Annotated in this window: 47 protein-coding genes, 5 tRNA genes and 1 other RNA gene; 25 read left to right on the plus strand and 28 right to left on the minus strand. The window is 62.6% G+C overall.

The features are described 5' to 3' along the window. The first annotated feature begins 91 nt into the window (after positions 1-91). From AB5Y70_RS09040 to AB5Y70_RS09080, 9 genes are all read left to right on the plus strand, one after another. Positions 92-1296, plus strand: a protein-coding gene (locus AB5Y70_RS09040) for an IS3 family transposase (protein WP_102948393.1) whose coding sequence is annotated in 2 segments (ribosomal slippage) — positions 92-410 and positions 410-1296 — 1206 coding nt in all. Because the reading frame shifts where the segments join, the coding sequence is not laid out codon by codon here. A gap of 78 nt (positions 1297-1374) precedes the next feature. Then, complete coding sequence (locus AB5Y70_RS09045) at positions 1375-1587, plus strand: Hha/YmoA family nucleoid-associated regulatory protein (RefSeq protein ID WP_010673871.1); 213 nt, start codon at positions 1375-1377, stop codon at positions 1585-1587. Between the two features lie 13 nt (positions 1588-1600). Continuing rightward, complete coding sequence (locus AB5Y70_RS09050; protein WP_010673872.1) at positions 1601-2173, plus strand: recombinase family protein; 573 nt, start codon at positions 1601-1603, stop codon at positions 2171-2173. 995 nt (positions 2174-3168) lie between these two features. Then, positions 3169-4074 (plus strand): ParB N-terminal domain-containing protein, encoded by a 906-nt coding sequence (locus AB5Y70_RS09055; RefSeq protein ID WP_010673874.1) that lies wholly within the window; start codon positions 3169-3171, stop codon positions 4072-4074. Between the two features lie 307 nt (positions 4075-4381). Continuing rightward, positions 4382-5050: a KilA-N domain-containing protein gene (locus AB5Y70_RS09060; protein WP_010673875.1), complete on the plus strand. Its 669-nt coding sequence runs from the start codon at positions 4382-4384 to the stop codon at positions 5048-5050. A gap of 143 nt (positions 5051-5193) precedes the next feature. Next, positions 5194-5466 carry a hypothetical protein gene (locus tag AB5Y70_RS09065; protein WP_010673876.1) on the plus strand — a complete coding sequence of 91 codons (273 nt, stop codon included), beginning with the start codon at positions 5194-5196 and terminating at the stop codon, positions 5464-5466. 86 nt (positions 5467-5552) lie between these two features. Next, on the plus strand, positions 5553-6137 hold the full coding sequence (locus tag AB5Y70_RS09070) for a phage single-stranded DNA-binding protein (protein ID WP_010673877.1): 585 nt from the start codon (positions 5553-5555) through the stop codon (positions 6135-6137). 327 nt (positions 6138-6464) lie between these two features. Continuing rightward, positions 6465-6558, plus strand: an RNA gene (gene ffs, locus AB5Y70_RS09075) — signal recognition particle sRNA small type. A gap of 638 nt (positions 6559-7196) precedes the next feature. Further along, positions 7197-8225, plus strand: a complete 1029-nt coding sequence (locus AB5Y70_RS09080) for an MBL fold metallo-hydrolase (RefSeq protein ID WP_041211379.1) — start codon at positions 7197-7199, stop codon at positions 8223-8225. Between the two features lie 182 nt (positions 8226-8407). Here AB5Y70_RS09080 and yjfF read toward each other — a convergent pair whose 3' ends face one another. The 5 genes from yjfF to AB5Y70_RS09105 form a co-directional block, all read right to left on the minus strand. Further along, positions 8408-9415 carry a galactofuranose ABC transporter, permease protein YjfF gene (gene yjfF, locus AB5Y70_RS09085; RefSeq protein WP_010674604.1) on the minus strand — a complete coding sequence of 336 codons (1008 nt, stop codon included), beginning with the start codon at positions 9413-9415 and terminating at the stop codon, positions 8408-8410. Beyond that, on the minus strand, positions 9408-10427 hold the full coding sequence (ytfT, locus tag AB5Y70_RS09090; protein ID WP_010674605.1) for a galactofuranose ABC transporter, ATP-binding protein YtfT: 1020 nt from the start codon (positions 10425-10427) through the stop codon (positions 9408-9410). The genes yjfF and ytfT overlap by 8 nt, the downstream gene beginning before the upstream one ends. A gap of 1 nt (position 10428) precedes the next feature. Further along, on the minus strand, positions 10429-11937 hold the full coding sequence (gene ytfR, locus AB5Y70_RS09095) for a galactofuranose ABC transporter, ATP-binding protein YtfR (protein WP_010674606.1): 1509 nt from the start codon (positions 11935-11937) through the stop codon (positions 10429-10431). An 85-nt stretch (positions 11938-12022) separates the two neighbouring features. Further along, complete coding sequence (gene ytfQ / locus AB5Y70_RS09100) at positions 12023-12982, minus strand: galactofuranose ABC transporter, galactofuranose-binding protein YtfQ (RefSeq protein WP_010674607.1); 960 nt, start codon at positions 12980-12982, stop codon at positions 12023-12025. Between the two features lie 283 nt (positions 12983-13265). Beyond that, on the minus strand, positions 13266-14231 hold the full coding sequence (locus AB5Y70_RS09105) for a LysR family transcriptional regulator (RefSeq protein ID WP_197975637.1): 966 nt from the start codon (positions 14229-14231) through the stop codon (positions 13266-13268). Positions 14232-14348: 117 nt separating this feature from the next. On the opposite strand from AB5Y70_RS09105, the gene AB5Y70_RS09110 reads away from it, so the two are divergent. Next, positions 14349-15200 carry a type 1 glutamine amidotransferase domain-containing protein gene (locus AB5Y70_RS09110; protein WP_049636398.1) on the plus strand — a complete coding sequence of 284 codons (852 nt, stop codon included), beginning with the start codon at positions 14349-14351 and terminating at the stop codon, positions 15198-15200. Positions 15201-15262: 62 nt separating this feature from the next. Here AB5Y70_RS09110 and AB5Y70_RS09115 read toward each other — a convergent pair whose 3' ends face one another. Continuing rightward, positions 15263-16141 (minus strand): LysR family transcriptional regulator, encoded by an 879-nt coding sequence (locus tag AB5Y70_RS09115; RefSeq protein ID WP_010674609.1) that lies wholly within the window; start codon positions 16139-16141, stop codon positions 15263-15265. A gap of 161 nt (positions 16142-16302) precedes the next feature. On the opposite strand from AB5Y70_RS09115, the gene fdhD reads away from it, so the two are divergent. Further along, the gene (gene fdhD, locus AB5Y70_RS09120; RefSeq protein ID WP_043156122.1) at positions 16303-17088 is read left to right on the plus strand and encodes a formate dehydrogenase accessory sulfurtransferase FdhD; all 786 of its coding nucleotides are present in this window, start codon (positions 16303-16305) and stop codon (positions 17086-17088) included. Continuing rightward, a complete protein-coding gene (locus tag AB5Y70_RS09125) occupies positions 17072-19369 on the plus strand; it encodes an FdhF/YdeP family oxidoreductase (protein ID WP_043156120.1) in 2298 nt (765 codons plus the stop codon). Before fdhD ends, AB5Y70_RS09125 begins: the two co-directional genes overlap by 17 nt. Positions 19370-19452: 83 nt before the next feature. Here the strand turns inward: AB5Y70_RS09125 and AB5Y70_RS09130 are convergent, their stop codons facing one another. Then, positions 19453-21027: a sensor domain-containing diguanylate cyclase gene (locus tag AB5Y70_RS09130; RefSeq protein WP_043156117.1), complete on the minus strand. Its 1575-nt coding sequence runs from the start codon at positions 21025-21027 to the stop codon at positions 19453-19455. Positions 21028-21128: 101 nt separating this feature from the next. After that, the gene (locus AB5Y70_RS09135; RefSeq protein ID WP_043156115.1) at positions 21129-22046 is read right to left on the minus strand and encodes a LysR family transcriptional regulator; all 918 of its coding nucleotides are present in this window, start codon (positions 22044-22046) and stop codon (positions 21129-21131) included. A gap of 163 nt (positions 22047-22209) precedes the next feature. Between AB5Y70_RS09135 and AB5Y70_RS09140 the strand changes: the two genes are divergently transcribed. After that, positions 22210-23643, plus strand: a complete 1434-nt coding sequence (locus AB5Y70_RS09140) for a glycoside hydrolase family 1 protein (protein WP_010674614.1) — start codon at positions 22210-22212, stop codon at positions 23641-23643. Between the two features lie 95 nt (positions 23644-23738). Here the strand turns inward: AB5Y70_RS09140 and AB5Y70_RS09145 are convergent, their stop codons facing one another. Continuing rightward, positions 23739-24497 (minus strand): SDR family NAD(P)-dependent oxidoreductase, encoded by a 759-nt coding sequence (locus tag AB5Y70_RS09145; RefSeq protein WP_010674615.1) that lies wholly within the window; start codon positions 24495-24497, stop codon positions 23739-23741. Between the two features lie 130 nt (positions 24498-24627). Between AB5Y70_RS09145 and AB5Y70_RS09150 the strand changes: the two genes are divergently transcribed. After that, positions 24628-25563 carry a LysR family transcriptional regulator gene (locus AB5Y70_RS09150; RefSeq protein ID WP_010674616.1) on the plus strand — a complete coding sequence of 312 codons (936 nt, stop codon included), beginning with the start codon at positions 24628-24630 and terminating at the stop codon, positions 25561-25563. Here AB5Y70_RS09150 and AB5Y70_RS09155 read toward each other — a convergent pair. Then, the gene (locus AB5Y70_RS09155; RefSeq protein ID WP_010674617.1) at positions 25543-26553 is read right to left on the minus strand and encodes an AraC family transcriptional regulator; all 1011 of its coding nucleotides are present in this window, start codon (positions 26551-26553) and stop codon (positions 25543-25545) included. The genes AB5Y70_RS09150 and AB5Y70_RS09155 overlap by 21 nt on opposite strands. 231 nt (positions 26554-26784) lie before the next feature. Here AB5Y70_RS09155 and AB5Y70_RS09160 point away from each other — a divergent pair, with 231 nt between their 5' ends. The 3 genes from AB5Y70_RS09160 (at position 26785) to AB5Y70_RS09170 (ending at position 30861) form a co-directional block, all read left to right on the plus strand. After that, positions 26785-28821: a glycoside hydrolase family 3 protein gene (locus tag AB5Y70_RS09160; RefSeq protein ID WP_010674618.1), complete on the plus strand. Its 2037-nt coding sequence runs from the start codon at positions 26785-26787 to the stop codon at positions 28819-28821. 169 nt (positions 28822-28990) lie between these two features. Then, complete coding sequence (nfo, locus tag AB5Y70_RS09165; RefSeq protein ID WP_010674619.1) at positions 28991-29848, plus strand: deoxyribonuclease IV; 858 nt, start codon at positions 28991-28993, stop codon at positions 29846-29848. A 35-nt stretch (positions 29849-29883) separates the two neighbouring features. Further along, the gene (locus tag AB5Y70_RS09170; protein WP_010674620.1) at positions 29884-30861 is read left to right on the plus strand and encodes a Gfo/Idh/MocA family protein; all 978 of its coding nucleotides are present in this window, start codon (positions 29884-29886) and stop codon (positions 30859-30861) included. Between the two features lie 85 nt (positions 30862-30946). Here the strand turns inward: AB5Y70_RS09170 and AB5Y70_RS09175 are convergent, their stop codons facing one another. Then, positions 30947-31831 carry a LysR substrate-binding domain-containing protein gene (locus AB5Y70_RS09175; protein ID WP_010674621.1) on the minus strand — a complete coding sequence of 295 codons (885 nt, stop codon included), beginning with the start codon at positions 31829-31831 and terminating at the stop codon, positions 30947-30949. 103 nt (positions 31832-31934) lie between these two features. Between AB5Y70_RS09175 and AB5Y70_RS09180 the strand changes: the two genes are divergently transcribed. The 4 genes from AB5Y70_RS09180 to AB5Y70_RS09195 all read left to right on the plus strand — a co-directional run bounded on the left by AB5Y70_RS09180 (position 31935) and on the right by AB5Y70_RS09195 (position 36230). Continuing rightward, positions 31935-32915, plus strand: coding sequence for a TDT family transporter (locus AB5Y70_RS09180; protein WP_029314475.1), 981 nt, complete (start codon positions 31935-31937; stop codon positions 32913-32915). Positions 32916-33135: 220 nt separating this feature from the next. Further along, complete coding sequence (locus AB5Y70_RS09185; RefSeq protein WP_010674623.1) at positions 33136-34125, plus strand: lipid A biosynthesis (KDO)2-(lauroyl)-lipid IVA acyltransferase; 990 nt, start codon at positions 33136-33138, stop codon at positions 34123-34125. A gap of 154 nt (positions 34126-34279) precedes the next feature. Continuing rightward, positions 34280-35275 carry a lipid A biosynthesis acyltransferase gene (locus AB5Y70_RS09190; RefSeq protein WP_029314477.1) on the plus strand — a complete coding sequence of 332 codons (996 nt, stop codon included), beginning with the start codon at positions 34280-34282 and terminating at the stop codon, positions 35273-35275. Positions 35276-35369: 94 nt separating this feature from the next. After that, the gene (locus AB5Y70_RS09195) at positions 35370-36230 is read left to right on the plus strand and encodes a PA4780 family RIO1-like protein kinase (RefSeq protein ID WP_029314478.1); all 861 of its coding nucleotides are present in this window, start codon (positions 35370-35372) and stop codon (positions 36228-36230) included. 59 nt (positions 36231-36289) lie between these two features. Here the strand turns inward: AB5Y70_RS09195 and AB5Y70_RS09200 are convergent, their stop codons facing one another. Continuing rightward, positions 36290-37168, minus strand: coding sequence for a pirin family protein (locus tag AB5Y70_RS09200; RefSeq protein WP_010674626.1), 879 nt, complete (start codon positions 37166-37168; stop codon positions 36290-36292). 237 nt (positions 37169-37405) lie between these two features. On the opposite strand from AB5Y70_RS09200, the gene AB5Y70_RS09205 reads away from it, so the two are divergent. Further along, positions 37406-39808, plus strand: coding sequence for a DNA polymerase II (locus tag AB5Y70_RS09205; RefSeq protein WP_010674627.1), 2403 nt, complete (start codon positions 37406-37408; stop codon positions 39806-39808). Between the two features lie 140 nt (positions 39809-39948). On the opposite strand, the gene AB5Y70_RS09210 is transcribed toward AB5Y70_RS09205, so the two are convergent. The 7 genes from AB5Y70_RS09210 to AB5Y70_RS09240 all read right to left on the minus strand — a co-directional run bounded on the left by AB5Y70_RS09210 (position 39949) and on the right by AB5Y70_RS09240 (position 42443). Next, positions 39949-40025 (minus strand) — tRNA-Val (locus AB5Y70_RS09210). A 39-nt stretch (positions 40026-40064) separates the two neighbouring features. Next, a tRNA-Val gene (locus AB5Y70_RS09215) sits at positions 40065-40141 on the minus strand. 121 nt (positions 40142-40262) lie between these two features. Then, positions 40263-40339 (minus strand) — tRNA-Val (locus AB5Y70_RS09220). 17 nt (positions 40340-40356) lie between these two features. Next, positions 40357-40433, minus strand: a tRNA-Val gene (locus AB5Y70_RS09225). 11 nt (positions 40434-40444) lie between these two features. Further along, positions 40445-40521: transfer RNA gene (locus AB5Y70_RS09230), tRNA-Val, on the minus strand. Positions 40522-40704: 183 nt separating this feature from the next. Then, positions 40705-42084 (minus strand): MATE family efflux transporter, encoded by a 1380-nt coding sequence (locus tag AB5Y70_RS09235; RefSeq protein ID WP_134695794.1) that lies wholly within the window; start codon positions 42082-42084, stop codon positions 40705-40707. 152 nt (positions 42085-42236) lie between these two features. Then, positions 42237-42443, minus strand: a complete 207-nt coding sequence (locus AB5Y70_RS09240; RefSeq protein ID WP_005301307.1) for a YaeP family protein — start codon at positions 42441-42443, stop codon at positions 42237-42239. Between the two features lie 135 nt (positions 42444-42578). On the opposite strand from AB5Y70_RS09240, the gene AB5Y70_RS09245 reads away from it, so the two are divergent. Together AB5Y70_RS09245 and AB5Y70_RS09250 are read left to right on the plus strand one after the other, a co-directional pair. Beyond that, entirely contained in the window at positions 42579-43190 is a 612-nt protein-coding gene (locus AB5Y70_RS09245) for a riboflavin synthase (protein ID WP_043760761.1), read from the plus strand. A gap of 102 nt (positions 43191-43292) precedes the next feature. Further along, positions 43293-43583 carry a YciI family protein gene (locus tag AB5Y70_RS09250; protein ID WP_029314482.1) on the plus strand — a complete coding sequence of 97 codons (291 nt, stop codon included), beginning with the start codon at positions 43293-43295 and terminating at the stop codon, positions 43581-43583. Between the two features lie 77 nt (positions 43584-43660). Here AB5Y70_RS09250 and AB5Y70_RS09255 read toward each other — a convergent pair whose 3' ends face one another. The 4 genes from AB5Y70_RS09255 to AB5Y70_RS09270 form a co-directional block, all read right to left on the minus strand. Further along, positions 43661-43864, minus strand: a complete 204-nt coding sequence (locus tag AB5Y70_RS09255) for a CPXCG motif-containing cysteine-rich protein (RefSeq protein ID WP_005336871.1) — start codon at positions 43862-43864, stop codon at positions 43661-43663. Positions 43865-43994: 130 nt separating this feature from the next. Further along, positions 43995-44654, minus strand: a complete 660-nt coding sequence (gene hxpB / locus AB5Y70_RS09260) for a hexitol phosphatase HxpB (protein WP_042014370.1) — start codon at positions 44652-44654, stop codon at positions 43995-43997. Positions 44655-44782: 128 nt separating this feature from the next. Beyond that, positions 44783-45961 (minus strand): formate-dependent phosphoribosylglycinamide formyltransferase, encoded by a 1179-nt coding sequence (purT, locus tag AB5Y70_RS09265; protein WP_102949307.1) that lies wholly within the window; start codon positions 45959-45961, stop codon positions 44783-44785. 73 nt (positions 45962-46034) lie between these two features. Continuing rightward, entirely contained in the window at positions 46035-46925 is an 891-nt protein-coding gene (locus AB5Y70_RS09270) for a DMT family transporter (protein ID WP_102949308.1), read from the minus strand. Positions 46926-47151: 226 nt separating this feature from the next. Between AB5Y70_RS09270 and AB5Y70_RS09275 the strand changes: the two genes are divergently transcribed. Further along, the gene (locus tag AB5Y70_RS09275) at positions 47152-47739 is read left to right on the plus strand and encodes an FMN-dependent NADH-azoreductase (RefSeq protein ID WP_039039094.1); all 588 of its coding nucleotides are present in this window, start codon (positions 47152-47154) and stop codon (positions 47737-47739) included. A 95-nt stretch (positions 47740-47834) separates the two neighbouring features. Here the strand turns inward: AB5Y70_RS09275 and AB5Y70_RS09280 are convergent, their stop codons facing one another. The 5 genes from AB5Y70_RS09280 to AB5Y70_RS09300 form a co-directional block, all read right to left on the minus strand. Then, positions 47835-48014, minus strand: a complete 180-nt coding sequence (locus AB5Y70_RS09280; RefSeq protein WP_041215220.1) for a hypothetical protein — start codon at positions 48012-48014, stop codon at positions 47835-47837. Positions 48015-48175: 161 nt separating this feature from the next. Further along, positions 48176-48364 carry a DUF4250 domain-containing protein gene (locus AB5Y70_RS09285; RefSeq protein WP_043155974.1) on the minus strand — a complete coding sequence of 63 codons (189 nt, stop codon included), beginning with the start codon at positions 48362-48364 and terminating at the stop codon, positions 48176-48178. Next, positions 48361-48831: a MarR family winged helix-turn-helix transcriptional regulator gene (locus tag AB5Y70_RS09290; RefSeq protein WP_010674639.1), complete on the minus strand. Its 471-nt coding sequence runs from the start codon at positions 48829-48831 to the stop codon at positions 48361-48363. The genes AB5Y70_RS09285 and AB5Y70_RS09290 overlap by 4 nt, the downstream gene beginning before the upstream one ends. A gap of 150 nt (positions 48832-48981) precedes the next feature. Beyond that, positions 48982-50151 carry a UPF0149 family protein gene (locus AB5Y70_RS09295; RefSeq protein WP_053288218.1) on the minus strand — a complete coding sequence of 390 codons (1170 nt, stop codon included), beginning with the start codon at positions 50149-50151 and terminating at the stop codon, positions 48982-48984. Positions 50152-50237: 86 nt separating this feature from the next. Continuing rightward, positions 50238-50362, minus strand: a 125-nt coding sequence (locus tag AB5Y70_RS09300; RefSeq protein WP_368175959.1) for a transposase, incomplete at its 5' end; no start/stop codon positions are given.

Consider the following 50362-nt stretch of genomic DNA (forward strand, 5'->3'; position numbering starts at 1 on the left):
TAGATTGGCCCCTTGAAGATCCAGACACTTCGCCCCTCTTAACTTAAGAGGTAGTCTTGGAGCTATGTTCAGTACTAGTCACAACGAGAAGATGGTCGAAGTGTTAACAGGGGCCGAGCGCCGTCGACGCCGGACTCCACAAGAAAAGATCGCCATCGTGCAGCAGACCTTTGAGCCCGGGATGACCGTCTCTCATGTTGCTCGCTTGCACGACGTCAACGCAAACCAGCTTTTCAAATGGCGTAAGCAATTCCAAGAAGGGTCTCTCACGGCGATCACCGCCGGTGAGGATGTTGTTCCTGCTTCCGAGTTGGCTGCTGCCATCAAGCAGATCCGAGAGCTTCAGCGTCTGCTCGGGAAGAAGACCATGGAGAACGAGATCCTCAAAGAAGCCGTGGAGTATGGTCGAGCAAAAAAATGGATTGCGCATGCGCCCTTGTTGCCGGGGGACGACGATTAAGTGCTGTGAGCCAGGCTCTTAATGTATCGCGTGCGCAGCTATCCGTTCGTGTTCATCGAAAACCGGGTTGGCAAGATGGTCGTCATCATCGCCAGCGTGATGATGCAGCCTTACTTGGCCGTATCATGGAGGCGATGGCAGAGCTTCCCTCCTATGGCTATCGCCGGGTCTGGGCGCTGTTACGGCGTCAGTCTGAGGCAACAGAACAACCTGTGGTAAACGCTAAGCGGGTATATCGCGTCATGCGCGAACATGGCTTGCTGCTGGAAAGAAAACCAGCTGCACCATTGGCCCAGCAGGCACATAAGGGGCGTGTTGCCGTCAAGGAGAGCAATCGACGGTGGTGCTCAGATGGCTTCGAGTTTCGCTGCGATAACGGTGAAAAACTACGTGTCACGTTCGCCATGGATTGCTGCGATAGGGAAGCGTTGGACTGGGCGGCCAGTACTGGGGGTTACGATAGTGACACTGTGCAAGATGTCATGCTGAGGTCTGTCGAACATCGCTTTGGGGATTCGTTGCCGGCATCACCGGTGGAGTGGCTGACTGATAATGGCTCGGCGTATCGAGCCCATGAGACCCGCGCGTTTGCACGAGAAATCGGGTTGGAGCCCAGAACGACAGCAGTGAGAAGCCCACAGAGTAACGGTATAGCGGAGAGCTTCGTGAAGACGATGAAGCGAGACTATATCGAGATGATGCCAAAACCGGATAGCCGAACAGCGGTAGGCAATTTGGCTATCGCGTTTGAGCATTATAACGAGCACCACCCGCACAGCGCCTTGGGATACCGTTCACCACGGGAATTTCTGCGCAGTCGGGTATCACAACCCTAAGCGGGAAAAAGTGTCTGGACCTATGGGGTCAAATCCATCACGTTGAAGCAATAGGAAGAAGATGAAGGAGATTTCCGCATGAATGACTTGGTTATCAGGCTTCGCCGATTCAAGGACAGGAAGTCACTGGATAGAGTTGCCCCAAGGATGCTTGATAAGGCTGCTGCTACGGGCCTCCAAGAGGAGCTGAAGGTCATCGCAGCGATTGACCACCGGCAAGCAGAGATAGCTGCTGGAAGGCATTTTGATGCGGGGAAAGTCCCTATGACAGCTTGGGCATTGGTTGATTGAGTAGGAGAGAGTGATGGGACAGGTTATCGGTTATGCACGTGTGTCGTCTGTCGGTCAATCGTTGGATGTTCAACTGGATAAGCTGACAAAGGCCGGTTGTGAGCGTGTGTACCAAGAGAAGGTATCAGGGACCAGCACAGATGGCCGTGAGCAACTAGCCGAACTCCTGCGGTATGTCCGAGAGGGGGACGATGTGGTGATCACCAAGCTGGACCGTCTGGGCCGTTCTCTCGCTGACCTGCTGGACATTACGGAACAACTGGAAGCCAAGGGCGTGACCCTGCGTGTACTGGACCAGAACTTAGAGACGATGACAGCCCAAGGGAAGCTGATGTTCACCATGCTGGGTGCCTTTGCTGAGTTCGAGACGGCTCTACGCAAGGAGCGTCAGATGGAAGGTATCGCCAAAGCTAAGGCTGCGGGGAAGTACACAGGCAGGCCAAAGAGTATCGACGAGGATGCAATCAAGGCGACCCTGTTGGAAGGCGGTAAGTCCCTGCGGGAAATCGCTACGCTTCATGGAGTCAGCCGAGCGACGGTCCATCGCCTATCAACAAGGATGCGAGAGGATGGGGAGCTGAGTTGATCGAGTGTGTCTATCGGTTGAGCCTGGGACCATCGAAAGGAGCAATCACTGGGGCTGTCCCAACGTACATTAGAGAAAGCTGATTTACCCTGACCAATAGAAAGAGCTGATCGAGTGACCAACTTTGATCGAGTTTTTCAATCGACCCCCAAGGCTGTTCACCGCGACACCTTGGGGGGTTGTCGTTTGGGAGGACTCGACGATGACCCTGCGCCTGTCCCTCTGGACCTTTCTCATTGCCTCCCTTCTCCCTTCCATCCGTGTCCCTGCTGTCTTCAGGCTTTCTCTGTGGACCCGCGAGATCGTGCAGGGGTGATCGTGTGGGGTAACATGGGGGAATGCGTATGGTGATCAGAGAGAGCGTCTGAGGGGCTATCTGGAAGGGTCCAGAGGGGGAGCCTGGGGCCGAATCTGCGCTTGTTCGTCTGAATGCCCCTGTTTGTTGTCCGTGGGGCTGTCCCGAGGTCTGTACTCCCGACGATTATCCCGAAGACACCAATAAAACACCTTCTAGAGACCTCCAGAGCAGGGGCAATTGGAGCTCGTTACTTTTCCCTGACCATAGGGGGGGATACGAAAAGACCAATACTGAAAGACACCTTTAAGACACCCCAAATAACACCTCTCTTACCTTACTTACGTCAGGTATCTTCAGGATGGCCCATTGGCTGTCCTGTTGTCGCCTCTTACAGCCCTTCCCCTGATCATTCCTAGGACAACCAAGTGAGCCCATTTAGGCATCCTCCAGACAGATGACCAATGGGGATGAACATCGACGCACTAGCGTCTGTCAGACCTATCAACAGTAATGGGAATACTGGGATTAGCTTTTCCCTTGAGACCCATGGCTTTTTCACCCACATCAGTACCGCTATAATCCCGATCCAATCTGAACCATCCCCAAGACCATTGCCCAGACCTTGTGTTAGTGGGTTTGGGTTTCCTTTGCCAGACGAGGCACAAAGTGGCTCGATTGATAATAGGAGAACGACAAAATGATAACTTCTGCGTTGAACATCGCGTCCATCAATCGGACATCCGACACACAGTTCCGTACAGAAATGAGCAAGGAACAAGTGGAAGGGCTGACCGATCTAATCGAACGTGGCGTTCAGTGGAAGACCCCAATCCAGGTGGCCCGAGTCGATGGTGTCTTGTTCCTCACCGACGGCTTCCACCGTGTCGAAGCGTATGAGGCAGCAGGGTACGCTGAGATCCCTGCCGGCCAGTACGAGATCGTCGAATGCGAGACTATGAATGAAGTGATCATGTTGTCCATGCGGGCCAATGCTGCACACGGTAACAAGAACACCACAGCAGATCGTGTACGAATGGTGGACAAGTTAATCCAGATGGATGAAAAGCGGTTCATGAAGAACCCGTTTCTGGTGAACATTGACGAAGTTATGGCTGCACTCCAGCTCACTAAAAAGCAGGCTCGCCTTGCAGTTGACCCCAAAAATTCAGAGCTGAAATCGAAGCGCTGGGTTGCAATCGTGAAGAGATACAAGCAGGGGATGAGTGGGAATGCTATTGCTAAGGAACTGCAAATTGGGCAATCCACAGTATCAGATGTTATTCGTGAGATTATCGAAGATGAGCGCAATGATGAGCCAAAGATCCGTCCTGGCTCCATCTTCACCACTCCGATGACGGGCGTCGAGTACTACGCCAATTTGGCAGATCTTCGCGAAACAAATCCAGCAATGTACGAAGAAGAACTGAAGGTTGCACATGCCGAGTATAGGGCTCTAAAAGCTAACATCGATGCTCTTCAAGCCCAACTTGAAGTAGCCCAAGCCAAACATAAAGAGATTGAATCTAAGATGTCGCCTGACGAGATTATCGCTGCAAGAGCTCTGTGGGAATTGAGGCGAGCAGAGCGTTCAGCCAAGTCATAGTGCCTTTCCAAAAACTACAGCTACTAATAACAAATGAGGGCCTTGCGAGTCTCGGTATTGGTTGGAGATGTCTATCCACTACCCGATGAAAACTTGGAGGTCTGTGGCCTTACCGAAAATGCCCAAGGGGCAAATCCGGTAACTCAGCCTCCTTCCTTTCTGTTACTCCCATCCGGTGAAAAATCCCTGACCTTAGCAATACATCTGGCCATCTCTCGGTCAATGCTCGGGCATGTTTCGTGTATCTGAAGACTGTTCTGACGTGTTGGAGAGAGGGCCAGGGAGATTCACGCTGAGGAGTAATAAAATGCAAATTACATTTAACGCCAATACCTATGTTATTCGCCATAATGCCGAAGGATTGCTATCTCTTACCGACATCGAGAAAGCCTGGCGTGATTCTGGTGGTTCGGGTGGCCAGCTCAGGAACTGGTTAACGAGCGATGATTACAAAAGGATGTCCTCTGAAATTCAGAAGACTACAACCCGTGGCCGGAATGCGGAGACCTGGGGTTGTAAACGAGCAGTCATCCTCTATGCCTCTTATTGCTCAGTAGCCTTTCAACTTGCAGTTGTGGATGCTTTCACTGAATTGACCGAAGGGGATACCTTCAAAGCAGCAGCAATAGCCGGGTCTGTTGCGGTATCCCCCGAGCTGATCGAGAAACATGACAACACGCGGCAAGCGATGAATGACATGCTCCAAGAAAAGGGTATCTCTATGGGAGGCCATGCCTATGGGAACTTCTATCGGTTGGCCTGTAAGGCTGCCACTGGTTATGTGCCTACTGTACTCACAGGGAAGAATGGGACAGTCAAAGATTACCTGGTGGCCGCGGAACATCCCGAGTGTATGGCCGCCTTGATCGCCGCGATGGAGACGATCACCATGGGCCTGAAGGTCGGTCTGAATTATCACAAGGTCGCCGCCATGCTCAACGTAGAAACCACCAAGAACGTGGATTACTTCGATTAATCAGTCCCCCGAAGATAAAGCCATCAATGGTGGACTTCAGGTCTTCCTCAATGAGGATTTGCCTGAAGACAGGCTCTTGAATCTGCGTGAACCAGCGGTATCATTAGAGCCCGTACGTTTATGACTTACGTAAGGAGACCGCTATGCGAATCCCTTTGCCTGACTTTGACAAAGATCCCTACATGTACGCCCTTGTGCGTCTTGGTGGCATGTTAGAGGATGTCCGGGTTGGCTTCACTACCCTTGAGGAAGCTGTCCATTCGTATCTTGAAGAGAACGAGGATTTCCCGCTTGAATTACTCGCTGTTCTCTTCGGGGCAGACATTAAAGTGATCGAGGCCATGGCCGCGCGCTATGAGCCCGATGCTGCCTTGGATGAAATCCTTGGCCCCAGGGAAGGCATCCCCAGCCACTAACTCTGCCTTAAGCTAGTCTCTAAGCCCGCTGCGCCTCCTAAGGTCCGGCGGGTTTTCTTTTTTCTACTAAATCCAAGAGGAACCCTGTGACCCCAACTTTTACCAAGAAGTATGGCTACAACACCTTCAACACTTCGAGTGTGATCGCCCAGTCCCCGTACCTGCTGGACCCCGACACTAAGTTCAACGCCGAAGGCGACCTGAAGTGCAACTTCACCGTCGAAGACAATGACTACTGGCGCGGTGTCATTGAGAGGTGCGAGTCCGACCTGAAGGAATACGCCGCTCAAGTCCACAAGGACACCGGCAAGAAGCCGCGCCTGTCAGCCGACCTGCCGTGGGTAGAGAACTATGACGGCACCATTACCTTCAAGACCAAGCGCAAAGCCCAGATTACCCGCAAGAAGGACAAGAAGGTAATCGAGATCACCGTTCCCCAGTTCGACGCCAAGTGCCAGCCAATCATGCCGATGGTTGAGATCAGCGGTGGATCCGCCATTAATCTGAATTTGGAGATCTATACCTGGGTTGTCATCAACAGAGCGGGAGTGTCTCTGCGTCCCCTAGCGGTGCAGGTATTGGACCTGTATGAGAAAAGAGGTCCTAGGCGTGATGCCGATGAGTATGGCTTTGGCGTGGTGGAAGGGCCTGTACTCTTGAAGCCGTTCTGATTAGGTATCAAAGAAACGACATAGCCTCAGAGGCAGGTGCCAAGGTTACCAGTGGCGGATCCCGAATAGTCATAAGAGCTATGCATGCAAAGAGATCAGCACTTGGTAACAAGGCTCTCCACGTTTTTGCTGCGTTCCTTTCCGTTGATTTACTACGTGGTTTGTCCCAGAGCTTGAGACCACAGGGGAGGGCAGTTATCATGGGCTCCTCAATTGCCCCTATAGCTACTCCACTTCATGTGGATTACTTTGGTCGGGTTAGTTGTTACATTTTGACTTTAGAAATCTTGTTGATGGCGCTCAGTTCCATCCCCAAGTGCCTGATTTATTTGGGCTCGCATTGATAACCCGTCGACCTGGTCAGGACCGGAAGGTAGCAGCCAAGGCGGGGGACTCGAGTGCCGGGATGTGGCTGGTAGGGCCACCACCTGTTTCTGCCATTCAACAAGTTACAGCTAATACCCCCTTCAGACCTCTTGGTAATCCACTTCATGTGGATGAATCAGGAGTCTTCAAAGTGCATTTTCAGCTCTCTTCACATGCTATTTGCTCTACCGCAAGGTGAGCCTGTGCCCTATGGGCGTTCATCAGGCTTCAGACCGCGCCTGGCTCAAACTTCCTCTTGATCTTCAGCACTGTCCCCTTGAGATCATGCTTTCCCTCAGTCACCTCCCGTGGCCTCTATGGCCCAGCCATCTTCTGACTTTCAGCACTGCAAGCTCTTGCAGTACGCCATCTGACGCCTCCTTTTGTTGGCGCCGGCAGAGCAGGTGAGGCCATGCGCTTGATGCGACACCATGCCGGGGCCACGCGGCAACGCGAACCCCTCTGGTGGCGGGAGCCCGGGCAGGCTATCTTGCCGTTACTGGAGACGCCGGGAACCGGTTTCATACCGTGCGACTCTCCCGTTCTGTTTTATGGATGGTGAGGCCCCGTGCAGGGGCTGCTCTCGACTCACCAGAGACCAGGCTGACAGGCGTGGCATGAATGCAGACCCCGTCAGCCTCTTTTCGCGCCCCTGAGGGGCGCCGTTTTCTGTGGTTGCTCAAAGGAGCCCTGATGATTGGCATGATCGCATCTCTACTCAAACCGGGCCTGCCCGAACACCCGGACTCCTCGCAATATCATGGGGGCCGGTTCAACAATGCCGTGACACCCCAGGCGCGAAGTCTGTGGGAAGGGGCCAGGCTCTGGTGGGACTTTCTGTTCGCCAAGCCTGAGGGCACGGTGCCGGATCGCGCCATTCCGGTACAGGTCATGACCCGGGAGGGGCTCATCGCGGCGCCGGACAACAGCGTGTGGCGCTTCGGCCACTCCACTCTGCTGCTGAAGTTGCAGGGCACGTTCTGGCTGACGGATCCCGTGTTCAGCGAGCGGGCCTCGCCGGTGCAGTGGTTCGGCCCCAAGCGCTGGCATCAACCGCCCATCACCCTGGAGGCGCTGCCCCCCATCGAGGGGGTGATCCTCTCCCATGATCACTACGACCATCTCGATCACGGGGCCATACTGGCGCTGCAGGAGAAGGTCGACCACTTCATCACGCCCCTCGGGGTGGGGGCGCGCCTCATGGCCTGGGGGATTGCGAAGGAGAAGATCCGCGAACTGGACTGGTGGCAGCAGACCCGGGTGGGCGGTGTCACCCTGGTAGCGACCCCGGCCCAGCATTTCTCCGGCCGTGGCCTCGGGGACGGCAACCAGACCCTCTGGGCCTCCTGGGTCATTCGCGGCGAGGGGGTCAACCTCTTCTTCAGCGGTGACAGCGGCTACTTCGACGGTTTCAAGGAGATTGGCAGGCGCTACGGTCCGTTCGACGTGACCTTCCTCGAGACCGGGGCCTACGACAAGCGCTGGGAGCTGGTGCACATGCTCCCGGCGCAGACGGCGCAGGCGTTTCACGATCTCGGGGGGAAATGGCTCTATCCGGTGCACAACGGCACCTTCGATCTGGCCATGCACCGCTGGAACGACCCGCTTGAACAGATTGCCCGACTGGCTGCCGAGCAACAGATCCCCCTGACCACGCCTGTCATGGGGGAGCCTCTGGAGGTGCTGAGCCCCCATGAGGGTAGCCCCTGGTGGCGCGATTGACCTGAGTGCCTTCCAAAGACGGTGTCACCCCTCAAAGGGGCGTGCGGGAGGTTGGGGCCGGGCCCTGTGAGCGCCCCCGCTGCCTCCCCATCCTCTGCGCCGGACCCGCGACGGCCAGGCGGGGAGGGCGCACGGGAGCGCCTTGCCGCGTTATCTTCTGCCACCAGAGTCTTGCTGATACCTCACTCGGGCTGGGCGGCAACCTGGCGCTTGAAGGGACCTGGCTTGTTGGCCTTGCGGTGTTCCGAAACCAGGATCAGCAGGCGCTGCAGGGCGATGAAGCTGAACAGCAGCAGGCCGATGATGATCTTGGTCCACCAGGAGCTGAGGGTGCCGTCGAAGTTGATGTAGGTCTGGATCAACCCCTGGATCAGCACCCCGAACAGGGAGCCGAAGACGGTGCCCACCCCGCCGCTCAGCAGGGTGCCGCCGATGACAACGGCGGCGATGGCATCGAGCTCGACCCCGACGGCGGCGAGCGGGTAGCCCGCCGAGGTATAGAGCGCGAACACGATGCCTGCCAGGGTCGCCAGGGTGGTGGAGAGCAGGTAGATGCGAATGGTGGTGTGGCGCACCGAGATCCCCATCAGGGCTGCCGAGGTGGCGTTGCCGCCGATGGCGTAAACGTTGTTGCCAAAGCGGGTGCGGTTGGCGAGCAGGATGCCGAAGACCACCACCGCCAGCATGATGAGGGCCAGCAGGCTCAGGCGACCGCCCCCCGGTATCTTCCACGACAGGCTCGACAGGTAGGTGAAGGTGGGGTGATCGATGGGCAGGGACTGCTCGGAGATGAGAAAACTGGCCCCCCGCAGGAAGAACATGCCCGCCAGGGTGATGATGAAGGCGGGGATCTTCAGGGTGTCGATCAGCCAGCCCATGAGGGCGCCAAAGCCTGCCCCGAGCACCAGCACCAGAGGGATGGCCAGCACGGGGCTGACGCCCAGCTTCCCGATGAGGGTTGCCAGCAGCACGCCGGTGAAGGCGATGACGGCCCCCACCGACAGATCGATGCCCCCCGAGAGGATGACGAAGGTCATGCCCACCGCCACTATTCCCAGAAACGCGTTGTCCGTCAGGATGTTGCAGATGATGCGGGTGGACATGAAGGCTGGGAAGGAGGCCAGGCAGAGCAGATAGCCCAGCACGAAGACCATGATGGTCACCATCAGGGGGAGGTTGCGTTTAAACATGGCGAGTCCCTCGCTGGAAGAGGTGGTTGAGGGCCGGTGACTGCATGACCAGCACCGCCAGCACCACCAGGGCCTTGACGATCTGGTTCCACTGGGGCTGGTAGCCGGAGAGCAGGATCCCGGTGTTCACCCCCTGGATGATCAGTATGCCGATCAGGGAGAGGGCGAGGTTGAAGCGCCCCCCCATCAGGGAGGTGCCCCCTATCACCACCGCCAGAATGGCGTCCATCTCGAGCCAGAGTCCGGCGTTGTTGGCATCGGCACCCCGGATGTCGGCGGCGACTATCATGCCGGCGACGGCGGCCATCATGCCGCTCAGCAGGTAGGTGGCGATCACCACCATGGGGGTGTTGAGCCCGGCGTTCTTGGCGGCCTTGATGTTGATCCCCACCGCTTCGATGAAGAGGCCGAGGGCGGTGCGCTTGGTCAGCAGCCAGAGCAGCAGCGCCATGCCCAGGGTGATGATGACCGGGGTGGGCAGATAGAAGAGGGAGCCGCTGCCGATCCAGGCGAGTGCGTCGTTGTTGAAGGTGATGATCTGCCCCTCGGTGATGAGCTGGGCGATGCCCCGGCCCGCCACCATGAGGATCAGGGTGGCGACGATGGGCTGGATCTTGAACACCGCCACCAGCAGGCCGTTCCACAGGCCGCACAGAAGGCCCACCCCGATGACAGCGGCGAAGATGACCGGCAGGCTGTGACCGCCGGTGGCCAGGCTGGCCATGGTGGCCCCGCTGATGGCCATGACGGCTCCCACCGACAGGTCGATGCCGCCGGTGGCGATCACCAGCGTCATGCCGAGGGAGAGCAGGGCCACCGGGGCACAGCGGTTGAGGATGTCGATGAGGCTGCCAAACAGCCGCCCATCCTGGATGTGGATGGCGAAGAAGTTGTCGGCGACCAGGGCATTGATGAGCAGCACGCACACCAGGGCGGCGCACTGGGCCGAGCCCGTGGGCCACTCCCTGCGGGCGCGCGACCCCTTGGCGAGGGGGAGAATGGATGACGTCATATCAGGCCTCACATGCAATGGCGTTCATGATGGCAGGGACGCTCAGGGCGTCCGTCGCAAGCTCTGCCACCTGTTTTCTGTCACGAAGGACGATCACCCGATCGGCATAGCCCACCAGCTCCTCGAGCTCGGAGGAGATGACCAGCAGGGCCAGCCCGTTGGCGCAGAGGGATTCGATGAGGCGGATGATCTCGGCGTGGGCCCCCACGTCGATGCCCCGGGTAGGCTCGTCCAGGATCAGGAACTGGGGTTTGGTGAGCAGCCAGCGGGCGAGCAGCACCTTTTGCTGGTTGCCCCCGGAGAGAAACTGGATGGGCTGCTCTGGTCCCGGGGTCTTGATGGCCAACTGCTCGATGAGGCGGGCGGTGATCTCGTCCTGCTCCTTGCGAGACAGGGGATGCAACCAGCCCCGCTGGGCTTGCAGGGCCAGCACCATGTTCTCCCGCACCGAGGCCGAGGCGATGATGCCGGCGCTCTTGCGATCCTCCGGGCAGAAACCAAAGCCGTTGGCGGCCGCCTGGCGTGCAGAGCGGATGGTCACCGGCTTGTCCCGCACCCGGCACTCGCCGCTATCGCTCGGGACTATGCCGAACATCAGCTCGGCGGTCTCGGTACGACCGGACCCGAGCAGGCCGGCGAGGCCCACTATCTCCCCGGGCATGACGTCGAGACTGAAAGGGGTGATGACTCCCCGCTTGCCATAGTCCCTGAACGACACCATGGGCTGGTTGCTGCGCAGTGTTTTGCCCGCCCGCTTGAGGGCATTGTCGTCCAGCTCGCGTCCCAGCATCATCTTGACCAGCTCCAGTTGTGGCAGTGCCTGGGTGTCGCGGGTGCCGACCAGCTCGCCGTTGCGCAGCACTGTGATGCGATCGCTGATGGCGTAGACCTGATCGAGAAAATGGGTGATGAAGATGAGGCTCACCCCCTGATCCCGCAGGCGCGTCATCAGGGAGAAGAGCATCTGGACTTCGCTGGCATCCAGGCTCGCGGTGGGCTCGTCCAGGATCAGGATCCTGGCGGAGAGTGACACCGCCCGGGCGATGGCCACGATCTGCTGCATGGCGACCGAGTAGTGGTCGAGGGGCAGGGTGACATCCATCTCGAAGCCGTGGCTGGCCATGATGGCGCTGGCCTGCCGGGTCATGGCGCCCCGGTCGATGAAGCCGAAACGGCGTGGCTCGTGGCCGATGAAGAGGTTGTCCGCCACCGACATGTTCGGCAGCAGGTTGACCTCCTGATAGACGGTGCCTATCCCCAGACGCTGGGCATGGGCGGTGTCCGTCGGGGAGATGGGGACGCCATCGAGTTCGATACGGCCAGCGTCTCGCTGATAGACACCGGTGAGGGTCTTGATCAACGTGGACTTGCCGGCCCCGTTCTCGCCGAGCAGCGCCATGATCTCTCCCCGGCGCAGGGAGAAGTCCACCTGATGCAGGGCTCGTACTCCGGGAAACGCCTTGCATATTCCGCGGGCATTCAATACGACATCGTGAGTGTTCTCTGACATGAACATTGGCTCTCCGATATAGCGCGCCATACAAGTTCAATCACTTATATGGCGCGCTATGTGACAGTCTGGCGGGGGAGCGGGATTAATAACCCATGTCTTTTTTCAGCTCGAGCTGCGCCTCGGCACTCCCGGGCTCAAACAGTTTGGACTCCGTCTTGATATGTTTGGGGGGCAGGGTGCCATCTTTCTTATAGGCCAGCAGGGCATCGAAGGCCGGTCCCGCCATATTCGGCGTGAGCTCCACCGAGGCATTGGCTTCGCCTGCGATCATCGCCTTGAAAATATCCGGCACGCCATCGATGGAGATGATCTTGATATCCTTGCCCGGTTTCAGCCCGGCCTCTTTAATGGCCTGGATGGCGCCGATGGCCATGTCATCGTTATGGGCGTAGACGGCGCAAATATTCTTGCCGCTATTTTCCGCCTTGATGAAGCTCTCCATCACCTCCTTGCCCTTGCTGCGGGTGAAGTCGCCGGACTGCGTGCGGATGATCTTGATGGTGGGCACGGCCGAGACGGTGTCGAGGAAGCCCTTCTTGCGATCCAGCGCCACGCTGGCACCCACCGTGCCCTGCAATTCCACCACGTTGCACGGTTTGCCATCCTGCTGCTTGATGAGCCACTGGGCTGCCACTTCCCCTTCGTGGACGCTGTCGGCGGCGACCCCGGTCATGAAGAGACCGTCATCTTTTACCGTGATATTGCGATCCAGCAGGAAGACCGGGATCTCGGCCTCTTTCGCCTCCTGCAATACTGGCTCCCAACCAGTCTGTACCACGGGGGCAATAAAGATGGCATCCACCCCCTGGGCAATAAAGGAGCGAATGGCCTTGATCTGGTTCTCCTGTTTCTGCTGGGCATCGGCAATTTTCAGGATGATGCCGCGTTTTTGGGCTTCGCTCTTGGCGACCGATGTTTCTGCAGCTCGCCACCCGGATTCAGAACCAATTTGCGAGAAGCCCACGGTCATCTCTGCAGAATATGCAGTGGCCGAGAGAATAAGGGTGCTGATAATGCTCGCCAGTTTCACTTTTTTATACATATGACACTCCTTTGTGATGCATGGTGAAATAAACCGGAACACGTCAGGTTTTTATTGTACGGGTCAAGGTTATAGGCTCTTGAATTAAACGGCGGGAGGTGGCTCACAGAAAATTTTTAGCAGCACGATGCTTCATACAAACAGCAGAAGAGTTCATATATCGAGCCCTGCCTGTATTGATTTTTATGCATATTTATTTAATTAGGCAACCATTGTGTCCAGAGTGCCACCTGCTTTTTGCCCCCGGTATCGGGGGCGCAGGCACGCAGATGAGGGGCCCTCGTCAACGAAGAGGGGGATATTCCCCTGGCACAGGCGACCCCTCTGGGTGCACCGCTGCCAGCAGATAATCCACGAAGGCCCGGACCCGGGCCGAGAGGTGACGGTGCTGTGGATAGAGGGCGTAGAAGGGGCGGGATCGCCCCGCAAAGGGGGTCATCACCTCGATCAGCTTGCCTTGCAACAGCGCCTCGGCTGCCACGAAATGGTAGATCTGGAACAGACCGCCCCCAGCCACCGCCCAGCCCAGGCCCGCCAGCACATCGTCAAGCACCCGCTGTCTGCTCTGGACATGAAGGTCGACAGGGTCCCCCTGCTCGTTCACGAACTGCCAGGGGAAGGGGCGACCCGTGCTCGGGGTGATGAACTGGATCAGATCATGTTGCGACAGCATCTCCAGGGAGGTTGGCGCGGGGCGGCGGGCGGCATAATCGGGGGTGCAGAAGACCCCGAGGCTGGCATCCTCCAGCTTGCGGGCGATGATCCGCCCATCGCGCGGCTCCCCCAGCCGGATGGCCAGATCGTAACCATCCTCCACGAAGTCGATGTTCCTGTTGGAGACATTGAGCTCCAGCTCGACCTCGGGATAGGCCGCCATGAAGCCTGGCAGCAGGGGCACCAGACGGTGGTGGGCATAGACGGTGCCCACGCTGATGCGCAGCACTCCTCTGGGGTGGCGCTGGCGGCCGGTGATGGCCCGCTCGGCCTCGGCGATCTGCTCGAGCGCCTGCTGGCACTGTTCCCGATAGAGCTCCCCGTCATGGGTGAGGCGCACGCTGCGGGTGGTGCGATGGAAGAGTTTGACGCCGAGCCTGGCCTCGAGACGCTGGATGGAGCGGCTCACCGAGGCGGGCGTTACCCCCAGTACCTGAGCCGTGGCGGTAAAGCTACCAAGTTCGGCTGCCTTGCAAAAGAGCTCTATGGTGCCGAGCTGGACGGGGTCGAAGGCACGGGACATATGTTCATCCATGTAAATAATCAAGTTCAATGGTGTGAGTTTATTCGTCCGTGTGTAATCAGTAAATTGCTCATCGAGGGCGGCCCGGTGGCCGCCCGATCGATCACTGCCATCAAAAGGAAGATCACGATGAAGAACACCCTCAAGGCCGTGCTGGCCTCACTGCTGCTGGCGACCTCCGCTGCGGCCAGCGCCTCCCCGAAAGGCGAGATCCTGGTGCTGCTCTCGAGCGAGACCGAACTGCCGCTGCAAGGGGGCAAGAGCCTGACCACCGGCTTCTACCAGAATGAACTGGGGGTGCCTGCCGCCGCCCTGCTGGAGGCCGGTTATACCCTGACCCCGGTGACCCCGAGAGGGAACCGGCCCGTTGTCGACAAACACTCCGTCGATCCCCAGTACTTTGGTGGCAACCCGCAGGAGATGGTGCGCATCGGCGCCGTCGTGGAGGGGCTGCTTGGCGCCGGCAAGGTGCTCTCCCTGAGGGAGGTGCTGCAATCCGGTCCCGAGCGCTATGCCGGCCTCTTCATTCCCGGCGGCCACGCACCCCTCATCGATCTTGCCAAGGATCCCGAGGTGGGGACCCTGCTTCGCCACTTCCATGACAACCACAAACCCACGGCCGCCATCTGCCATGGCCCCATCGCGCTGCTGGCGGCGCAGGCGGATCCGGCCGGGTTCGAGCAGTCGGTCATTGCAGGCAAGGCAGACGGCGCCAGAGAGTGGATCTACGACGGTTACAGGATGACCATCTTCTCCGACAAGGAAGAGGCGGTGTTTGAAGGCTCCCTTGGGGGTGACAAGCTGCGCTACTACCCGGCGAAGGCCATGGCCCAGGCCGGCGGCAGCATGCAGTTCGTGGCACCCTGGCAGCCTGGCGTTGTGATCGATCGCGAGCTCATCACAGGCCAGAATCCCTTCTCCGACCACGCCCTGGCGAGCGCCTTCATCGCGGCGCTGGACAAACAGCAAGGGGCAGACTGACGCCAGGAGAGGCGCAAGTTCCCCCCTTGATCAGTGCAGGCAGCCCCCATGGGCTGCCTTTTTCATGCCCCTGCCTTGGCGAGAAACGCCTTCATGGCGGGGGTGACACTGTGTTTTCGGGTGATGAAGGCGATGGTGCCTGCGCTTGCATCGCTCAGGTGGTGGCAGGGCAGTTTGAAGAGCTGCTGGGCGGTGGCGGCGATGCCGGCGCTGACCACGGCGCAGCCCAGGCCGTGGCTCACCCCGTTGACCAGGTGGAACAGGGAGTCTGTCTCCAGCACCACCCGCAGGCTGATCTGCTGGCGGGCGGCGGCCTCGTCCAGGTAGCGGCGAAACTGCATGGTGGTGCTTGGCAGGATCAGGGGGAGATCTTGCAGGTCCGCCAGGGTCAGCGGCCCGGTCGGGGCGCAGTGGGCAGGCAGGGGGCCCAGCAGGGCCATGGGGTTGGGGTGGCGAAGCTGGACGTCGAGGGCCCTGCGCTGATGCTCGGTGAGCAACTCGTCAAAGCCGAGCCCGATGTCGATGCGATGCAGATCCAGCTGCTCCATCAGGGTGGCATGGGTCATCACGCAGAGGTGCAGGCCCACCTTGGGGTAGGCGTCGTTGAACCCCTTAAGCAGCGGCATGATGTCGATGCTCGACTGGGGCACGACGCCGATGCGTAGCGCCCCCGACAGCCCGCCCCGAAAGAGGCTGAGCTCTTGGCGCATGGCATCCTGCTCCTGCAGCATCCGCTCGGCGTGGTGCAGCACCACTTCCCCCGCCTGGGTCAGGGCCACGAACTGGCTGTTGCGCACCACCAGTTCGGTGCCAAGTGACTTCTCCAGGGCGGTGATGCTGGCTGACAGGGTCGGCTGGGTGATGAAGCAAGCCTTGGCCGCCTTGGCGAAGTGACGGTGCTGGGCCAGCTCGTAGAAATAGTGCAACTGCTTGATATTCATCGTGGTAATGGCAGCAGGCAAAGGCAATGAGCGACAAATTTAATCAATCGACATCCCGATAGCAATAGAAGTTATCTATTGGTGAATAGATTTGTTTCATTGGTTTTGGCGCGGCGGCTTATCTAAACTTGAGGCCCGAATACAGCTTATAAGCGTCTCGCATGATCCCTTTCAATTCACGGTTGCCCAGTCTGGATGAGCTGGTGGAGGAGGTGGCCGTGTCCGTCAACATCAACGGCATCAACCATGCCGTCATGATGGCCACCCCGGACGATCTCGACGATTTCGCCATCGGTTTTCTGTTTGGCGAGGGGATCATCGGGGGCAACCATGATGTACACGATATCCAGAGCACCCCGTCCCAGCACGGCATCGTGCTCGATGTCACCATCGCCAACCGCTGTCTGGCAATGCTTGGCCAGCGCAAGCGCCGCCTGGCCGGTGCCAGCGGCTGTGGCATCTGCGGCGTGGAGGCCATCGAACATGCGTTGCCCGTGCTCACCCCGCTGACCCCGGGCGCCCCCTTCGACACCGCCTCTTTGCAGGATCTGCGGGAGCGCATCGTCCCCTGGCAGAGCAAGGCCCGCCAGAGCGGCGCCCTTCATGCCGCCCTGGCGCTGGATGATCGCGGCGAGATCCTGGCCTGCCGGGAGGACATAGGGCGGCACAACGCCCTGGACAAGCTCATCGGCATGCAGCTGCGCCAGCCGGTGCAGGCTGCCACCCTGGTCATCACCAGTCGCTGCGGCAGCGAACTCATTCACAAGGCGGTGCAATTTGGCGCCGCTCACCTCATCAGTCTTGCTTCCCCCAGTCAGCTCGCGGTGCGACTGGCCCTGAAGTACAACCTGACCCTGATCCATGTGCCCCGATCCGATGCCCCGGTCTGCTATGCCAGCCCCCGCGCCCTGGATCACGTTGGAGACTCCCATGTCCAGTCATATTGAAAAACCGGCCAAGGCCGGCGGCTTTTCCTCCTTGCAGTCCACCTTCAAGCAGGTGCTGCGCAGCCAGAAGACCCGCCAGAACATCAAGAACCTGCTGCGGGTCAACCAGACCGACGGCTTTGACTGTCCCGGCTGCGCCTGGGGTGACAACAAGCAGGGGGCCTTCCAGTTTTGCGAGAACGGCGCCAAGGCGGTGGCCTGGGAATCCACCGGCAAGACGGTGGGGGCCGATTTCTTCGCCGAGCATTCGGTGCGCCGTCTCGCCACCCAGAGCGACTACTGGCTCGAATACCAGGGGCGACTGACCGAGCCCTTGCGCTACAACCCGGCCACCGATCACTACGAGCCGGTGAGCTGGGATCAGGCGTTTGCCCTCATCGCCGACAAACTCAAGAGTCTGGCCAGCCCCGACGAGGTGGAGTTCTACACCTCGGGACGCGCCAGCAACGAAGCCTCCTACCTCTATCAGCTGTTTGGCCGCCTCTATGGCACCAACAACTTCCCCGACTGCTCCAACATGTGCCACGAGGCGAGCGGGGTGGGGCTCATCCAGTCCGTCGGGGTGGGCAAGGGCACCGTGGTGCTCGATGATTTCGACGCCGCCAAAGCCATCTTCGTCTTTGGCCAGAACCCGGGCACCAACCACCCGCGCATGATGAACGCCCTGCGCAAGGCGGCGCGCCAGGGGTGCCAGATCGTCACCTTCAACAACCTCAAAGAGGTGGCCCTCGAGCGCTTCGCGAGCCCCCAGAGCCCGGCGGAGCTACTGACCCCGGCGGCCACCACCATCAGCCACCAGTACCTCACGCCAAAACTTGGCGGTGACATGGCGGCCATTCGCGGCATGGCGAAATACATTCTGGAAGAGGAGGGGGGGCGCATCGATCTCGCCTTTATCGAGCAGCACACCGCGCACTTTGACGACTACCTGGCCCAGGTGAAGGCCACGGAGTGGACGCAGATCGAGGCGCAATCCGGCCTCGGTCGGGAGGCGATCACACGGGCGGCGCAGATCTTCGCAAGCAGCGAGAGCGTGATCAGCTGCTGGGCCATGGGGATCACCCAGCACAAACATTCGGTCGACACCATTCGCGAAATCGTCAACCTGCACCTGATGTGCGGCCAGATTGGCAAGCCGGGGGCCGGACTCTGTCCGGTGCGCGGTCACAGCAACGTGCAGGGCAACCGCACCATGGGGATCAACGAGAAACCCAATGCCGCCTTCCTCGATCGCCTGGAGCGCTGTTTCCCGGTGGGCTTCAAGCGCACGCCGGGGCACAACGTCTACGAGGCCCTCAAAGCCCTTCATGGCGGCAAGAGCAAGGTGCTGATCTGCCTTGGGGGCAACCTGGCAGCCGCCGCGCCGGATACCGAGTTCACCTATGAAGCGATGCGAAGGAGCGAGCTCAACGTGCAGATCAGCACCAAGCTCAACCGCAGCCACCTCATGGTGTCAAAAGATGCCCTGATCCTGCCCTGCCTGGGCCGTACCGAGCTCGATCAGCAGCGCACCGGGGTGCAGAAGATCACCGTGGAGGACACGTTCAGCATGGTGCACGCCTCCACCGGGATGAACGAGCCGGTCTCGCCGCTCTGTCTCTCCGAGATAGACATCGTGGCCCGCATGGCCGAGGCAACGCTTGGCAGCGATCGGGTGGACTGGCTGGCGCTGCGGGATGACTACGGGCTGCTGAGGGATCTCATCGAGGAGACCATCGCGGGCTTTGGCGACTTCAACCGCCGCATCGAGGAGCCCTGCGGCTTCCATCTGGAGAACAGCGCCGCCCTGCTGCGCTGGAACACCGCGAGCGGGCGCGCCGAATTCAGGGCGAGCCGTTTGCCGGACTCCATCCTGCCCGAGTGCACCAGCCACTCGGAGCAGATGGTGGACCAGCCCGTGCTGCTGCTTCAGAGCCTGCGCTCCCACGATCAGTACAACACCACCATCTATGGCATGGATGACCGCTATCGTGGCATCAAGGGGCGACGCAATGTGGTCTTCATGAACGAGGAGGATGCCAGGAGGCTGGGGCTCGCCGAGGAGCAGCGGGTGGACATGAGTGCGGTGTGCAACGATGGGCGCGAGCGGGTGGTGCGGGGCTTTAGCGTCATCTTCTACGAGATCCCGAAAGGCAACATCGCCGCCTACTACCCGGAGACCAACCCCCTGGTGGCCATCGAGAGCATAGGGGAGGGCTCTTTCACCCCCACCTCCAAATCGGTGCCCGTACTGGTGACCCCGAGCGCCGCCTCGGTCGAGAGCCTGGCTGTCACGCTCTGATCTTCTGACATGGATACCGTCCGACCCCTGCCATGGCAGGGGTTTTTTTATGGCCGAACGGTGTCCGGCAAAGCCTGGGCCGATCAGCCCAGGGCCACCACCACGCAGTTTCGGCCCTGGCTCTTGGCATCATAGAGCGCCTTGTCCGCCTCCTTGAGCACGGCGGCTATGCTGGTGGCATCCGCTCCCCAGTGGGCGACGCCGAGGGAGATGGTGATGTGGCCTGCCACCTCCATGTCGTGGCTCGCCACCCGGGTACGCAGGCGCTCGGCGATCTTCTGCGCCTGTGCAAGGGAGACCCCGGGCAGCAGCAGCAGGAACTCTTCGCCGCCGCTTCGACACAAGGCGGCATCGGAACGCAGATCCTGCTGCATCAGGGTGGCGAGGGAGACGATGACGGCATCCCCCACGTCGTGACCGAAGCGGTCGTTGATGGCCTTGAAGTGATCGATGTCCAGGGCAATCACCGTCAGGGGCTGACGCTCGACCTCGTACTCGTCCAACATCTGCTGCATGGCCCGGCGGTTGAACAGGCCCGTCATGGGGTCGGTGTGGCTGTCGGTGTGCAGCTTGTTGATCTTGGTGTTGAGCAGCCCCAGCCCCTTGAGGATGGCCTGCTTCAACTGGGCTGCTTCGAAATACCAGGCGCGGATCCCCGAGATGCTGGTGGCGGCCCCTTGCTGATCCATGAGTCCGGCCCGGTTGGCCAGTTGTCGCAGGGGTCTGGCGATGATGGTGGCCGAGAGCCAGATGACGAAAAGAATGAAGAGGGTGACCGGGATCATCCCCTTGAGGATCTCCAGCATCTGTTCATCCAGGCCGGCCAGGGTGGCGCTGCGGGGGCGCTGGGCCACTATCCCCCAGCCTGCGTCCGCCACCGGGGCAAAGCCTGCCAGCATCTCGCTGCCCCGGGAGTTGAGCACGCTTTGCGCGCCATCCTGCCCCTTGAGTACCGCATCCACCACCCGGTTCTTGCCAATCTTCTGGCCGAGGCGCTCCGGGTTCGGGTGGTAGATGAGGGTGCGCTGGCGGTCCACCACATAAAGATAAGAACCATCCTGGTAGTAGTGCTGCCCCAGCAGGCTGGAGAGCACGCTGGCGGACTCCAGATAGATGGTGCCGGCTACATAGCCGAGGTAGCGCTTGTCTGCCGAGAAGATGGGGTGGGAGAGGCTGATGAGGTAGTTGCCAGTGAGGGAAACCAGGGGATCCGCGATGAGGGGCTGCTGGCTTGCCAGGGTCCGGCTCGCATTGGCCGAGGTGAGCTTGACCCCTTTCACATGCAATGCCTCGGGAGAGACGGCGACGATGACGGAGTCGGTGTTCACGATGGCCACCGAGTTGAAGGTGTTGGTCTGCTGGCGCAACTGGCCTGCCACCTCCTCGAGTCCATGGAGGTCGTTGCCCTGCAGCAAGGGGGCGAGCCGGGCCGCGCCATAGGCCAGCTGTCCCTGGGCCGAGCGCAGCATGGTCTCGGTGGAGGCGGCGAGCTTGGTGGCATAGACCCGGTTTGCCTCCAGGGTGCTGTCGATGAGCAGTTGTCTTTGTGCCTGATAGATGGCGTAAAAGCTGTTGCCAAAGGTAGCCAGCACGCCGATGACGGCCAGCGCAAGGATGAGGCGATGCAAATCAAACCTCAGCAGCCAGTGAGAGTGCATGAACGAAACGGATCCTTGTCGTGGCGTCGGGGCAGTGCGGCAATTTTAAGGGGGGTGACCGCCCAATGCCATCGTTAATGTGATTCTCGAATGGTTCCCTTTCATGGCGTGTCCCGGGCGGCAGCCCCGTCCCCTGTCGTCATGAGGCCGGTGAGGGCGGGATCCGCCAGCTCCGCCACCGTCTGCCAGAAGGGGGCGACGAGGGGATTGTCGTTGCCCGGCGGGCGAATGAGCCCGATGATCCAGCTCGCGTCGGCCTCCTCGAGGGGCAGGGTCAGCACATCGGGATGCTCAATGGTGGTGGAGGAGGGGACCAGGGTCCAGGCGATGCCGGCCGCCGCGGTGGCGATGCCGGCGGCGAAGTCGTTGACGTACTGGATGTCCTGGAAGCGCAGCCCGCTCTGGGCCAGATAGTGCACGAACTGATCGTGAAACGAGGGGGCCTTGTCCCGGCGCAGGATGGCGAGCGGCTTCTCCTGAAGATCGGCGAGCCCTGCCACCCCCTGATAGCCTGCGGGCAGCACGGCGACGAAATGGGCGCGCACCACGGGCAGCACCGGCCAGCCCTTGGGGGCGGGCAGGCGGCAGAAGCCGAGATCCAGCCGCCCCTCCGCCAGCGCCAGCAACTGGTGATGGGTGGAGAGATCGTTGAGCTCGATGGCGACCCCGGGGCGGCTGGCCCGAAAGCGGGCGATGGCGGCGGGCACCAGCAGCTTGGTGGCGACCCCGAAGCCGATGCGCAGAGTACCCGCGTGGCCCGCCAGCACGTCGCGGGCGCTGCGGGCGAGCTGTTCGCTCTGGGCCACCAGGGTGCAGGCGTCGGCGTAGAGGGCGCGCCCGAGCACCGTCAGCCGGGTGCTGCCGGCGTTGCGCTCGAACAGCTCGCCGCCAAGGTCCGCCTCCAGCCGGCGGATCTGCTTGCTCAGGGCCGACTGGGTGACGTGCTGGCGCGCCGCCGCCTGACCAAAGTGCAATACCTCCCCCAGGGTGACGAAGGCTTTCAGGTCTCTTAACTCCATGGTGTCTCGCTTGATTCCAGATAGGAATGATAGGTGGCCATATTTGTCATTGGACGGAATTCTAGAAGTGTTGGATGCTGGTGCCAACTCATTTCGGGCCCCTGTACGGGGTCGACGTATCACGGGATGGCCCCCGCCATCCGCGCAGAAGGAGCAACACCAGATGCATCATCACAAGTTCAACGACTTCCCGAACGGTTTCCTCTGGGGCGCCGCCTCCGCCGCCTATCAGGTGGAAGGGGCCTGGAACGAGGAGGGCAAGGGCCCCTCGGTATGGGACAGCTTTACCAAATTGCCGGGCAAGACCTTTGAAGGGAGCAACGGAGACGTGGCGGTGGATCACTACCACAGGGTGGAAGAGGACGTGGCGCTGATGGCCGAGATGGGGCTCAAGGCCTATCGCTTCTCGGTGAGCTGGCCGCGCATCTACCCGACGGGGCGTGGCGAGGTGAACGAGGCGGGGCTCGCCTTCTACGACAGGCTCATCGACGCCCTGCTGGCCCACGGCATCGAGCCGGTGCTGACCCTCTATCACTGGGATCTCCCCCAGGCCCTGCAGGATGAGTACGGCGGCTGGGAAGACAGGCGCATCATCGACGACTTCGAGCGCTATTGCGTGACTCTCTATCAGCGCTTCGCCGGCAAGGTGAAGTACTGGGTGTCGCTCAACGAGCAGAACTACAACCTGACCAACGCCTACCAGCTTGGCACCCATCCTCCCGCGGTGCAGGACAGGAAGCGTTTCTTCGCCGCCAACCACATCGCGTTTCTCGCCAATGCCCGGGTCATCAAGGCGTTTCGCCAGCACGTGCCAAACGGCCTGATCGGGCCGAGCTTTGCATACTCCCCCGCCTATCCGGCCTCCTGCGCCCCGAGCGACATGCTGGCGTTCGAGAATGCCGAGGAGTTCACCAACCTCTGGTGGCTGGATGCCTACTGCTTCGGCCGTTACCCCCAGGCGGCGCTCGCCTATCTGCGGGAGACCGGCGAGGCGCCGGAGATCCTGCCGGGCGATCTCGAGCTCTTGCGCGAAGGCACCCCCGACTACATCGGGGTCAACTACTACTACACCCTGACCTTCACCGACAACCCCCTCGGCGGCCAGACGATGCAGCGCATCAACACCACGGGCAAGAAGGGCACTACGCCCTCCAGCGGCATTCCCGGCCTCTACAAGACGGCCCCCAATCCGCACCTTGAGACCAGCAACTGGGACTGGGCCATCGATCCCACCGGGATGCGCATCGCCCTGCGTCGGCTCTCCTCCCGCTACGCCCTGCCGCTGATGATCACCGAGAACGGCCTGGGGGAGTTCGACAAGCTGGAAGCCGGGGACAGGGTGAACGACGACTACCGTATCGCCTATCTGCACAGCCACCTCAAGGCGTGCCAGGAGGCGATGCAGGACGGGGTCGAGCTGATTGGATATTGCGCCTGGTCCTTCACCGACATCCTGAGCTGGCTCAACGGCTACCAGAAGCGCTACGGCTTTGTCTACGTGGACAGGGACGAGCAGGGAGGGTCTCTTCGTCGCATCAAGAAAGAGAGCTTCCACTGGTACAGCCAGGTCATTGCAAGCGGTGGCAAGACCCTGTAACGGGCCCGGTGCGCCGCACCTCGTCTGCCCAATGCCGGAAGGCCCCCTCATCGGAGGGGGCCTTCCTTGTTTGTGCAGCAGGCAATCATGACCGCCTAGATAAACATGCCGCCCGAGGCTTCGATGCGCTGGGCTGTGATCCAGCGGCAGTCATCGGAGAGCAGGGCGGCGATGGCGCCACCGATGTCGTCGGGCTGACCCACCCGGCCAAGGGCGGTCTGGCTCGCGAGAAAGTCGTTGACCCCCTTGTTGTCGCGCACCACGCCGCCGCCAAAATCGGTCTCGATGGCGCCGGGGGCCAGCACGTTGACCGCGATGCCCCTGGGGCCCAGCTCCTTGGCCAGATACTGGGTGAGCACCTCGACGCCCCCCTTCATGGCGGCGTAGGCGGCATAACCCGGCATGGCGAAGCGGGTGAGGCCGGTGGAGAGGTTGAGGATGCGACCGCCGTCTGCCAGGAGGGGCAGGAGCGCCTGGGTCAGGAAGAAGGTCCCCTTGAGGTGGATGTTTAGCAGGGTGTCGAACTGCTGCTCCGTGGTCTGCTCGAAGCTGGCATGAATGCCGATCCCGGCGTTGTTGACCAGGAAGTTGAAATGGGTGCGCTGCCACTCCCGGGCGAGCAGTTGCGTCACCTCCTCTGCAAAGGCCGCGAAGGTGGCGCTCTCGCCCACGTCCAGAGCCAGGGCATGGGCCCGAACGCCGAGGGCGCGGGCCTGGGTCACCACCGCCTCCGCCTCTGCGGCCTGGCTGCGATAGGTGATGATGAGGTCGACGCCTTTGGCGGCGAGGGCCAGGGCCCCGTGCTTGCCAAGGCCGCGGCTGGCCCCGGTGATGAGGGCGATGGGTCTGGTCATGGTATGACTCCTGTCAGGGTGGCGGACACAGGCTCGATACGAGCCGACCGGATCACTGTATTGTTCCTTTTAAACTGGATAAATAGCGTGATAATAGAATCACTGTTCCGTTAATCGAGACAATCAGGCCATGGATCAACTGGATGCGATGAGAGCCTTCGTGCGGGTTGCCGAGCTGGAGAGTTTTACCCGCTGCGCCGAGCAGACGGGCATCCCCAAGGCGACCCTCTCTGCCGCCATCCGTCGGCTGGAGGAGCGCATGGGGACCCGGCTCCTGCTGCGTACCACGCGGCGGGTGCAGCTCACCACGGACGGCCAGCTCTGCTATGCCAGATGCCGGGAGCTTTTGGCGGACATGGAGGAGTTTGACGGCCTGTTTCGCCAGGGGGGGCAGATCTCGGGACAACTGCGGGTCGACATGCCAAGCCGGATGGCCCGTCACCTGGTGATCCCGGCCCTGCCGGACTTTCTGGCGCAGCATCCCGCCCTGCAACTGATGCTGAGCAGCACGGACAGGCGGGTGGATCTGGTGCGCGAGGGGTTTGACTGCGTGGTGCGGGTCGGGGCGCTTGAGCCCTCCAGCCTGGTGGCCAGGCCCCTTGGTCACTATCGCCAGATCAACTGTGCCAGCGCAGGCTACCTGGCTCGCCACGGGGTGCCCCGCACCCTTGGGGATCTGGCGGGCCACCGGCTGGTGCACTATGGTTCCGGGTTTGGTGCCGGGCAGGGGCGCAGCGAGCCCGGCTTTGAATACCTGGCGGAAGATGGCCACCGCGCCCTGCTGCCCATGGCGGGGGCCCTCATGGTCAATGACAGCGAGACCTACCTGGCGGCGGCGCTGGCGGGGCTTGGCATCATCCAGATGCCGCGGGTGGGGGTCGAATCCCTGCTCGCGGGGGGCGAGCTGGTGAGCATCCTGCCCCAGTGGCAGCCGCCGCCGCTCCCCATCCACGCCCTCTATGCCCATCGCCGCCAACTGGCCCCCAGGGTCCAGCTCTTCATCCACTGGCTGGCGGGGTTGCTCGCCGCCCATCTCGGGGGCGCCTCAGAGGCGGCTGCGCCTTGAGCGAAACTCCCTCGGCGAGAGGGCAAACTCCTCGCGAAAGAAGCGGGTAAAGCTGCTCTGGCGGGCAAAACCCAGGCGCTCCCCCACTGTCTGCAGGGGGAGGGCGGGATCCTGCAACAGGCGGCAGGCCTCCTCCCGGCGCACCCGCTCCAGCAGGCCCGAGAAGTGGCACCCTTCCTCCCGCAGATGGCGGTTGAGGGTCCAGCGGGTCAGTTTGAGGTGCTCGCACACCCCATCGAGCAGAGAGGAGGCCTCGGCGCTCTCTTGCCACAGCTGCTGGCGGATGAGTGTCATCACCCTGTCCCGGTAGCGGCTGCTTGGGCGAAGCTGGGCCATCTGCCGGTCGAGCTCCCCGAGCAGCAGGGGTTGCAGGGGCAGGTTGCACTGCCCGTGGGCGAGATCGAGCAAGGCGGCGGGAAAGCGCAGCTCGAAGTCCGCCCCCTGTTGCAACCGCCCTTCCAGCCAGCCTGCCAGCTCACGCCACAGCCTGGGGCGTACCGGGGTGGGCAGCACCAGCAGCCCCTGGCCCGGGTGGTAGAACTGGAGCAGGGCATAGAGGTGGCAGAGGTTGGCCAGGCTGCTCAGGGCGATGACGTCCGGGTGATCGGACTCCGAGTGGTAGCTGATCCTGGCCTGCCCCTCTTCTTCTTGCAGGCGGATCTCGTCGCTCTCGCCGATGAGGGGGCGGTAGGCGAGGAAGAAGTGCAGGGCCTGGCGAAGGGTGGCGGCGTTGCAGCACAGGCTCGCCAGCGACATGAAGTCGGCAAAGAGGCCAGGGAGGGCGGGGGGCGTCCAGTCGAGGGCCAGATCCACGTGGGGGGCTGCCCCGGCCAGCAGCCGGAAGTGGCGCCCGGTGTCGAGCCGCCCCTGGGGGATCAGCAGCTCTTCGTGAGCGATGCCGCAGGGGTGCAGGAGGGCAGCAGGATCCCGCCCGCGGGCCTGCCAGTGGTTGAGGCAGTGCAGGGCAATCCGGTTGGAGACGGTCTTCACGGCAAAAATCCTTGTCAGCGGTGGCCCACCATCATCGGCCAACGGCGGCGGATTGCCGTGAGCCAGCGCCGCTTTCATGTTTCAGATTTGTAACCAAGGGTAACCCTGCAACCCTTTTCACACTTTTCAATCCTGCTCCCAACCGGCAACTTCCTGCACCCGACGGGCAAGTGAGAGGGGCCGCTTTTGCATAGAGTGGCGACTCCTACACACACAAGGAAGATAACAACAATGAAACACCACTCGCTCTCCCGAACCCGTGTCGCCCTCGCCATCGGGGCCCTGCTGCTGGCAGGGTGCAACGACAACGATTCCACCCCCAAGCCCGAGCAGCCCGTTCTGGGCCACCGCACCGTCACCCTCATCGAGCAGGACGGCCTGCAATTCAAGGATCTCGATGGCAGCGGCACCCTGACCCCCTACGAGGACTGGCGCCTCGGCGCCGCCGAGCGGGCCCGGGATCTGGTGGGCAGGCTCACCCTGGCCCAGAAGGCAGGGCTGATGATGCACGGCACCCTGGTGCTGGACGGGGCGGGGCGGGTGAACCTCGCGGCCATGGACAAGATGCTGCGCGAGGACGGGGTCAACACCTTCATCACCCGCATGGCCGGTGATCCGGCGGCCATCGCCGCAGACAACAACACCCTGCAGGCCCTGCTGGAAGGGGTGGGATTCGGCATCCCCATGACGGTGAGCACGGATCCCCGCAACCACTTCACCCATGATCCGAACGCCACCAGCATCGGTGCCGGGGCCTTCTCCCAGTGGCCCGAGACCCTGGGGCTGGCCGCCATCGGCGATGCTGCCCTGGTGCAGCGCTTTGGCGACATCGCCCGTCAGGAGTACCGTGCCGTCGGCATCCACGAGGCCCTCTCGCCCCAGGCGGATCTCGCGACCGAGCCGCGCTGGGGCCGCATCAACGGCACCTTCGGGGAAGACAACCTGCTCGCCAAGTCCCTGGTCAAGGCCTACATCGAGGGCTTCCAGCAGGGGAGCGAGGGGATAGGCAAGGAGAGCGTGGTCACCGTGGTCAAGCACTTCGCCGGGGCCGGTCCCCAGAAGGACGGGCTGGATGCCCACAACCCCTGGGGCAAGGAGCAGGTCTACCCCGGCGGCCAGTTTGCTTACCACCTGGTGCCCTTCGAGGGTGCCTTCGAGGCCAGGGTGGCCGCCGTGATGCCCTATTACGCCATGCCCCTGGGCCTGACCCAGGATGGGCAGCCCGTCGAGGAGGTGGGGTTTGGTTTCAACCGCCAGATCATCACGGATCTGTTGCGGGGCCACTTCAAGTTTGACGGCGTGGTGCTGAGCGACTGGGGCATCGTCAATGACTGTGACAGCCGCTGCGAGCAGGGGCTGACCCAGGATGAAGTCAATGCCGGGGTGAGCCCCTGGACCGTGCCCTTTGGCATGTCCTGGGGCGTGGAGAAGCTCACCAAGGCCGAGCGTTATGCCAAGGCCATCGACGCCGGGGTGGATCAGTTCGGTGGCGTGGAAGATCCGGCTCCCCTGCTGGCGGCGGTGCAGAGCGGTCTGGTGACCGAGGCGGCCATCACCACTTCGGCCGAGCGGATCCTGGCCCAGAAGTTTGCCCTCGGGCTCTTCGAGAATCCCTATGTGGATGCCGAGGCCGCGGTGGCCCTGGTGGGCAAGGCCGAGTTCCAGCAGGAGGCCCAGGCCGCCCAGGCGGCGTCTCACGTGCTGCTGAAGAACGAGGGGGCCCTGCTGCCGCTGAAGGCGGACGGCAAGCGGGTCTATCTGCACAATGTCAACGCCGAGGTGGCCAGGGCCAACGGCTATACGGTGGTGACGAACCTGGCCGACGCGGAGCTTGCCATCGTGCGGGTCAACGCCCCGGGCGAGCAGGACCCCCGCTTCCCGTTTGGCAGCATCCACTTCGGCCAGCTCGGCTTTGCCAGCAATGCTCAGGTGGTGCAGGAGACGGCCCACGAAGGGGTCTACCGCGGCGCGGATGACTATGCCGCCATCCAGGCCATCGAGCAGGCCGGGGTGCCCCTGGTGCTCTCCGTCTATCTGGACAGGCCCGCCATCCTGACCGAGGTGGCCCCGGCGGCCCGGGTGCTGCTCGCCAACTTCGGCGCCCTGGATCAGGCCCTGTTCGATGTCATGAGCGGCACCCAGAAGGCACGTGGCAAGCTCCCCTTCGAGCTGCCCTCGAGCTGGCAGGCGGTGCTGGCCCAGTCCCCGGACGTGGCCAAGGACTCACAAAGCCCGCTCTATCCCTACGGGGCCGGTCTGGCCTATTGACGGACAGGGATGTTCTGTCTCTCATCAAGGCGCCTTCGGGCGCCTTTTCCATTGCCCCCATCGACAATCCCGGTTTGGCGCAAGGGGTTGGCTTGGGCATAATGGCGCCCCGGCAACGGGTGCGGTGGCCAGTGTGGCAGGCACCCGGTCACAGTGCACAGGAGATGAGATGAAATTTATCGGAGCCCACGTCAGTGCGGCGGGCGGGGTGGAAAACACCATCGCCCGGGCCAAAGCCATCGGGGCCAACGCCTTCGCCCTGTTTACCAAGAATCAGCGCCAGTGGCAGGCGGCGCCCCTCTCCGAGGCCAGTATTCGCGCCTTCAAGGCCGCCTGCGAGAAGGAGGGCTTTCGTCCCGAGCAGATCCTGCCCCACGACAGCTACCTCATCAACCTGGGTCATCCCGACCCCGACGCCCTCGCCAAGTCCCGGGATGCGTTTCTGGACGAGATGAAGCGCTGCGAGCAACTGGGGCTGTGCTACCTGAACTTCCACCCGGGCAGCCATCTCAAGCAGATCCCCGAGGCGGTGAGCCTCAAGCTCGTGAGCGAGTCCATCAACTGGGCGCTGGAGCGCAGCGAAGGGGTGACGGCGGTGATCGAGAATACCGCCGGCCAGGGCACCAACCTCGGCTGGTCGTTCGAGCACCTGGCCACCCTCATCGACGGGGTAGAGGACAAGAGTCGGGTCGGCGTCTGCTTTGACACCTGCCACGCCTTCGCCGCCGGTTACGATCTGCGTACCCCCGAGGGGTGCGAGGCGGTGTTTGCCGACTTCGACCGCATCGTGGGGTTCGAGTACCTCAAGGGGATGCATATCAACGGCGCCAAGTGTACCTTCGGTAGTCGGGTCGACCGTCACCACAGCCTGCGGGAGGGCAACCTCGGCGAGGCGGTGTTCCACCACATCATGAACGACGACCGTTTCGACGGCATCCCGCTTATCCTCGAGACCATCGACGAGTCCATCTGGGGCGAGGAGTTAAGCTGGCTGCGCAGCCTGGCCGGGAGCCCGCGCCCGGCGTGATGCCGGGGTCCACCATTGGGTAGCAAGGAGAGACGATGCACGACGAGACAAGGGCGCCCCTGCGCTTTGGCATTGCCGGGGCGGGGGCCATCGCCCGGCGTTTTTGCCGCGATGTGAACGGGCACGCCAGGGGAGCCGAGGTGGTGGCCATCGCCGCCCGGGACCAGGGACGGGCGGACGAGTTCGCCCGGGATCTGGGGCTGCCCCACGCCTATGGCAGCTATGAGGCCCTGGCCGCCAGCCCCGAGGTGGAGGCCGTCTATGTGGCGGTCATCCACCCGGAGCACGCGGGCCTGGTGAGGCAGATGCTGCTGGCGGGCAAGCACGTACTGGTGGAAAAACCGGCGGTGACCCGGGTGGCGGATTGGGACGCCCTGGTGGCGCTCGCCCACGCACGGGGCCTGCTGCTGCTCGAGGCCATGAAGGTGATGTGCTTCCCCGCCATGCGCGCCCTGTTGCAGCGCCTGCCCCTGCTGCCGCCGCCGCGCGAGCTGCGGGCGGCGTTCGGTTCGACCCAGCCCAGGGTGGGCAAGCTGTTCGATCCTGCCCTCGACGGCGGCGCCGCCTGGGACGTGGGGGTCTATCCCCTCTGGCTCCATGCCGCCCTCTGCCATCGGCTGGGGCTGGGCTGCCCCGCCCCCGAGGTGACGCTGACGCGGGCTCCGGGGGAGGTGGATCTCACCGCCAGCTTCACGTTCGATGAGCCGTTTCGGGCCGAGCTCGGGGCCTCCATCATCGAGGATCTCGAGCGGGAAGCGTCCTTGTCCGGGGAGGGGTGGCGCCTGGTCATCGAGGGCAAGTGGTGGAATCCCCAGCACATTCGCTGGCAAGGGGGGCCTGCCCCCGTCATCTGGCCGGCGGACATCTATCTGCCGGTGGAGGGGGGCGGCATGCAGCACGAGGCGGATCACTTCGCCGATTGCCTGCGCCACCGGCTGCTGGACTCCCCCTGGGTGCCCCAGGCCGTGACCCGGCAGGTGCTCGGCTGGATTGAAGGGGGACTCGCCGGCTGAGGCCGGGGAAGGGCTGAGGGTCGAGGGGAGCATCGGCTGAACGACAAGGGCGCCAATGGCGCCCTTGTCGTATCCGAAGGGGTTCTCACGCCAGGGTCTGGGCGCGGCAGAAGGCCAGGAAGCGGCGCAGGGCGACGGAGTGGAACTTCTGCTTGTGCCAGACGAGGGAGAGCTGGCGGGGGAAGCGGCGACTCGGGGTGAGGGCCACCAGGCGCCCCTGTGCCAGCCGGTCCGCCACCGCGAGGCGGGAGATGAAGGAGATGCCGAGCCCCTTCTCCACCGCCAGCATCACCGCCTCCAGGGTATTGAGCTCTATCCCCGCCTGCCAGCGGGGCAGGTGGGGCTGGAGCTGCTGCTCGAACTGCTCGCGGCTGCCGGATTGCGCCTCGCGCAGCACCCAGGTTTCCCCGGCAAGCCGGCGCAGGGGCAGCTCGAGCTGATCCGCCAGGGGGTGACCGGGGGCGGCGATGATGAGCATCTCGTCCTCCAGCCAGGGTTCGCTCACCAGGTCCGGGTGGTGGTTCTCCCCCTCGATGAGGGCGAGATCCAGCTCGAAGTGGGCGAGGGCATGGCACAGGAGGTGGGTGTTGGCGATGGTGACCCTGGGGGCGGCTCCCAGCTCCTGGGCCCCCTCCGCCAGCAGGGCGGGCAGCAGGTAGTTGCCGATGGTCTGGCTGGCCCCGAGGTGCAGCTGGCCGCTCGGCTCGGCATCGGGGCTGAAGAGCTGCTCTATCTCCTGCATCCGGGTCAGCAGCTCCTCGGCGGCCGGTTGCAGCAGGCGCCCCTCGCTGTTGAGCTGAAGCCTCGGGTGCACCCGGTCGAACAGGGGCGTGGCGAGCTGGCGCTCCAGCTCCTGCAGCGACTGGGAGACGGCCCCCTTGCTCAGGCAAAGTTCATTGGCGGCGCCCCCCAGGTTGCCGTGGCGGGCGATGGTGGCAAACACCTTGAGTTGTTGCAGGGTGAGCTTCATATCGTTTGATTTTCCTAAACGCTAAGTTCAATTCATTTAGATATCGTAAACGATAGACCCCCTTTATCCTATGCCCATCGTCATCATCAAGAGGGTATTCGCCATGATCGCAAGAACCCGCCGCTCCCTGGCCGCCGCCCCGACCCCCATGGCCGGTCTGGCTCTGGGGATCGCCAGCCTCGGCTGGTGCTGGGAAAATGCCGGTCAGTTCGATGGCCGTCTGCAACTGCTGGGGGCCGCCATCGCCGCCGTGCTGCTCCTCGTCCTGACCTTCAAGTTTCTGATCCACCCGCGCCTGCTGTGGCAGGATCTCGCCCATCCCGTGGTGGGCAGCGTGGTGCCCACCTACGCCATGGGGACCATGGTGGTCTCCAAGGCGGTCGGCCTGCTCGCCCCGACCCTGGGGCAGGGGCTCTGGCTGTTTGCGGTCATCATCCACCTCGTCTTCCTCGCCACTTTCGTCTGGCACAGGGCCAGAGCGTTCGAAATCCATCACATGGTGCCGAGCTGGTTTGTGCCGCCGGTGGGGATCATCGTGGCTGACGTGGCCTACCCGGGCGGTCCCTTCGCATCCCTGGCCACCGGCCTGCTCTGGTTCGGCATGGCCTGCTACGGCCTGATGCTGCCGCTGATGCTCTATCGCCTCATCTTCAGCCACGAGGTGCCGGATGCCGCCAAGCCCACTATCGCCATCCTGGCCGCCCCGGCGAGCCTGTCGCTGGCCGGCTACCTCACCGTGAGCCAGGATCCCTCCCTGCTGCTGGTGGCGGTGCTGCTCGGGATCGCCGTGCTGATGACCGGCATCATCTACCTGGCCTTCATCAAGCTGCTGCGCCTGCCGTTCTCGCCGGGTTACGCCGCTTTCACCTTCCCCCTGGTGATCGGGGCCACCGCCCTGTTCAAGGTGAGTCACCTGCTGTCGCAGTGGCCGGAGGCGGCCCGCTATGCCGAGCAGCTCCATCAGCTGGCCTATCTGGAGCTGGGGGTGGCCACCCTGGTGGTGGGTTACGTGGCCCTGCGTTACCTGATGTTCTTCCTGCCGGCGGTGCAGGATGACCTGCCGGGGCAGCCCGCACGCCGCTAGGCACAAGGTTTTCATCCCCCCTCGTCATCGACCCCGCCCGTGCGGGGTCTGCCGTTCGTGATGCAGTGACACAGAGGGGAATCAAATGAAGCAGATTAATTTTGTCAATCCGTGAAGTGGCTTAAATAGTTGCCCATACAGGCGACATTCAGTTGGCGTTAACTGGTAATACCTGTCACGATGCGCGCCACTTTATCTTCCCATTGTTTTGTCGTGCCCCATGTCCTCATCTGATCCCGTGTTTGACGCCCGATTCCAGCCTCGTCTGCTGCACCCCCGTTACTGGTTGAGCTGGCTCGCCCTCGGCGCCATCGGTGTGCTCGCCTTCGTGCCCCCGCGCTGGCGGGATCGCCTGGCCGATGCTCTGACGCCCCTGGTATGCGCCATCTCGAAGAAGCAGATCTACATCGCCAGGACCAACCTCGCCATCTGCTTCAAGGAGAAGAGCGAGGCCGAGCGGGAGGCCATCCTGATGACCTCCATCCGGGTCGGCCTCAAGAGCCTGCTGGGCTTTGGCGAGTTCACCTGGCGCAGCCCCGCCCACGTGATGGGGCGGATCCAGGTCAGCGGCTGGGAACATATCGAGGCGGAGCAGGCCGCTGGCCGACCGGTGATCCTGGTGGTGCCCCACAGCTGGCCCATCGACGCGGCGGGCTACTACTTTGCCCAGCGGGGCCTGCCCATGTGCACCATGATGAAGAGCGCCCGCAACCCGGTGTTCGACTGGCACATCAACGGCGCGCGGGCCCGGCACGGCTGCCGCGTCTATGAGCGCAGCGCCGGCATCAAGCCGGTGATCAAGGCGGTGAAATCCGGTCTGAGCTTCTTCTATCTGCCGGATCAGGATCACGGCCGGGAGGCAAGCCTGTTCGCCCCCTTCTTCAACCACCCCAAGGCGACGTTGCCGGCCCTGCCACGGCTGGTGAAGCTGACCGGCGCCCGGGCCCTGCCGGTGCTGGCCTGCTATGACGAGCAGGCGCACGGCTACCGGTTGGAGGTCGAGGCTCCCTACGCCGACTACCCGAGCGGGGATCTGATGGCGGATACCTGCCGCATGAACGACAGCGTGGAGCGCCAGCTCTGCCGCCACCCGGGCCAGTACATGTGGTTCCTCAAGATCTTCGACACCCGTGAGGATCAGGTGGGGCCGGATGGCCTCTACGAAGAGGGGATCCGGCGCATCCGCCGGGGCCTTGCTCCTCACCCCTGAGCCTTGCGCTCACCCGGTGCAAAAATGTGGCCCCAAGCGGGCCACTTTTTATTTCTAACTTGTCTGATCAGTGACTTGGCGCGGGGGCGCTGTGCAGGGCAGGGTAGAAAAAGTTGTCAGGATCACTAAAATGACGCTCTGTTTTGATGATTCGATGGCGACCATGTCCGCACAAGATCCGGTGTTTGACACCTCTTTTCATCCGCGCCTGCTGCACCCCCGTCTGTGGGGCAGCTGGCTGGCCGTCGCTCTGCTCTCCCTGCTGGCCTGGGTGCCGGCAAGGGCACGGGACAAGCTGGCCGACTACCTGGCCCCCCTGCTGCTGCGCGTCTCCAGGAAGCAGGCCTACATCGCCGACACCAACCTCAAGATCTGCTTCCCCCATCTCGACGAGGCGGGCCGTCAGGCCCTGCTGCTGAAATCCATCCGGGTGGGGCTCAAGACCTTCCTGGGCTTTGGCGAGCTGACCTGGCGCAGCCCCGACTTCCTCAAGGGGCGCGTCAAGGTGAGCGGCTGGGAGCACGTGGAGGCGGAGCGGGCAGCCGGTCGCCCCATGATCTTCGTGGTGCCCCACACCTGGGCGGTGGACATGATTGGCCGCTACTTCCCCCTCCAGGGGATCAAGATGTGCACCATGATGAAAAGCCCCAAGGATGCGGTGTTCGACTGGTACATCAACCGCGAGCGCAGCAAGGGTGGGCGTATCTACGAGCGCAGCGTCGGCATCAAGCCCGCCATCAAGGCCCTGCGCAGCGGCGACAGCTTTTTCTATCTGCCGGATCAGGATCACGGCCGGGAGGCGAGCCTCTTCGTGCCCTTCTTCAACCACCCCAAGGCGACCCTGCCGGCCCTGCCCAAGCTGGTGAAGCTGACCGGTGCCCGCGCCGTGCCCATTCTGGCCTGCTACGACGAGGACGAGGGGTGCTACCGGCTGGAGATCGAGGCGCCGTTCGATCCTTATCCCACCGCGGATCTGGTGGCGGACGTCAACCAGATGAACCGCATGGTGGAGCAGCAGCTTGGCCGCTTCCCCGAGCAGTACATGTGGTTTCTCAAGATCTTCGAAACCCAGGAGCACGATCAGGGCGAGGACGGTCTCTACGAGGCGGGGATCCGCCGCATCCGCCAGGGGCTGCCACCGGAACCTTGATCGACACGGCCCCCTTGCGGGCCGTTTCTGACAGGGGTGGCAGGCCACCAGCAAACAGGTGCAAACAAGGTGCAAATAGGGTAAAAGGGCGGTCATGAAAATTCCAAATCGAATCCAACCTCTGGTTGATGACGGCCTGGTGGACGATGTCATCAGCCGGCTGATGAGCGGCAAAGAGGCCGACGTCTATGTGGTGCGCTGCGGCGACGAGATCCGCTGCGCCAAGGTCTACAAAGAGGCGTCAAAGCGCAGCTTCAAGCAGGCCGTGGTCTATCAGGAAGGGCGGCGGGTACGCAGCAGCCGCGATGCCCGCGCCATGGAGAAGGGCTCCAAGTACGGTCGCAAGCAGCACGAAGAGGTGTGGCAGAACACCGAGGTGGATGCCCTGTTCAAGCTGGCGGCGGCCGGGGTGCGGGTGCCCAGGCCCTATGTCTGCCTCGATGGCGTGCTGCTGATGGAGCTCATCACCGACGCCGACGGCAACGTCGCTCCCCGTCTCAACGACGTGGCCCTGACCCGTGAGCAGGCTCTGGTGGATCATGGCAAGGTGATCCGCTACGTGGTGCGCATGCTCTGCGCCGGGCTCATTCACGGGGATCTCTCGGAGTTCAACGTGCTGGTGGACGAAGAGGGGCCCGTCATCATCGACCTGCCCCAGGTGGTGGATGCCGCCGCCAACAACCAGGCCAGGGCCATGCTGGAGCGGGATGTCGACAACATGCGCAACTACTACGGCATGTATGCCCCCGAGCTGCTCAAGACCCGGTATGCCCGGGAGATGTGGTCCTTGTTCGAGGATGGCAAGCTGGGCCCCGAGACCGAGCTCACCGGCCTGTTCGAAGAGAGCCGGGAGGCCATCGATCTGGATGGCGTGCTGCACGAGATAGAGAGTGCCCAGGAGGAGGCCATGGCCCGCCGGGCCAGGTTGCAGGCGGAGCAGGAAGAGGAGTCCTGACGGGCCTTCATTCCAATCAAAAAGAGCGCCATGGGCGCTCTTTTGTTTTGGACCCTGGCTCAGAGCCCGGTCAGGGGTGGCGCCTTGAGACGGGGCCCCTGGTAACCCGTCACCTCGCCAAAGCGCGGATGACCGCTCTCCCAGTCGGCGGCGGCGGTGCGAATGGCCTCCTTGTCGACGCTCACGAAGTTCCACCAGATCTGCAGCGGTTTGGGCAGGGGCTCGCCGCCGATGAGCAGCAGCCGGGCGCCCGGGCGCAGGGTCAGCGCCACCTCCCGGTTGCCGGGGGGCAGGTAGAGCAGCTGCTCCGGGGCCAGGGCCTCCCCTGCGACGATGGTCTCCCCCGCGAGGGGAAAGAGGCCGTGCTCGAAGGCGGGATCCAGGGGAAGGGTGATCTCGCCTCCCTCGGGGGCGTGCAGATCCAGCCCCAGAATGGGGGAGAAGTGCAGGGTGGGGGCGCGCCGGCTGCCGTGCTCGCCGATGAGCAGAGTGAGGGTGATCTCCCCTTGCTGCCAGCGGGGGAGCGTCGGGTAGTGATCGAAGCGGGGCGGGGTATGCTGATCCGCCTCTGGCAGGGCTATCCAGAGCTGGGCGGCGTGCAGATCGGGCTGGTTCGGGACCGACTCCTCCGTGTGGGCGATGCCCCGTCCTGCGGTCATCAGGTTCACCTGGCCCGGACGGATCACCTGCTTGCTGCCCAGGCTGTCCCGGTGGAGGATCTCCCCCTCCAGCATCCAGGTGAAGGTCTGCAGGGCGATGTGGGGGTGGGGCCCCACATCCATGCCGGGGGCGCCGGGGGCAAAGCGGGTCGGGCCGATATGATCGAGAAAACACCAGGGCCCGATGGTGCGCCGCTCCTTGACCGGGATGGCGCGAGCCACCGGGATGCCGCCCACATCGGTGAGGCGGGAGGCAATGCGTTGCCACTGTTGTGTCATGGGGTGCTCCTTGTCGAGGAAAAGGTTGGCGCGCGCAGGCCGCAGCGTCTGCCGGAAGTTGGACATGCCGTCTCGCCCGGTGCCTGTGAGTGATGCCGAGGTTACTATGCCCCAATCCGGCGCCGGATGGCAAAGACGGGGCACAGCGCCTGCCCTGAGGGCCCAGCCCGGCAATTGCAGCCGGGTACTGTATGAACGTACAATAGTCCCATCCCACTCTTGAGCCCGACCACCTGCATGACCGACATCCAGCCCCTCCCTCCCGTGACCCCGCCGCTCGACGGCTTCATCCTGACCCGCCATGGTCGGGATGTGCAGGGGCGTACCGAGATCGTGATGTGGCTCTGGAGCGCACAGGGACCGGTACGGGTGGTGGTGCCGGGGCAGGAGCCGGTCTTCTTCCTCCCGGAACGCCACCTGGAGGAGGCGGCAGAGCTTTTCAAGGGGGCCGGGGTGAGGGGGCGTTTTCGCCGCCTCCCCATGCACACCTTCGAGGGGAGCCGGGTGGTGGGCTGCTACTTTGCCACCCTGAGCGCCTTCCACCGCGCCATCGAGCTGCTGCTCATCCGCGGATTGGAGCACTTCGAGGCGGATGTCCGCCTGCCCGAGCGCTTTCTCATGGAGCGCTTCATCACCGCCGGGATGCGCTTTGACGGCAAGGCGAGGCGAAAGGGGGGCAGGCAGGGTTACTGGGAGGTAAACGAGGCGCGCTGTGCGCCGCAGGCGGTGACGCCGACCCTCTCCTGGGTCTCCCTGGACGTGGAGTGCGCCATGGATGGCACTCTCTTCTCGGTGGGGCTTCATAGCGAAGAGGACGCGCGGGTCATCATGATTGGTGCCCCGGAGCCGGACTCGCAGGACTGGGAGACCCCCGTCGAGTGGGTGGCGGACGAGCCAGCCCTGCTCGGTGCCCTGGAGGGCTGGTTCAGCCTGCACGATCCCGATCTCGTCATCGGCTGGAACGTGGTGAATTTCGACTTTCGCCTGCTGCTGCGCCGCGCCGAACTCCACAAGCGGCGGCTGCGGCTCGGGCGCGGGCGGGAGCTCTGCTTCTGGCGCTCGTCCCGAAACGACCCCCAGAGCGGCAACGTCATCATCCCGGGGCGCATGGTGCTGGACGGCATCGATACCCTCAAGAGCGCCACCTGGCAGTTCCCGAGCTACAGCCTGGATGCGGTGGCGAGCGAGCTGCTCGGGCGGGGCAAGGACATCGAGGACGTGGCCAACCGGGGGGAGAAGATCACCGAGCTGTTCCACTCCGACAAGGAGGCGCTGGCCCGCTACAACCTGGAAGATTGCAGGCTGGTGTGGGAGATCTTCGATTTCTGCCACCTCATCCCCTTCGCCATCGAGCGCGCCTCCCTCACCGGTCTTGAGCTCGACCGGGTGGGCGGGTCGGTGGCGGCGTTCACCAACCTCTATCTGCCACGGCTGCACCGCGGTGGCTATGTGGCGCCCAACCTGCCGGCAGACGGCGGGCTCGCAAGCCCCGGCGGCTATGTGATGGACTCCAAGCCGGGGCTCTATCGCCACGTGCTGGTGCTCGACTTCAAGAGCCTCTATCCCAGCATCATCCGCACCTTCTGCATCGACCCCATGGGGCTGGTGGAGGGGCTCAAACACCCGGATAACGCCATTCCAGGCTTTCGCGGCGCCCTGTTCTCCCGAACCCGCCACTTCCTGCCGGATCTCATCGCCACCCTCTGGGCGGCGCGGGATCGGGCCAAGGCCGCCAGTAACAAGGCCCTCTCCCAGGCCATCAAGATCATCATGAACTCCTTCTACGGGGTGCTGGGGTCGGGGGGCTGCCGCTTCTATGACCCGAGGCTCGCCTCCTCCATCACCTTGCGGGGCCACGGCATCATGCAGCAGACCCGGGAGTGGATAGAGGCAGAAGGGTTCGAGGTGATCTATGGGGACACCGACTCCACCTTCGTGCACCTGGGGAGCGATATCCGTCTCGAACAGGCGGACGAGATTGGCCAGCGACTGGCGAAGATGATCAACGACAACTGGGCCGCGCTGATAAGGCGGGAGTTCGACCTGCCGAGCCATCTGGAGATCCAGTACGAGACCCACTACCGCCGTTTCCTGATGCCCACCATTCGCGGGCTGGAGAAGGGGAGCAAGAAACGCTATGCGGGACTGGTGGGCGAAGGGGAAGGGGAGCACCTGGTGTTCAAGGGGCTGGAGACGGTGCGCACCGACTGGACACCCCTTGCCAAGGCATTCCAGACCCGGCTCTACGAAATGGTGTTCCACGACCAGGATCCCAGCAGTTATGTGCGCACCATGGTGGACGAGACCCGGGCCGGCCGTCACGACGATCTGCTCATCTACCGCAAGCGGCTGCGCCAGAAACTCGAGGAGTATCAGAAGAACGTGCCGCCCCATGTGCGGGCGGCGCGCCTGGCGGATGAGGAGAATCTGCGCCGCGGCCTGCCCCAGCGTTATCAGCACAGGGGCACCATCGCCTACCTGATGACCCTGAACGGCCCCGAGCCTTTGGAGTACCGGCGCAGCGCCGTCGACTACGAGCACTACATCGACAAGCAGCTCAGGCCCATCGCCGACGCCATCCTTCCCTTTGTGGGGGAGTCGTTCGAGCGGATCTGCGGCCAGCAGCTCGATCTCTTCTGACGAAGCGAGGTAAACGCGGCGGCCATGGCACGACAATGGCGGCCCGTGGGCCAGAGGGGACAGGAGGCAGATGACGGGGGAGAGCGGATGTCAGAGCCGACCAATGCAAAAAGCCCGCTATCAAGCGGGCTTTTCAAATCTGGTGCGTCCTAGTGGATTCGAACCACCGACCCCCACCATGTCAAGGTGATGCTCTAACCAGCTGAGCTAAGGACGCAGGGTGCGCAAGGCGACTTTGTGTGTCATTGCAGGGGAGTGGTGGGTTTAATTGGATTCGAACCAACGACCCCTACCATGTCAAGGTAGTGCTCTAACCAACTGAGCTATAAACCCACATCTGTGTTCAACCGGATTCGAACCAACGACATTGCCTACGCCATGTCAAAGTACTGTTCTAACCGACTGAGCTTTAGACCCACATCAAATTCATATCTGCAATTTATTCAAACTGTTATGGTGCGTCCTAGTGGATTCGAACCACCGACCCCCACCATGTCAAGGTGATGCTCTAACCAGCTGAGCTAAGGACGCATAACAGGATTTCGTGATGGTGCGTCCTAGTGGATTCGAACCACCGACCCCCACCATGTCAAGGTGGTGCTCTAACCAGCTGAGCTAAGGACGCATCACGAAAAGTGGTGGGTTTAATTGGATTCGAACCAACGACCCCTACCATGTCAAGGTAGTGCTCTAACCAACTGAGCTATAAACCCACTTCATAAACCGGATTGAAAACCCGTTTTATCCCGCCAGCATTGCTGGCGTGGTCGGCATACTACCCATGGCCCCCAGGGCTGTCAACAAGGGACACGCACAAAGGAGACTGTTTGCCCAGTTCTTGCGCAGCCTGTTGATTTTACAGGCGAGCTTGCCACCGGGCAGGGTCACTTTCCTTGCTATTGCGCCCGGGACAGGGCGGTGCAGGCCGCGGGGCTCGCGAAGCGGCCATAGATGACGCGAAGGCGCGCTCCCAGCATCAGGGCGGCACTGGTCAACCCGACGATGAAGCCGACCCAGAAGCCCTGGGGCCCCATGCGCGGCACCACCCAGTCGGTCAGTCCCAGGATCATGCCGGTGGGCAGTCCCATGCCCCAGTAGGCGACGATGGTGACGTAGAAGATGGCCTGGGTGTCCTTGTAGCCGCGAAGGGCCGCCGCCGCGACCACCTGCACCGAATCGGAGATCTGGTAGATGGCGGCGAAGAAGAGCAGGGTGGCGGCGAGGCCGATTACCTGCATATCGTCGGTGTAGATCCCCGCGATGGGCTCGCGCAGCAGCACGGTGAGAGCGGCGGTGGCAGCGGCCACCCCCATGCCCAGCATCAGGCCGGTGCGGGCGGCGACCCTGGCCTGATCCGGCTGGCCTTCCCCTATGTTGTGACCGACCCGGATGGTCACGCCGACACCAATGGACAGCGGCAGCATAAAGACCAGGCTGGAGAAGTTGAGCGCTATCTGGTGGCTCGCTACCGTCTCCGCGCCGAAGGGCGCCAGCATCAGGGCGACCACGGTAAACAGGGTCACCTCGCAGAAGATGGCCATGGCGATGGGAAACCCTAAGCGGAACAGGCGCCAGATCCGGCTGCCGTTGGGGCGCGCAAGCTGGGCGAAGAGGTTGATCTTCTGGAAGTGGGAAGAGAACTTCACATAGAGGATCATCGCCAGCAGCATGGCCCAGAGCACGATGGCGGTGGCCACGCCGCAGCCGACCCCGCCGAGTTTCGGCATGCCGAAGTGGCCGTGGATGAAGATGTAGTTCGCGGGGATATTGACCGCGAGCCCCACGAAACCGATCACCATGGTCGGCATGGTGTGGGAGAGCCCCTCGCTGAAGTTGCGCAGCACCTGGAACAGCACGAAGGCGGGCAGCCCCCAAAGGATGGCGTGCAGGTAGCCGGCAGTCTTGGCCGCCATGACGGGATCCACGTCCATGAACTGCAGCGCCAGGGGGCTGAAGTAGAGCGCCACCATGGCGATGGGCGTCACCATCAGTGCCAGCCAGAAGCCCTGGTGCACGGCGGGGCGCACCTCGTCTTGTTTGCGGGCGCCGTTGAGCTGGGAGACGATGGGAGTGAGGGCCATGATGATGCCCTGCACCAGCAGGATGACCGGCAGCCAGAAGCTGGAAGCCACCGACACGGCGGCCAGATCCACGGCGCTCACCTGTCCCGCCATCACGGTATCGACGAAGTTCATGGCGATCTGGGCCACCTGGGCTACCAGTATGGGGCTGGCTAGACGAATAAGCTGCCTCGCCTCGGACCAATAACGTTGCACTGACACCTCCGAGTGGATCAGATAAAAGAGAAAGAGCGGGTAAGAGAGATGGGCTTTTGCCTCCTCGTCCTGAGGAGACAAAATGCGGGGGTGTCATTCTAGCCTGAAAAACCGCCAACGGGGAAGGTCGGCGGCGTAGTTTGACCCGGTGATCAGGCGTCCTCGTGATCGCTGATCAGCAGGTTGGCGGCGGCATAGGCGGCCTGCTCGCGCAGATCCGCCGGTACCCGCTCGTCGGAGGCCACGGCGTTGAGCGCCCGGATGGTGGCGGCGATGGCCTGGGGCACATAGCCCTGCTCGCCGGAGCCAATCTGGTTGTAGGCGATGCGAATGGCTTCACAGCATTGATATACCTGCATTTTTATTTCCTCGTTAAGCCTGGATTGAATGGGGTCACTATAGCGATCGCGCTCGTCCTTGTCAGCCGGCAGCCTTGTCTTGCACGGTGGCGAGGGGTAACCTGCCGACAAATTTGTCACAGCGTGGAGAGACACATGTTCACCGGCATAGTACAGGGGACCGCCGAACTGGTGGCCATCGAGGCGAAACCCAACTTTCGCACCCATGTGATCCGCATGCCGAGTCCGGCCTGGGGCGAGGGGCTGGCACTCGGGGCCTCCGTGGCCCACAACGGTTGTTGCCTCACCGTCACCCGGGTGGAGGGGGATCTGGTCAGCTTCGATCTGATGCAGGAGACACTGCGCCTCACCAACCTCGGGGAGCTGGTGGTCGGGGACAAGGTCAATGTGGAGCGGGCTGCCCGCTTTGGCGACGAGATCGGTGGTCACGCCATGTCTGGCCACATCATGGGCACGGCGCAGGTGACCTCGGTCATCGACACCCCCAACAACCGCCAGGTGTGGTATCGCCTCGCCCCCGAACTCATGAAATACGTGCTGACCAAGGGGTATATCGGCATCGACGGCATCAGCCTGACCGTGGGTGAGGTACGTGGCAGCGAGTTCTGCGTCAACCTGATCCCCGAGACCCTGGCCCGCACCAACCTTGGCTGGGTCAAGGCCGGCTGGCAGACCAACATCGAGATCGATCCCCAGACCCAGGCCATCGTCGACACGGTGGAGCGGGTGCTGGCGGCGCGCCAGTAACCACCTGAGCGCTGCCCCCAGGGTTCGAAGAGGAGGGCGGCATCACGGGAAAGGCGCCGTCTTGTGGAAGAGGCGCCGCCCCAGAGCCTTGGAGACTTCTCTATGTTTGTCGTGACATTGACCTATGTGAAACCGCTGGCGGAGATCGATGCCCTGATCCCGGCCCACATTGCGTGGCTGGAGCGGCAGTATGCCGCAGGCCATTTTCTGGCATCCGGGCGTCGGGTACCCCGAGTCGGGGGCGTCATACTGGCGCAGGGCGTGAGCCGAGACGCCTTGGAGGCGATGCTGGCAGAGGATCCCTTCAAGCAGGCAGAGGCGGCCGATTATCAGGTGGTGGAGTTTGTTCCGACCATGACGTCGGCGAAGGCGGCGTGCTTGAGGGAAGCGTGACCCAGCCTGACGATGGCACCAAAACAAACGGGACCCACAGGGTCCCGTTTGTTTTTGTCTGTGTCTGGACAGGGGATTCAGAACAGCTGCTCGTCGTCGGCATCCACGAAGAGTTGCAGGCAGTCGCGGGCTTCATCCCGGTGCAGCCGCAGGTGGATGGGGTTGCAGCAGGCCATGCAATCTTCGTAGAACTCCTGATCCCCCTGGCTGGCATCCAGCTCGACCCGGGTGTGGTGGCCGCAGTGGGGGCAGACGATACGCTTGCTGGTGTATTCGATCATGGTGACCTCCTCGGGCCCGTGGGCCGTCTCTGTGCTCCTGCTGATTCTAGTCGCCACAGGGCGGCGCAACCGCGAGCAAGCGCACGTTTATGAGCGGGCTCAAGGGAGGCAGGAGGTCAGTCCGTGTTGCCTACTTGACCCAGCCGGCCAGCATCTCTGCGTTCAGCTCGGCAAGAGAGCGCAGCTCGTGGTTGGCGATGACCAGACGGGGATCGCCGACCAGTGCCGGGTCCGGCACGATCAGCGCCGTCATGGAGGCTGCCTTGGCTGCCAGCAGGCCGGTGAAGCTGTCCTCGATGGCGAGACAGTGCACAGGCTCGACGCCGAGCTTCTCGGCGGCGTGGATATAGACATCCGGGTGGGGTTTGCCAAAGCGCTCCACCTCGGCGGAGTGGACCGCCATGAAACGGTCCTGGATGCCGAGTTTGCCGAGCACCGCCTCGACCATGGCAAACGGTGAGGAGGTGGCGAGCCCGATCTTGAGCCCTTGGGCCTCGATGAGGTCGAGGGCTTCCAGCACCCCGGCCTTGGGCTGCCCCTCTTGCAGGATGAGCGCGATCACCTGATCCAGGATGCGCTGTACCACCTCTTCCTGGCTGGGGCTGCTCCAGGGGCGGATCCGGTACCAGTGGGCCACCAGCTGATCGATGCGCACCCCTATGGTGGAGTTGCAGTCCTCCTCGGTGTGGAAGTGGCCCAGTTCGGCGAAGACGGCCATCTGTGCCCGTTGCCAGAAGGGTTCCGAGTCGATCAGAACACCATCCATATCGAAGATCACGGCAGTTAACATCTTGTACTCCTGACATAGGTGAAGGGGGGATTATAAGCCCGGTGCTTCAATGGGAAAGGGGCAGTCACCTGCCCCTTGCGCCGGATCACGCAGATAAACGTTTGTTTTTGCGTGGTAAAGCGGAGTGCCTAGAACAGTACTTCTACCCGGGCTGCCACCGTCTTGGCTTGCTCCACGGCTTCCTGGCAATCCTGCCCACGGGCGAGCGCCACCCCGAGGCGACGACGACCGGCGATCTCCGGCTTGCCAAAGAGACGCAACTGGGCACCCGGCACCAGGGCCAGTGCCTCGCCAATCCCCTGATAGCGGATATCCTGGCTGTGGCCCTCCCGCAGCACCACGGCAGAGGCGCTCGGGCCGTACTGGGTGATGGTGCCGACGGGCAGCCCCAGGATGGCGCGCACGTGCAGGGCGAACTCGGAGAGATCCTGGGAGATCAGGGTCACCATGCCGGTGTCGTGGGGGCGGGGGGAGACTTCGCTGAACCACACCTCGTCACCCCTGATGAAGAGCTCGACCCCGAACAGACCGTAGCCGCCAAGGGCTTCGACCACCTTGGCCGCCACCTCCTTGGAGCGGGCCAGGGCCAGCTCGCTCATGGCCTGGGGCTGCCAGGATTCGCGGTAGTCGCCATCCTCCTGGCGATGGCCGATAGGCTCGCAGAAGTGGATGCCATCGACGGCGCGCACCGTGAGCAGGGTGATCTCGTACTCGAAAGGAACGAAGCCTTCGACAATCACCTTGCCACGACCGGCACGGCCCCCCTCCTGGGCATAGGTCCAGCTTTCATCCAGCTTGGCGAGATCGCGCAGCAGGCTCTGCCCCTTGCCGGAGGAGCTCATCACCGGTTTGACCACGCAGGGGAGGCCGATGGCCTCGACGGCGGCCACAAACTCCTCCTTGCTCTGGGCAAAGCGGTAGGCAGAGGTGGGCAGCCCCAGGGTTTCGGCGGCGAGGCGACGGATCCCCTCCCGGTTCATGGTGAGCTGGGTGGCGCGGGCATTGGGCACCACCTTGACCCCTTCCTGCTCCAGGGCGGCCAGGGTGTCGGTGGCGATGGCTTCAATCTCGGGGATGATGAGGTCGGGCTTGACCTCGGCCACCAGGGCGTGCAGGGCGGCACCATCCAGCATGTCCAGCACGCGGGCCTGGTGGGCCACCTGCATGGCGGGGGCGTTGGCATAGCGGTCGGCGGCGATCACCTCGATACCGAGCCGCTGCAGCTCGATGGCGACCTCCTTGCCGAGTTCGCCTGATCCCAGCAGCAGGGCGCGGGTCGCAGTGGGGCGGGTGGCGGTTCCAAACATCTGATCTCTCCTGAGGTCGGTGGTCAGCAGGGCTGATCCGGGTGAGCAAAAAAAGAGGCACGCATGGCGTACCTCAGGAAGTGGGTGGGTGGGCGCGCTGCTCCAGATGGGTGAGCAGGGTGATGGCGCCGATGATGATGGCCGCCCCCAGCCACAAGCGACCGGGGGGCGCCCAGCCAAATACCAGCCAGCCGCCCAGCACGTTCATGGGCAGCTTGGCAAAATCAAAAGGTTGCACGAAGGAGGCCTCCGCCACGCTGTAGGCGCGGGCGATGGACATCTGGGCCAGTGCCGACAGTACGCCCGAGGCGGCCACCAGCAGCCACTGGGTTTCGCTCGGCCACTGCCATTCAGGGATCGCCAGCATGGCGTTGAACGGGGTGCTGAAGACGAGCAGGTAGACGACGATGGTGTGGGACGACTCGCTGGCCGCCTGATAGCGCACCAGCAAGGAGTAGCCTGCCCAGAAGAGGGCGGCCGCCACCGGCAGCAGGGAGGCCAGGGTGAAGTCGTCGGTCCAGGGGGCCAGGATCAGCATGGCGCCGACAAACCCCGCCAGGGTCGCGAGAATGCGGGCCCGGCTCACCTGCTCTTTGAGAAAGAGGGCTGATCCCAGGGTGGCAAACAGGGGGGAGGTCATCAAGAGCGCGATCCCCTGCCAGATGGGGACGGGGACCGCCAGGGCCCAGAGCCAGAACTGGATGCCGGTCACCGCCAGGGCGACCCGCAGCAGGTGCAGGCGCTGCTGGTTCGTCATCAGGGACTGGCGCAGACCGTGGCGCACCAGCCAGGGCAGCAGGCAGACCAGGGCTATCAGATATTGGTGAAAGGCGACCTGGGTCGAGGGGAGGCCGAGCGTGAAGCTGACATACTGGCTCAGGCTGTTGACGGCGGCGAAGCAGAGGCCTGCCACCATCATCCAGACGGCGCCGGCAAAGGGGGAGTGCCTGCGGGAGGAGGTCATGAGATCCGGATCACGTACAAAAAGTGCGGCGGATCATAACGGCAATCGTTTGTCATGCCAAGGGTGCGGAGTTTGATGAGCCCCTCTCTGTCGAGGAAATGCACAGACATCAAATTTTTTGAATGACTTGAGCATCTATTTTCGCTATCAGGCTTTAATGCCAGTCTTTATAGTGACCTCCATCGACAGCCTGGCTGTTCAATTGACAATCAAATGGAGTTTCACCATGGCCAATATCCTCGTTCTGAAGTCCAGCATCCTGGGCCAGTATTCCCAATCCAACGCCCTGATCGACGGCTACCTGGCCGAGCGCCAGGGTGACACCATCCAGGTACGCGATCTGGCGACCCTGAACCTGCCGGTGCTGGACGGCGAACTGGCCATGGGCCTGCGTGGTGGCGAGAACCTGAACGAGCGTCAGCAAGCGGTGCTGGCGCAGTCCGACGAGCTGGTCGCCGAGCTCAAGGCGAGCGATCTGGTGATCATCGCGGCCCCCATGTACAACTTCAACATCCCGACCCAGCTGAAAAACTGGATCGATCTGGTGGCCCGTGCCGGCGTAACCTTCCGTTACACCGAGACCGGTCCGGTCGGCCTGGTGGAGAACACCCGCGCCCTGGTGGTCAGCCCCCGTGGCGGCATGCACGTGGGCAATGCCACCGACCTGGTGACCCCCTACATGCGTACCGTGCTGGGCTTCATCGGCATCAACGAAGTGGACTTCATCTATGCCGAAGGCATGGGCATGGGGCCGGAGGCGCAAGCCAAGGGGATCGAGCAGGCCAAGGAGCAGCTGGAAACCCTGGCTTACTGATGCCACTCGGGGTCTTGGCCCCCAGTATCCTGAAACAACAACGCAGCCCTCGGGCTGCGTTGTTGTTTTTGCTCAGGCATCACGCTCTGGCGTCGTTATTCGCGCAGGAAGTGGCGGCAGCCGCTGCCGACCATCAGAAAGACCGCCACCAGGGAGGCCAGCAGCAGGGTGGTGAGCCACTGCTCGGCGCTGCTGGGGACCTGGGGGAGGAAGAGGCTGATCACCAGCAATGTGCAGAGGGTGATCAGGCTGGTTGGTCGAATGAGGCGCATCATGGGTCATCCTTGGCTGCGGGTGGTGAACGAGAGGCTAACCGCGGTCTGTGACAACAAGATGTATCCATACCTCTTGCGAACATCAACGGACCGGGTAGCCACCACCTTAGCAGCTTTTGCCGACGGAGCCAGCGGCATGGGTCGGGTTGTGATCCGGATCCCTATCTGAACTGCTTCTGATCTTCCTGATAGTGAAAATCGCCACTGGCCAGCCTGGCAACCAGGGCCTCTTTATCGAGATCCTGCGCCCGGCAGAGATCATCGAGATCCTCGTAGTGATCACGCAGCTGCATGTTGACCAGGCTCAGCAGCATGTTGACATCCATGGTGGCAAAGTTGTTCAGCTTCATGAGGGTTGCTCGTTGTCCAGCAGGTGAAGTTGTTCGATGGCATCGCTGACGCTCTGCAGGTGCAGGCGAATGCTCTGGCGCGCCTCGGCCGGCAGATAGTCGGTGAGGGTGTGCTGCCAGCTTCCCGCCTCCGTCTTGAGCTGCTGGAACAGGGTGAGCCCCGCCGGGGTGAAGGAGACCAGGCTGATGCGCTTGTCCTGCACGCTGTTCTCGGTGAACAGGATGCCTTTCTCCACCAGACGATGGATCTCGCGGGAGATCCGTACCTTGTCCATGCCGCTCGCCTCCACCAGTTCCTTCTGGCTGATGGGGTAGTGGGGGCCGAGCACCATCATCAGGCGCCACTGGGGTACGGTGAGTTGGTACCGCTGCTGATAAAACTGTTCAAAGGTATCGCGCACCATCTCAGCGGCGTGAACCAGCTGATAAGGAGGGTAGTGCGCGAGCAGCTCAATGATCTTCGACATATGACATCCTGCTGTGGCGGCTGCATCGGGTGCAGTTTCTCTTGATACTTTGGCCTTGATGATACGTAACACAGGGGCATTTGTCTGACCAGTCACCAGAAAAATGTGCGTTTGCGCACGTGTTCTGTCATCGAATCGGCAATTGGGGTCTCAACTGGCCTGCTTGCCCGCACTCTTTCGCAGCCATATCAAAGCGTTGTGGGTCAGCCAGGCCTCGCGACTCTGCAAGGCGTAGAGCGCCGCCTCGTCACGGCTGCCTCCCTGCCAGCGGCGAGGCTCCTGCTTGGGCAAGCGGCGCTGGCCCAGCAAAGTGGCGGGCACATGGGGATTGACCCCCATTGCCGCCGCCAGATGAGGGCGCGCCGCCGTTTCCCCTTCGCAGACAAAGCTCATCAAGGCCTTGTTGTAGAGCAGCCAGCAGGAGGCTTCATCAAAGCGCACCAGCAGTTGTTGCAGGGCATCCCACTCCCCTTGCCAGGCATAGAGGGTGGAGAGGGGGTGGCGGCAAGCGGGCTCGTCGGCGCGGCAGAGTGCGAGCAGGGCCAGGTACTCATCCCGTGCCTGCCCAAGCTGCCCAAGTCGCAGCAGGCAATCGGCTCGACCGGCCCTGGCCGCGATCAGAGGGCGTGCCTCGGGGACCTGCCAGCCATGGCCCGCGTGGGCTTGCCAGAATGCCTCATCGAACAGGAGGTTGGCATCGGCAATGATGCGCTCGAACCAGCCAAGGCGAGCGAGGGGATCGCGGCTCTCTGCCGCCAGCTCGAACCACTGCTGCCACTGGCGAGTCTGCTCGTTGTCCAGGGACGGGCTCTCTTCAGGCTCGGCCTCGTAGTGATCCTGGCCGAGCAGGAGGTTGAGGGCCGTCTTCATCTGCTGGCGTTGACGCTTGCAAAAATCGAGGAAGGGGAGCTCGCTGGCCGCAGCCTGGTGCAGCATCATGGCCATGGGCTTGTCGCGAAACAGGCAGAGCTCGGCCACCAGGCTGAAGCGATGGCGGGTCGCCGGATCGTTCAGATCGGTCGGCGCCGGCCAGCAGGCCACCCCCTGACTGAAGCCATAGCTCCATTGGCCCAGAGGATGGCGCTTGTCAAACACCTGCTCCGGGTTGTCGGTAGAGAGGCGACACTGGCTCGGCAGGGCCAGCTGCGCGTCGTCGGCCTGGGCTTCCAGCTCGGCGATCAGGTGATGCAGCGCCTCGGCACTCTTCTCGTCCAGCGCTGCATCATGAGGCAGCAGGCCGGCCAGCGGATCTTGCCAGTCGGGGGCAACGGGCCCCGCCAGACGGGCGCACAGGAAGCCGTGCAGGGCGGGGTAACTCATCTCCTGCTGGCTGTGGGTCTGGATCCATCTTAAATGCGAAAGGGGACTCCCTCCGACGTAGGTGGGAGGGGAATTTCGCCGGGGCGTCAGCCCCGCTGGTTTTGAATGTATTGCTTGATCACCTCCAACGGTGCTCCGCCGCAAGAGCCCGCAAAGTAAGAGCGTGACCAGAGTACGGGTTTGCTGTAAGCACCTCTCAAGTCCAGAAATT

The sequence above is a fragment of the Aeromonas sp. s1(2024) genome, from assembly GCF_040908005.1.
GTDB classification, from domain to species: Bacteria; Pseudomonadota; Gammaproteobacteria; order Enterobacterales; family Aeromonadaceae; genus Aeromonas; species Aeromonas caviae.

Excerpts from the sequence above, each read along its gene's own strand:
- ytfQ (WP_010674607.1), bottom strand. The coding sequence starts at position 12,982 with ATGTATAAAAAAGTGAAACTGGCGAGCATTATCAGCACCCTTATTCTC.
- AB5Y70_RS09295 (WP_053288218.1), bottom strand. The coding sequence starts at position 50,151 with ATGAGTTACCCCGCCCTGCACGGCTTCCTGTGCGCCCGTCTGGCGGGG.
- AB5Y70_RS09135 (WP_043156115.1), bottom strand. The coding sequence starts at position 22,046 with ATGGAGTTAAGAGACCTGAAAGCCTTCGTCACCCTGGGGGAGGTATTG.
- purT (WP_102949307.1), bottom strand. The coding sequence starts at position 45,961 with ATGTTTGGAACCGCCACCCGCCCCACTGCGACCCGCGCCCTGCTGCTG.
- AB5Y70_RS09145 (WP_010674615.1), bottom strand. The coding sequence starts at position 24,497 with ATGACCAGACCCATCGCCCTCATCACCGGGGCCAGCCGCGGCCTTGGC.
- AB5Y70_RS09240 (WP_005301307.1), bottom strand. The coding sequence starts at position 42,443 with ATGCAGGTATATCAATGCTGTGAAGCCATTCGCATCGCCTACAACCAG.
- AB5Y70_RS09175 (WP_010674621.1), bottom strand. The coding sequence starts at position 31,831 with ATGAAGCTCACCCTGCAACAACTCAAGGTGTTTGCCACCATCGCCCGC.
- ytfT (WP_010674605.1), bottom strand. The coding sequence starts at position 10,427 with ATGACGTCATCCATTCTCCCCCTCGCCAAGGGGTCGCGCGCCCGCAGG.
- AB5Y70_RS09285 (WP_043155974.1), bottom strand. The coding sequence starts at position 48,364 with ATGAAGCTGAACAACTTTGCCACCATGGATGTCAACATGCTGCTGAGC.
- AB5Y70_RS09245 (WP_043760761.1), top strand. The coding sequence starts at position 42,579 with ATGTTCACCGGCATAGTACAGGGGACCGCCGAACTGGTGGCCATCGAG.
- AB5Y70_RS09190 (WP_029314477.1), top strand. The coding sequence starts at position 34,280 with ATGGCGACCATGTCCGCACAAGATCCGGTGTTTGACACCTCTTTTCAT.
- AB5Y70_RS09200 (WP_010674626.1), bottom strand. The coding sequence starts at position 37,168 with ATGACACAACAGTGGCAACGCATTGCCTCCCGCCTCACCGATGTGGGC.
- AB5Y70_RS09060 (WP_010673875.1), top strand. The coding sequence starts at position 4,382 with ATGCAAATTACATTTAACGCCAATACCTATGTTATTCGCCATAATGCC.
- AB5Y70_RS09045 (WP_010673871.1), top strand. The coding sequence starts at position 1,375 with ATGAATGACTTGGTTATCAGGCTTCGCCGATTCAAGGACAGGAAGTCA.
- AB5Y70_RS09290 (WP_010674639.1), bottom strand. The coding sequence starts at position 48,831 with ATGTCGAAGATCATTGAGCTGCTCGCGCACTACCCTCCTTATCAGCTG.
- AB5Y70_RS09180 (WP_029314475.1), top strand. The coding sequence starts at position 31,935 with ATGATCGCAAGAACCCGCCGCTCCCTGGCCGCCGCCCCGACCCCCATG.
- AB5Y70_RS09275 (WP_039039094.1), top strand. The coding sequence starts at position 47,152 with ATGGCCAATATCCTCGTTCTGAAGTCCAGCATCCTGGGCCAGTATTCC.
- AB5Y70_RS09255 (WP_005336871.1), bottom strand. The coding sequence starts at position 43,864 with ATGATCGAATACACCAGCAAGCGTATCGTCTGCCCCCACTGCGGCCAC.
- AB5Y70_RS09115 (WP_010674609.1), bottom strand. The coding sequence starts at position 16,141 with ATGAATATCAAGCAGTTGCACTATTTCTACGAGCTGGCCCAGCACCGT.
- AB5Y70_RS09065 (WP_010673876.1), top strand. The coding sequence starts at position 5,194 with ATGCGAATCCCTTTGCCTGACTTTGACAAAGATCCCTACATGTACGCC.
- AB5Y70_RS09055 (WP_010673874.1), top strand. The coding sequence starts at position 3,169 with ATGATAACTTCTGCGTTGAACATCGCGTCCATCAATCGGACATCCGAC.
- AB5Y70_RS09205 (WP_010674627.1), top strand. The coding sequence starts at position 37,406 with ATGACCGACATCCAGCCCCTCCCTCCCGTGACCCCGCCGCTCGACGGC.
- AB5Y70_RS09250 (WP_029314482.1), top strand. The coding sequence starts at position 43,293 with ATGTTTGTCGTGACATTGACCTATGTGAAACCGCTGGCGGAGATCGAT.
- AB5Y70_RS09270 (WP_102949308.1), bottom strand. The coding sequence starts at position 46,925 with ATGACCTCCTCCCGCAGGCACTCCCCCTTTGCCGGCGCCGTCTGGATG.
- AB5Y70_RS09280 (WP_041215220.1), bottom strand. The coding sequence starts at position 48,014 with ATGATGCGCCTCATTCGACCAACCAGCCTGATCACCCTCTGCACATTG.
- fdhD (WP_043156122.1), top strand. The coding sequence starts at position 16,303 with ATGATCCCTTTCAATTCACGGTTGCCCAGTCTGGATGAGCTGGTGGAG.
- hxpB (WP_042014370.1), bottom strand. The coding sequence starts at position 44,654 with ATGTTAACTGCCGTGATCTTCGATATGGATGGTGTTCTGATCGACTCG.
- AB5Y70_RS09125 (WP_043156120.1), top strand. The coding sequence starts at position 17,072 with ATGTCCAGTCATATTGAAAAACCGGCCAAGGCCGGCGGCTTTTCCTCC.
- yjfF (WP_010674604.1), bottom strand. The coding sequence starts at position 9,415 with ATGTTTAAACGCAACCTCCCCCTGATGGTGACCATCATGGTCTTCGTG.
- AB5Y70_RS09105 (WP_197975637.1), bottom strand. The coding sequence starts at position 14,231 with ATGGATGAACATATGTCCCGTGCCTTCGACCCCGTCCAGCTCGGCACC.
- AB5Y70_RS09195 (WP_029314478.1), top strand. The coding sequence starts at position 35,370 with ATGAAAATTCCAAATCGAATCCAACCTCTGGTTGATGACGGCCTGGTG.
- AB5Y70_RS09170 (WP_010674620.1), top strand. The coding sequence starts at position 29,884 with ATGCACGACGAGACAAGGGCGCCCCTGCGCTTTGGCATTGCCGGGGCG.
- AB5Y70_RS09140 (WP_010674614.1), top strand. The coding sequence starts at position 22,210 with ATGCATCATCACAAGTTCAACGACTTCCCGAACGGTTTCCTCTGGGGC.
- ytfR (WP_010674606.1), bottom strand. The coding sequence starts at position 11,937 with ATGTCAGAGAACACTCACGATGTCGTATTGAATGCCCGCGGAATATGC.
- AB5Y70_RS09160 (WP_010674618.1), top strand. The coding sequence starts at position 26,785 with ATGAAACACCACTCGCTCTCCCGAACCCGTGTCGCCCTCGCCATCGGG.
- AB5Y70_RS09130 (WP_043156117.1), bottom strand. The coding sequence starts at position 21,027 with ATGCACTCTCACTGGCTGCTGAGGTTTGATTTGCATCGCCTCATCCTT.
- AB5Y70_RS09080 (WP_041211379.1), top strand. The coding sequence starts at position 7,197 with ATGATTGGCATGATCGCATCTCTACTCAAACCGGGCCTGCCCGAACAC.
- AB5Y70_RS09185 (WP_010674623.1), top strand. The coding sequence starts at position 33,136 with ATGTCCTCATCTGATCCCGTGTTTGACGCCCGATTCCAGCCTCGTCTG.
- AB5Y70_RS09150 (WP_010674616.1), top strand. The coding sequence starts at position 24,628 with ATGGATCAACTGGATGCGATGAGAGCCTTCGTGCGGGTTGCCGAGCTG.
- AB5Y70_RS09050 (WP_010673872.1), top strand. The coding sequence starts at position 1,601 with ATGGGACAGGTTATCGGTTATGCACGTGTGTCGTCTGTCGGTCAATCG.
- AB5Y70_RS09110 (WP_049636398.1), top strand. The coding sequence starts at position 14,349 with ATGAAGAACACCCTCAAGGCCGTGCTGGCCTCACTGCTGCTGGCGACC.
- nfo (WP_010674619.1), top strand. The coding sequence starts at position 28,991 with ATGAAATTTATCGGAGCCCACGTCAGTGCGGCGGGCGGGGTGGAAAAC.